The 57671-nt window shown below is 66.1% G+C and carries 49 protein-coding genes (1 of these 49 running past the window's edge); 25 read left to right on the top strand and 24 right to left on the bottom strand.

Annotated elements, in window-relative coordinates:
* Both bchC and OKW87_RS01955 read right to left on the bottom strand, forming a co-directional pair.
* Window positions 1–500, bottom strand: the 5' portion of a protein-coding gene (gene bchC, locus OKW87_RS01960) for a chlorophyll synthesis pathway protein BchC (protein ID WP_265541875.1). It extends 427 nt beyond the left edge of the window; only the first 500 of its 927 coding nucleotides appear in the window; the start codon lies at window positions 498–500; its stop codon lies off the left edge, out of view.
* Between the two features lie 97 nt (window positions 501–597).
* On the bottom strand, window positions 598–1722 hold the full coding sequence (locus OKW87_RS01955; RefSeq protein ID WP_265541873.1) for a methyltransferase: 1125 nt from the start codon (window positions 1720–1722) through the stop codon (window positions 598–600).
* A 50-nt stretch (window positions 1723–1772) separates the two neighbouring features.
* Here OKW87_RS01955 and crtD point away from each other — a divergent pair, with 50 nt between their 5' ends.
* Together crtD and OKW87_RS01945 are read left to right on the top strand one after the other, a co-directional pair.
* Entirely contained in the window at window positions 1773–3338 is a 1566-nt protein-coding gene (gene crtD, locus OKW87_RS01950) for a 1-hydroxycarotenoid 3,4-desaturase CrtD (RefSeq protein ID WP_265541872.1), read from the top strand.
* Window positions 3239–4171 carry a hydratase gene (locus tag OKW87_RS01945; RefSeq protein WP_322740322.1) on the top strand — a complete coding sequence of 311 codons (933 nt, stop codon included), beginning with the start codon at window positions 3239–3241 and terminating at the stop codon, window positions 4169–4171. The genes crtD and OKW87_RS01945 overlap by 100 nt, the downstream gene beginning before the upstream one ends.
* Before the next feature lie 4 nt (window positions 4172–4175).
* On the opposite strand, the gene OKW87_RS01940 is transcribed toward OKW87_RS01945, so the two are convergent.
* The 4 genes from OKW87_RS01940 to OKW87_RS01925 are packed head-to-tail and all read right to left on the bottom strand — an operon-like array spanning window position 4176 to window position 7913.
* Window positions 4176–4307 carry a hypothetical protein gene (locus tag OKW87_RS01940; protein WP_265541871.1) on the bottom strand — a complete coding sequence of 44 codons (132 nt, stop codon included), beginning with the start codon at window positions 4305–4307 and terminating at the stop codon, window positions 4176–4178.
* Window positions 4307–5182 carry an alpha/beta fold hydrolase BchO gene (gene bchO / locus OKW87_RS01935; protein WP_265541869.1) on the bottom strand — a complete coding sequence of 292 codons (876 nt, stop codon included), beginning with the start codon at window positions 5180–5182 and terminating at the stop codon, window positions 4307–4309. Before bchO ends, OKW87_RS01940 begins: the two co-directional genes overlap by 1 nt.
* Window positions 5179–6951 (bottom strand): magnesium chelatase subunit D, encoded by a 1773-nt coding sequence (locus OKW87_RS01930; RefSeq protein WP_265541867.1) that lies wholly within the window; start codon window positions 6949–6951, stop codon window positions 5179–5181. Before OKW87_RS01930 ends, bchO begins: the two co-directional genes overlap by 4 nt.
* The gene (locus OKW87_RS01925; RefSeq protein ID WP_265543947.1) at window positions 6948–7913 is read right to left on the bottom strand and encodes an ATP-binding protein; all 966 of its coding nucleotides are present in this window, start codon (window positions 7911–7913) and stop codon (window positions 6948–6950) included. The genes OKW87_RS01930 and OKW87_RS01925 overlap by 4 nt, the downstream gene beginning before the upstream one ends.
* Before the next feature lie 49 nt (window positions 7914–7962).
* Between OKW87_RS01925 and OKW87_RS01920 the strand changes: the two genes are divergently transcribed.
* The 4 genes from OKW87_RS01920 (at window position 7963) to OKW87_RS01905 (ending at window position 11230) form a co-directional block, all read left to right on the top strand.
* Complete coding sequence (locus OKW87_RS01920) at window positions 7963–8433, top strand: TspO/MBR family protein (RefSeq protein ID WP_265541866.1); 471 nt, start codon at window positions 7963–7965, stop codon at window positions 8431–8433.
* Window positions 8434–8521: 88 nt separating this feature from the next.
* The gene (locus OKW87_RS01915) at window positions 8522–9313 is read left to right on the top strand and encodes a DUF2189 domain-containing protein (protein ID WP_265541864.1); all 792 of its coding nucleotides are present in this window, start codon (window positions 8522–8524) and stop codon (window positions 9311–9313) included.
* Window positions 9313–10293, top strand: coding sequence for a 4-hydroxy-3-methylbut-2-enyl diphosphate reductase (gene ispH / locus OKW87_RS01910; RefSeq protein ID WP_265541862.1), 981 nt, complete (start codon window positions 9313–9315; stop codon window positions 10291–10293). Before OKW87_RS01915 ends, ispH begins: the two co-directional genes overlap by 1 nt.
* Window positions 10294–10492: 199 nt before the next feature.
* Complete coding sequence (locus OKW87_RS01905) at window positions 10493–11230, top strand: DoxX family membrane protein (RefSeq protein ID WP_265541861.1); 738 nt, start codon at window positions 10493–10495, stop codon at window positions 11228–11230.
* A gap of 14 nt (window positions 11231–11244) precedes the next feature.
* Here the strand turns inward: OKW87_RS01905 and OKW87_RS01900 are convergent, their stop codons facing one another.
* Window positions 11245–12003 carry a Crp/Fnr family transcriptional regulator gene (locus OKW87_RS01900; RefSeq protein WP_265541860.1) on the bottom strand — a complete coding sequence of 253 codons (759 nt, stop codon included), beginning with the start codon at window positions 12001–12003 and terminating at the stop codon, window positions 11245–11247.
* Between the two features lie 229 nt (window positions 12004–12232).
* Between OKW87_RS01900 and OKW87_RS01895 the strand changes: the two genes are divergently transcribed.
* The gene (locus OKW87_RS01895; protein WP_265541858.1) at window positions 12233–12469 is read left to right on the top strand and encodes a DUF6894 family protein; all 237 of its coding nucleotides are present in this window, start codon (window positions 12233–12235) and stop codon (window positions 12467–12469) included.
* A gap of 13 nt (window positions 12470–12482) precedes the next feature.
* On the opposite strand, the gene OKW87_RS01890 is transcribed toward OKW87_RS01895, so the two are convergent.
* The 4 genes from OKW87_RS01890 to OKW87_RS01875 all read right to left on the bottom strand — a co-directional run bounded on the left by OKW87_RS01890 (window position 12483) and on the right by OKW87_RS01875 (window position 21010).
* On the bottom strand, window positions 12483–15554 hold the full coding sequence (locus OKW87_RS01890; protein ID WP_265543945.1) for a discoidin domain-containing protein: 3072 nt from the start codon (window positions 15552–15554) through the stop codon (window positions 12483–12485).
* Window positions 15554–16984, bottom strand: coding sequence for a glucoamylase family protein (locus tag OKW87_RS01885; protein ID WP_265541856.1), 1431 nt, complete (start codon window positions 16982–16984; stop codon window positions 15554–15556). Before OKW87_RS01885 ends, OKW87_RS01890 begins: the two co-directional genes overlap by 1 nt.
* A gap of 65 nt (window positions 16985–17049) precedes the next feature.
* On the bottom strand, window positions 17050–20001 hold the full coding sequence (locus tag OKW87_RS01880; protein ID WP_265541854.1) for a TonB-dependent receptor: 2952 nt from the start codon (window positions 19999–20001) through the stop codon (window positions 17050–17052).
* Window positions 20002–20026: 25 nt separating this feature from the next.
* Entirely contained in the window at window positions 20027–21010 is a 984-nt protein-coding gene (locus OKW87_RS01875) for a LacI family DNA-binding transcriptional regulator (protein ID WP_265541853.1), read from the bottom strand.
* A gap of 167 nt (window positions 21011–21177) precedes the next feature.
* On the opposite strand from OKW87_RS01875, the gene OKW87_RS01870 reads away from it, so the two are divergent.
* A complete protein-coding gene (locus OKW87_RS01870; protein ID WP_265543943.1) occupies window positions 21178–23463 on the top strand; it encodes a glycoside hydrolase family 3 N-terminal domain-containing protein in 2286 nt (761 codons plus the stop codon).
* 3 nt (window positions 23464–23466) lie between these two features.
* Here OKW87_RS01870 and OKW87_RS01865 read toward each other — a convergent pair whose 3' ends face one another.
* The 3 genes from OKW87_RS01865 to phhA are packed head-to-tail and all read right to left on the bottom strand — an operon-like array spanning window position 23467 to window position 26941.
* Window positions 23467–24810: an MFS transporter gene (locus OKW87_RS01865; protein ID WP_265541852.1), complete on the bottom strand. Its 1344-nt coding sequence runs from the start codon at window positions 24808–24810 to the stop codon at window positions 23467–23469.
* Window positions 24811–24869: 59 nt separating this feature from the next.
* Window positions 24870–26039, bottom strand: coding sequence for an amino acid aminotransferase (locus OKW87_RS01860; protein ID WP_265541850.1), 1170 nt, complete (start codon window positions 26037–26039; stop codon window positions 24870–24872).
* Window positions 26040–26068: 29 nt separating this feature from the next.
* The gene (gene phhA / locus OKW87_RS01855; protein ID WP_265541849.1) at window positions 26069–26941 is read right to left on the bottom strand and encodes a phenylalanine 4-monooxygenase; all 873 of its coding nucleotides are present in this window, start codon (window positions 26939–26941) and stop codon (window positions 26069–26071) included.
* A gap of 94 nt (window positions 26942–27035) precedes the next feature.
* Between phhA and OKW87_RS01850 the strand changes: the two genes are divergently transcribed.
* From OKW87_RS01850 to OKW87_RS01835, 4 genes are all read left to right on the top strand, one after another.
* The gene (locus tag OKW87_RS01850) at window positions 27036–27506 is read left to right on the top strand and encodes an Lrp/AsnC family transcriptional regulator (RefSeq protein WP_265541847.1); all 471 of its coding nucleotides are present in this window, start codon (window positions 27036–27038) and stop codon (window positions 27504–27506) included.
* 520 nt (window positions 27507–28026) lie between these two features.
* Window positions 28027–31137 carry a TonB-dependent receptor domain-containing protein gene (locus tag OKW87_RS01845; RefSeq protein ID WP_265541845.1) on the top strand — a complete coding sequence of 1037 codons (3111 nt, stop codon included), beginning with the start codon at window positions 28027–28029 and terminating at the stop codon, window positions 31135–31137.
* A gap of 55 nt (window positions 31138–31192) precedes the next feature.
* The gene (locus OKW87_RS01840) at window positions 31193–33997 is read left to right on the top strand and encodes a M14 family zinc carboxypeptidase (protein ID WP_265541843.1); all 2805 of its coding nucleotides are present in this window, start codon (window positions 31193–31195) and stop codon (window positions 33995–33997) included.
* Window positions 33998–34112: 115 nt separating this feature from the next.
* Window positions 34113–35915, top strand: coding sequence for a M14 family metallopeptidase (locus OKW87_RS01835; protein WP_265541841.1), 1803 nt, complete (start codon window positions 34113–34115; stop codon window positions 35913–35915).
* A gap of 19 nt (window positions 35916–35934) precedes the next feature.
* Here the strand turns inward: OKW87_RS01835 and OKW87_RS01830 are convergent, their stop codons facing one another.
* Window positions 35935–37233 (bottom strand): SLC13 family permease, encoded by a 1299-nt coding sequence (locus OKW87_RS01830; RefSeq protein WP_265541839.1) that lies wholly within the window; start codon window positions 37231–37233, stop codon window positions 35935–35937.
* 96 nt (window positions 37234–37329) lie between these two features.
* Between OKW87_RS01830 and OKW87_RS01825 the strand changes: the two genes are divergently transcribed.
* Window positions 37330–38199, top strand: a complete 870-nt coding sequence (locus tag OKW87_RS01825) for a hypothetical protein (protein WP_265541836.1) — start codon at window positions 37330–37332, stop codon at window positions 38197–38199.
* Window positions 38200–38221: 22 nt separating this feature from the next.
* Here the strand turns inward: OKW87_RS01825 and OKW87_RS01820 are convergent, their stop codons facing one another.
* Entirely contained in the window at window positions 38222–38509 is a 288-nt protein-coding gene (locus OKW87_RS01820; RefSeq protein WP_265541834.1) for a hypothetical protein, read from the bottom strand.
* A gap of 170 nt (window positions 38510–38679) precedes the next feature.
* Between OKW87_RS01820 and OKW87_RS01815 the strand changes: the two genes are divergently transcribed.
* Window positions 38680–39744, top strand: a complete 1065-nt coding sequence (locus tag OKW87_RS01815; protein WP_265541832.1) for an AI-2E family transporter — start codon at window positions 38680–38682, stop codon at window positions 39742–39744.
* A gap of 70 nt (window positions 39745–39814) precedes the next feature.
* On the opposite strand, the gene OKW87_RS01810 is transcribed toward OKW87_RS01815, so the two are convergent.
* Window positions 39815–40057, bottom strand: coding sequence for a hypothetical protein (locus tag OKW87_RS01810; protein ID WP_265541830.1), 243 nt, complete (start codon window positions 40055–40057; stop codon window positions 39815–39817).
* A gap of 98 nt (window positions 40058–40155) precedes the next feature.
* Entirely contained in the window at window positions 40156–40869 is a 714-nt protein-coding gene (locus OKW87_RS01805; protein WP_265541828.1) for a L,D-transpeptidase family protein, read from the bottom strand.
* 255 nt (window positions 40870–41124) lie between these two features.
* Here OKW87_RS01805 and OKW87_RS01800 point away from each other — a divergent pair, with 255 nt between their 5' ends.
* Window positions 41125–41826, top strand: coding sequence for a murein L,D-transpeptidase catalytic domain family protein (locus OKW87_RS01800; protein WP_265541826.1), 702 nt, complete (start codon window positions 41125–41127; stop codon window positions 41824–41826).
* Window positions 41827–41881: 55 nt separating this feature from the next.
* Window positions 41882–43927, top strand: a complete 2046-nt coding sequence (locus OKW87_RS01795) for an NAD(+) synthase (protein WP_265541823.1) — start codon at window positions 41882–41884, stop codon at window positions 43925–43927.
* Here the strand turns inward: OKW87_RS01795 and OKW87_RS01790 are convergent.
* The 5 genes from OKW87_RS01790 to OKW87_RS01770 form a co-directional block, all read right to left on the bottom strand.
* Window positions 43924–44946 carry an oxidoreductase gene (locus OKW87_RS01790; RefSeq protein ID WP_265541822.1) on the bottom strand — a complete coding sequence of 341 codons (1023 nt, stop codon included), beginning with the start codon at window positions 44944–44946 and terminating at the stop codon, window positions 43924–43926. The genes OKW87_RS01795 and OKW87_RS01790 overlap by 4 nt on opposite strands.
* 58 nt (window positions 44947–45004) lie before the next feature.
* A complete protein-coding gene (locus tag OKW87_RS01785) occupies window positions 45005–46357 on the bottom strand; it encodes a Gfo/Idh/MocA family protein (RefSeq protein WP_265541820.1) in 1353 nt (450 codons plus the stop codon).
* A gap of 12 nt (window positions 46358–46369) precedes the next feature.
* Window positions 46370–47527: a Gfo/Idh/MocA family protein gene (locus OKW87_RS01780; RefSeq protein WP_265541819.1), complete on the bottom strand. Its 1158-nt coding sequence runs from the start codon at window positions 47525–47527 to the stop codon at window positions 46370–46372.
* 11 nt (window positions 47528–47538) lie between these two features.
* Window positions 47539–47976 (bottom strand): cupin domain-containing protein, encoded by a 438-nt coding sequence (locus OKW87_RS01775; protein WP_265541818.1) that lies wholly within the window; start codon window positions 47974–47976, stop codon window positions 47539–47541.
* Window positions 47977–48088: 112 nt separating this feature from the next.
* On the bottom strand, window positions 48089–48805 hold the full coding sequence (locus OKW87_RS01770; RefSeq protein ID WP_265541816.1) for a GDSL-type esterase/lipase family protein: 717 nt from the start codon (window positions 48803–48805) through the stop codon (window positions 48089–48091).
* Between the two features lie 288 nt (window positions 48806–49093).
* Between OKW87_RS01770 and OKW87_RS01765 the strand changes: the two genes are divergently transcribed.
* The 6 genes from OKW87_RS01765 (at window position 49094) to OKW87_RS01740 (ending at window position 53243) form a co-directional block, all read left to right on the top strand.
* Window positions 49094–50572: a L,D-transpeptidase family protein gene (locus OKW87_RS01765; protein WP_265541814.1), complete on the top strand. Its 1479-nt coding sequence runs from the start codon at window positions 49094–49096 to the stop codon at window positions 50570–50572.
* Window positions 50573–50585: 13 nt separating this feature from the next.
* Window positions 50586–50912, top strand: a complete 327-nt coding sequence (locus OKW87_RS01760; RefSeq protein WP_265541812.1) for a hypothetical protein — start codon at window positions 50586–50588, stop codon at window positions 50910–50912.
* Window positions 50913–51091: 179 nt separating this feature from the next.
* Window positions 51092–51484: a 30S ribosomal protein S6 gene (gene rpsF / locus OKW87_RS01755; protein WP_265541810.1), complete on the top strand. Its 393-nt coding sequence runs from the start codon at window positions 51092–51094 to the stop codon at window positions 51482–51484.
* Window positions 51485–51498: 14 nt separating this feature from the next.
* The gene (rpsR, locus tag OKW87_RS01750; RefSeq protein WP_010543816.1) at window positions 51499–51723 is read left to right on the top strand and encodes a 30S ribosomal protein S18; all 225 of its coding nucleotides are present in this window, start codon (window positions 51499–51501) and stop codon (window positions 51721–51723) included.
* Between the two features lie 11 nt (window positions 51724–51734).
* Complete coding sequence (gene rplI / locus OKW87_RS01745; RefSeq protein WP_265541774.1) at window positions 51735–52346, top strand: 50S ribosomal protein L9; 612 nt, start codon at window positions 51735–51737, stop codon at window positions 52344–52346.
* Window positions 52347–52625: 279 nt separating this feature from the next.
* Window positions 52626–53243, top strand: coding sequence for a CAP domain-containing protein (locus OKW87_RS01740; protein ID WP_265541772.1), 618 nt, complete (start codon window positions 52626–52628; stop codon window positions 53241–53243).
* A 6-nt stretch (window positions 53244–53249) separates the two neighbouring features.
* Here OKW87_RS01740 and mutL read toward each other — a convergent pair whose 3' ends face one another.
* On the bottom strand, window positions 53250–55055 hold the full coding sequence (mutL, locus tag OKW87_RS01735) for a DNA mismatch repair endonuclease MutL (protein WP_265541770.1): 1806 nt from the start codon (window positions 55053–55055) through the stop codon (window positions 53250–53252).
* Between the two features lie 149 nt (window positions 55056–55204).
* On the opposite strand from mutL, the gene OKW87_RS01730 reads away from it, so the two are divergent.
* From OKW87_RS01730 to mreD, 3 genes are read left to right on the top strand one after another with little or no spacing between them, the layout of a single operon-like run.
* Entirely contained in the window at window positions 55205–56245 is a 1041-nt protein-coding gene (locus OKW87_RS01730; protein ID WP_265541768.1) for a rod shape-determining protein, read from the top strand.
* A 16-nt stretch (window positions 56246–56261) separates the two neighbouring features.
* Window positions 56262–57161: a rod shape-determining protein MreC gene (gene mreC, locus OKW87_RS01725; protein WP_265541766.1), complete on the top strand. Its 900-nt coding sequence runs from the start codon at window positions 56262–56264 to the stop codon at window positions 57159–57161.
* A complete protein-coding gene (mreD, locus tag OKW87_RS01720; RefSeq protein ID WP_265541764.1) occupies window positions 57158–57670 on the top strand; it encodes a rod shape-determining protein MreD in 513 nt (170 codons plus the stop codon). Before mreC ends, mreD begins: the two co-directional genes overlap by 4 nt.
* The last annotated feature ends 1 nt before the right edge of the window (window position 57671 follow it).

Below are 57671 nucleotides of genomic sequence, written 5' to 3'. Positions count from 1 at the left end.
CCACCGCTGGCCACCGTGATCCGTGCGATCAGCCGCCCGAGAATCCCGTGGCCGATCACCAGATCGGGCACGCCGCCGATCGCGATCGCGTGGTGCGCCGTCGCGGCCAGCGCGAGCAGGATGCCGTCGCGGCCGAGCGATTCGCGGATCGGGATCGCCCGCGCCGCCGGCAGCAAGACTTGGCGCGCAGTGCCGCCGAACAGCCCGCGCGCTTGCGCATAGCAATTCGCACCCGGCACGAAGACCCATTCGCCGATCCGTCCGCGCGCCTCTGCGCCGGCATCGACGATACGCCCGACCGATTCGTAGCCCGGCACCAGCGGATAGCCCATGCCCGGGAAGTTCGGCATACGGCCGGTCCACAGCAATTTCTCGGTACCCGACGAAATCCCGCTCCAGTCGATCTCGACCCGGACGTCGCCGGCAGCCATGGGATTGAGTGCAAGCGGTCGCAGCGCCAACTTTTCCGGCGCTTCCAATATGACCGCTACTGCATCCATCTGGTCACCCCCCGCGGCAACGGTTCTGCATGGAACCTGCTGCTGGGGCGTAACCTGCTCTAGACACATCTGGATGTCAATCAGATTGGACAGTCGCCTAGCGCGTGGCGACGATTGCACTTGTCGTCAGCGGCATCGCAGTCGCGACGGGGCGCGACCGGGAAAAGCCCGCAGCATGCAGCATCGCGCGGATTTCAGCGCTGCTGCGCGCCCTCCCCGATCCCATCGCCAATAGATAGAAGCCGAAATAAGCGTCACCGACGGGTTCCGCACCGGGCGTCCGGGCCATCGGCTCGGCGATAAACAGCGTGCCGCCGACGGGCAGCGCCGCATGGACATTGCGAAGCAGCGCCAGCGCCGGAGCGTCGTCATGATCGTGCAGCACGCGGATCAGCGATATCAGATCGTAGCCCATCGGCAGCGAGTCGTTGAGGAAATCGCCTCCGAACACAGTGGTTCGCGCTGCGAGCCCGGCCGAGTCGAATCGCATCCGCGCCCGTTCGCCGACCGCGGGTAGGTCGAACAGGCCGAGCTCGAGCCCCGGAACGCGCGCCGCCACCGATTCGAGAAAGGCGCCTTCGCCCCCGCCGACGTCGAGCAGCCGGCGGTGGCGATCGAAGCGATAGCAATCGATCGCCTGCGCCGCGATCAGGGGCTGGGAGCGCGCCATCAGGGCCGAGTAAGCGGCCACGGCATTCGCATCCCCGTTTCCCGACGACTCGGCATAATGCCAGTGCCGCGACAACTGACCGCCTCCCCCGCCCCGCCGCAACAACGCCACCGGATCGGAGAGATCGGCGTAGAGCAGGTGATGGTGCGCCACCATTTCGGCGATCCCGCGATTGCCGCGCAGCGCTGCGCCGTCGCTCCCCAAGGCCCAGGCATTGGCGATCGGCTCGACCAGCCCGAGTGCCGCCGCCCCGCGCAACAGGCGTTCGGCCCCGGCGGGCGGCAGGTCGATGCGCGTCGCGATCGTCGCGGTGTCGAGCGGGCCCTCTGCAAGCAAGTCGAGCAGGCCCGTCTGCACGCATGCCGCCAGGATCTGCGAATAGGTGAATCCGGCCACAAGATCGAACAGCCCCCGCGCACGCCGTCGCGCGATCGGACGCGTCAACGGGAAGCGCACCGCGAAGCGCTGAAACCGTTCGGACCCGAAAATGCGGTTGCGCCAGGCGATCCAGCGACCGCGCCAGCCGAAATTTTGTGCGTTGGACGAATGCATGTGTCCAGTTGTGTGGACAGATGATAGCATCGTCAATCGAAAGGGGTGCGATGTCGGACGAACGGATCGTCGTGATCGGAGCGGGGGTCGGCGGGCTGGTAAGCGCCGCTTTGCTCGCCGCGCGTGGCTGCGACGTCACCGTGGTCGAAGCGGCGGCAGGCCCCGGCGGCAAATTGCGTGCGATCACCACCGACGGCGTCGCGATCGACGCCGGGCCCACCGTCTTCACGATGCGCCCCTTGTTCGAGGAAATCTTCGCTGCGTGCGGCACGTCGCTCGACGATCACCTCAGCATGCGCCCCGCCTCGACGCTCGCGCGCCATGCCTGGGGGGAGGCGCGGCTCGACCTGTACGCCGACCCGGCAGCAAGCGAAGCCGCGATCGGCGCGTTTGCCGGCGCCGGCGAAGCACGCGGCTATCGCCGTTTCCGGGCCGAGGCCAAGCGGCTGTTCGACGCGCTCGACCGGCCGTTCCTGCGCGAGACCAAGACCGATCCGATCACCCTGGGCTGGCGGATGGGCGCGCGCGGCCTCCCCGACTACCTCAATCTGCGCGCTTATGTCTCGATGTGGCGCGCGCTGGGCCGATATTTCCGCGATCCGCGGTTGCAGCAATTGTTCGGACGCTACGCCACCTATTGCGGCTCCTCCCCTTTCCAATGCCCCGCGACGCTGATGCTGATCGCGCATGTCGAGGCGAGCGGGGTGTGGCTGGTCGACGGCGGCATGCACCGCTTGGCCCAGGCCCTGGAATCGCTCGGCCGAAACAACGGCGTGCGTTTTCGCTACGACGCGCCGGTGCGCGAAATCCTGGTCGAGCGCGGCCGTGCGGCGGGCGTGATCCTGGGCAGTGGCGAGCGGATCGGCGCCGGATCGGTGGTCTGCAACGCCGATCCCGCCGCAATCGGCGCGGGCCGGTTTGGCGAGGCGGCACGGCGCGCAACATCCGCCCTGCCGTCAAAGCGCCGCTCGCTCAGCGCGATGGTCTGGACCGCACACGCGACCGCGAGCGGCTTCCCGCTCGCGCGACACAATGTCTTCTTCTCGGCCGATTACCCGGCCGAGTTCGCCGCGCTCGCCAGCGGACGGCTGGCGCAAGCGCCCAGCATCTATGTTTGCGCGCAGGACCGCGACGACAGCGCCGCCAGTCCCCAGGGCCGCGAGCGCTTCCAGATCATCGTCAACGCGCCCGCCACCGGCGACGGCACCCCCTTCACACCAGCGGAGATCGAAACATGCAGAGTGCGGATGCTGGACGGCGTTTCGCGGGCGGGGCTTTCGCTCGATCTGGGGGACTCGCCAGAGTCGGGGACGGTGCTGACGACGCCGACCGACTTCGAGCGCCTGTTTCCGTCGACGGGTGGGGCCCTTTATGGACCGGCCTCGCACGGGTGGGCGGCCTCCTTCCGCCGGCAGGGCAGCCGGACGCGGATCCCTGGGATCTACTGCGCGGGCGGGAGCACGCACCCCGGCGCGGGCGTCCCGATGGCGGCGCTTTCCGGCCGATTAGCCGTCGAATGCTTGCTCAGGGACCGCGCTTCGATGTCGCGGTCGCGGCCAATGGCTATGCCTGGTGGTATATCGACGCGACCAGCGCGGACGGCGCCCATGGCCTGACGATCATCGCCTTCATCGGCAGCGTCTTCTCGCCTTATTACAAGCTTTCCGGACGCGGCAATCCCGAGAACCATTGCGCGATCAACGTCTCGCTGAACGGTCCGCGCGGATCCGCCTGGGCGATGACCGAGCGCCCCGCTAGCCGCGTGGATCGCAGCGCCGATCATTTCGCCGTAGGCCCCAGCGGGATGCAGTGGGACGGCGATACGCTGGTGATCGACATCGCCGAGATTTCGGCGCCCCTCCCCTACAAGGTGCGCGGTACGGTCCGCGTCACGCCCGAGATGATCGGCACCACCGCCTTCATGCTCGACCCCGACGGCAGGCATCGCTGGCACCCGGTGGCACCGCGCGCGCATGTCGAAGTGTCAATGACGAGTCCCGGCACGCGCTGGAGCGGGCCGGGCTATTTCGACTCGAACTTCGGCGACGAGCCGCTCGAAGCCGGTTTCGACGACTGGCACTGGTCGCGCGCGCATCTGAAGAACGACGTCGCAGTCCTTTATGAGGGGCGGCGGCGCGACGGCACCCCCTTCGACCTCGCGCTCAAATTCGATCGCCAGGGGCGCTGGCATGATGTTGTCCAGCCCGCCCCCGCCAGGCTCCCGCGCACCGGATGGCTGGTCCAGCGCGCGACTCGAGTCGATTCGGGCCACGCCCCGCGCGTGCTCAAGACCTGGATCGACGCGCCCTTCTACGCGCGCTCAAAACTGGCGACGCGCTTGTTCGGCGAGGATGTCCATGCGGTGCACGAAAGCCTGTCGCTCGGGCGCTTCCGCTCGCCGATCGTCCAGTCGATGCTCCCTTACCGGATGCCGCGCGCCTTTTGGTGAAGGATCAGGGCTCCTCGGGCGGCTTCTTGCCCCGGGCGATCTCGCGATTGATCGAAATGAGCTGCCAGATGCAGAAGAGGATCACCGGCACGCCCGCGATCGCCATGTCGAGCAGGCTGAAATATCGGCTTTCCATCACGGCTCCTCGGCGAACTGGCGGACGATCGCGGCGACCTCGCTTGGTCGCTCCTCATGCGCCAGGTGGCCGAGCCCGTCGAGGGCGACCACTCCGCCGTTGCCGACCATCGGCGCAGCCTTGCGCGCGCTCGACAGCGGGATCGCTGCGTCGGCCGCGCCATGGACGAGCAGCAGCCGGGTCTGCAGGCGCGGCAGGTCGCGCGCGAGCGACCCGAGGTCCCAATCGGCCATCATCGTGATCGCGCCGGCACAATGCCCGGGTGTCGCGAACAGGCGCTGGTAGAAGCCGATTCCGGCAGCATCGATCCGCGAGCCCGTGCTGCGTAGCAGGAATCGCGCGGTCTCGCCCTGGGTCCGCGCCATCCGCGCGAAGAAATGCGGCGCGAATGGATTGACGAACAACAGCCGCGCCAGCGACGGAAACAGCTTCGCGCCAAGCCCCGGAAAGGGCAGGAGCGCCGCGTTCAGGCCAATGATCGCGTCGGACTCGCATACCCCGTCGAGCGCCATCCGAACCGCAATTGCCGCACCCGCCGAATGCCCGACCACAAAGCCCGGGGTCACGTCCAGGGCGCGCATCAGGTCGCCCACCGCGCGCGCCATCGCCGGCATCGACAGGCCCCCGGCCGGACGCCCGCTGGTAAAGCCGTGCCCGGGCAGATCGGGCGCGACGATCGTGAAATGCTCGGCGAGCAACGGCGCCAGAGCGCGCCAGCTATGCGTCGCCGCGCCGGTGCCGTGGAGCAGGAGCAACACCGGCCCCTCCCCCATCACCTGCACATGCCAGCGCACCCGGCCGGTATCGACGAAGCGGCTGGACGCGCGATTGGGCCAGTCGCGACCTTCCACGTCCCAGCGCGGCGCGGCGCTCATCCGCGCTGGACCGCGCTGACCGCCGCATGCATCGCCGCCGCATCGGCGCGCGGGAGCGGCAGGTATCGCGCGCGCATCGCCGCCGCGAGCGCCGCGCCCTCGGGCCGGGGCCGCGCCGAGATGTCGACGAACGCGGCGGCGATCCCCGCCGCGCCGATCGCCCGCGCTGCGGCATCGGCGTCCGCCTCGGCGGTGGCGCGCACGGCACTGCCGTCGGCAGCGATATTGGCGCGACCATCGGTCAGCACCACCACGAACGGCGTCCGACCCCGCGCCCGCGCCGCCTCGGCAAGCTCGCGCGCGGCGTTCAATCCTGCCGCCAGCGGCGTCCCGCCACCCCCCGGCAGCTCGGCAAGCGAGCGCCGCGCGCGGGCCAGCGAGCGTGTCGGCGGCAGCAGCAGCTCGGCCGAAGTCCCGCGAAACGACACCAAGGCAACCTGCGCGCGCTTCACATAGGCTTCGGCCAGCAGCAGTTCGACCGCGCCCTTCGCCTCGGCCAGGCGCGCCAGTGCCGACGATCCCGAGGCATCGACTGCGAAGATCGTCAGCGCCTCGGCGCGCGATTCGAACCGGCGAATCCGCAGATCGTCGCGACGGACCAGGATGCGATCCTCGCGCCCGCGCAGCCGCTGCCAGGGCGCCGCGGCGCGCAACGTATCGATCAGGCTCAACCGCCGCCCCCCGCCGGGCATGCCGGCCCGCGTCCCCATCGGCCGCCCGCGCGCCGGCGACTTGCGCCGTTCGCCCGCACCCTGCGCGCGAGTCGGGGCGGCGCGGCGATTGCCCCCCGCGGCGATCTTCGCGAGCACGTCCTTAGGCAATGCCGCCAGCGCCGCGGCGAGCACGACATCCTCGAGAGGACCGGGCTCGCGCTCCTCCTCGCCCTGGTCGCCCTCAGGAGGTGGCGGTGGCGGCGGCGCTTCGGGCTGCGGCTCTTCGGCTGCCATCGGCATGCGCGTGGCGCGCGGTGCCAGCACGAGGCGCGCGGCGAGCGCGACATCCACATCGGCAATCGCATCGCGCCCGGCCAGCCGAGCCGCAGCGCGCGCCGCCCGCAGCGCGAACAGCGGCGCACGCGCGGAATCGATACCAAGCGCCGCTGCCGTGGCGACGATCGCGGACAAAAGATCCTCCCCGGTACGGGGAGGGGGACCATGCGAAGCATGGTGGAGGGGGAGCACCTCGAGCGATTCGCCTGGGGCGGGCCCCCTCCACCCCCAGCCTTCGGCTGGCGGTCCCCCTCCCCGTTCCGGGGAGGATCGGGTCAGATCCACCCAGAACGCCGCTCGTTCGGCCAATGCCACCGGAGCCCGCTCGTCCGGTTCGATGCCGTCATCCAGCGCCACAACCAGGAACCGCGCCTCGCTTTGCAGCGTAACACCGTCTCGCTCGACCGTGATCGCCCCGCTATCGATCACCCCCGCGATCCGCCCGGCATTGGCATCGGAGACTCGCTCGGCCATCGGCACTATGATGATTCCGCCATCCGCTTCGGCGAGCAGCCCGATCCGCGACACCGGCGTGCCCCTCGCCAAGGTCAGCGTTAAGTCGAGCCCGCCGAGCATTCGTTCATCGTCGATATGCGCCGGGATTCGCCGGACCGGCGCCGCCTCCGGCAGAGCCGCCCGCAATTCGGCAATCACCGTGTCGCGAAGTTCCCCCCCGCCACGCAGGATCATTCCGCCAAGTCCGGGATCGATCCCGCACAGCCGCGCCGCGATCAGCGCATCCGCAAATGCATCGGGCGCATCCTCGCCCGGCGCACTCACGCCGCCAATTCCTCCAGCGCCCGTTCGATCCGCACCGTCGATCCGGTCTCGTCGAGCACATTGCGACGAAGGCGGTGTCGCAGCGCCAGCGGTGCGACACGATGGATGTGCTCGGTGGTGGCGACACCGGCGCCATCGAGCGCCGCCAGCGCCCGCGCCGATCGCATCAGGGTAAGCTCGCCGCGCAGGCCGTCCGCGCCGACCGCCATGCATAGCCGTGACGCGAACCCCAGCACTTGGTCGGGCACCGCGACACCCGCCAAAGCCGCACGGCCTGCAGCAATCCGCTTCAAGGTCTTGCGTTCGGCCCGCCGCCACGTCTCGGCGAAGGTATCGGGCTCGCGCTCGAAGGCGTCGCAGCGCTTCAATATCTCGATCCGCTGCTGAAGATCCTGCGGCGTGCGCACTTCCACGGAAAGCCCGAACCGATCCAGAAGTTGCGGACGCAACTCGCCTTCTTCGGGATTGCCGCTCCCCACCAGCACGAAGCGCGCCGGATGCCGCACGCTCAGCCCCTCGCGCTCGACGACATTCTCGCCCGATGCGGCGACGTCGAGCAGCAGATCGACGATATGATCCTCGAGCAGATTGACTTCGTCGATATACAGGAAGCCGCCATTCGCGCGCGCCAGCAGCCCCGGTTCGAACGCCTTTACCCCCGCGCCCAGTGCACGTTCCAGATCGAGCGCGCCAACCACGCGGTCCTCGGTGGCGCCGAGCGGCAAGTCGACGAACGGCACCGCAACGTTGCCCTTGCGCGGCGAACCGTCCTGATACCCCGCCTGCGCCGCCGGGATCGGCGGCAGCAGGGCAGCAAGGGCGCGAACCGCGGTCGACTTGCCGGTGCCCCGGTCCCCGAACACCATCACCCCACCGATTCGCGCGTCCACCGCAGCGATCAGCAACGCCAATTTCATCTCGTCCTGGCCGACGATCGCGGAAAAGGGGAACGACACGCGCACAGACACGCTGTACCACGCACTGGACACTCTTCAATATGGACATGACGCAATGTGGACCCCGATCCTCGTCGCCGCGGGCGTGGCGATCTTCCTCGGCGCGTTCGGGGGGCTGATGACGCCGATCGGGCCCTGGTACCACAATCTGCGCAAGCCGACGCTGCAGCCCCCCAATTGGCTGTTCGGCCCGGCCTGGACGCTGATCCTCGGCCTCGCCGCATGGTCGGCGGTGACTGCCTGGAACGCGGCCGCCAATGACGCAGAGCGCAGCAGCGTGATCATCCTGTTCGCCACCAACGCCGTCTTCCACGCGCTGTGGAGCCCGCTCTTCTTCCGCATGCGACGGCCCGATTGGGCGCTGATCGAAGTCGTCTTCCTCTGGGCCTCTCTCGTCGCGCTCGTCGTCGGGCTCTGGCCGATCTCGCAATTCGCGAGCCTGCTGATCGTGCCCTACCTCCTGTGGGTCAGCTTCGCCACATGGCTCAACAGCGCCATCGTCCGCCTGAATCGGCCCTTCGCGTGAATCAGGTCAATGTTGACACGAGGAGTGTACGGCACGGTTGACACTATCGAGGACCAGCGCGCACATTATCCAGGATCGGAGATCGCATATGCCGACGATTCTGGACTCTGCAGCCGCCGCTTCCGACGAGATACCCGAAGTCCGGCGGATCGGCACCGGCGACCTGAACTGGGCGCTGCGCGAGGGATGGAAGGATTTCCTCGCAAAACGCGGCGACCTCATCGTGATCGGCCTGGTATATCCGATCATCTGCCTCATCGCGGCGGTGGTGACCCTCAACGATCCGCTGCTGCCGCTGTTCTTTCCGCTCGTCGCCGGATTGTCGATCGCCGGGCCCGCCGCGGCCTCGGGCTTCTACGAGCTGGCGCGGCGCCGCGAGGAAAAGCGCGATTCGAGCTGGTGGCATTTCCTCGACCCGCTCAATGGCCGCAGCCGGGTCCCGCTCGCCATGCTGACCGCCGGGCTGGCGGCCTTGTTCATCGGCTGGCTGGTGGTCGCCTATGCAATCTATGCGGTGACGTTCGGCGCCGAAGCGCCGATGCAAGTCGGTGATCTGCTCGGCCGACTGTTCACGACCCGCGAAGGCTGGGAACTGATCATCCTCGGCAATCTCGCCGGGCTGGCCTTCGCGATCGTCACGCTGGTCTTTGCGTTGGTATCCTTCCCGATGGTCGTCGACAAACCGGTCGATGCAGGGGTGGCAGTGCGCACCTCGCTGGCCGCCGTCCGAAAGAATCCGGCTGTGGTGTTCGGCTGGGGGCTGCGCGTCGCGGCCCTGCTGCTGCTCGGTACGATCCCGTTTGCGGTCGGTCTGGCGGTGGTGCTGCCGTGGCTGGGCTATTCCACCTGGCACCTTTACACGAAGCTCGTCGTCCGCTGATGCTGGGGGCTCGGGGGGGCGATAGCGAACCACGCTTGCACATCGTCCTCGCGAAGCCGCGAGGTTTTTGCGCCGGGGTGGTGCGCGCAATCGACATCGTCGAGCGCGCGCTCGAGCGCGAGCAGGGCCCGGTCTATGTCCGCCACGAAATCGTCCACAATCGCCATGTCGTCGACAAGCTGCGACGCAAGGGCGCGGTGTTCGTCGACGATCTTTCCGAAGTACCCGCCGGCGCCCTGACGATCTTCAGCGCGCACGGCGTCCCCCGCGCGGTGGAGCAGGATGCCGTCCGACGCGGCCTGCCGGTAATCGACGCGACCTGCCCGCTGGTGACCAAGGTCCATATCCAGGGCCGCCGCTACGCCAGATCGGGGCGCACGCTGATCCTGATCGGCCATGCCGGCCATGCCGAAGTCGAAGGCACGATGGGTCAGATCGATGCGCCGATCCACTTGATCTCCACCCCCGCCGCGGTTGCGGCGCTGCCGATCCCCCGCGACGCCCCGATCGCCTATGTCACCCAGACCACGCTCAGCGTCGACGATACCCGCGCGATCATCGATGCGCTGACCGCGCGCTTCAGCGACGTGATAGGCCCCGAGACGTCGGACATCTGCTACGCCACGCAAAACCGCCAGAGCGCGGTGCGCGATCTCGCCCGGATCAGCGACCTGCTGATCGTCGTCGGCGCCGCCAACAGCTCGAACTCGAACCGGCTGCGCGAAATCGGCGCGGAAATGGGCATCCCCAGCCAGCTCGTCGACGATGGCGATGGCGTGGATCCGGACTGGCTTCAGGGCGTCGCGACCGTCGGCATCACCGCCGGCGCGTCCGCCCCGGATGAACTGGTGGACAGCGTGGTCGCGGCCCTGGAACGGCTGCGCCCCCTCGTGGTCTCGCAGCTCGACGGGCTCGACGAGAATATCGAATTCACCCTGCCGAGCGAATTGCGGCACGATCGGCGACGAACCTCCGCCTGAATCGTCGTCGACGGCTCGTCTCACATCAGAGCGCATGGCCGCGCGCAGTGCCGACAATATCAAAAGATCCGCGCAAATCGGGCGGGATCGTGCCGACGGCTATCGATGCGATATCCCGCTTGTTACCCTTCGGGCCTTCTGGGAGACCCCGATGCGCAGCGACCCGACCCCCACAGCCCGAACCCATCCGTGGGGCCCCATGCTCTTCGGCTTGGCGTCCACGGGACTGGGCCTGATCGGCCTGTTGCGCGGCGAGTTCACGATGGTGTGGCATCCGGTGCCGGACGTCGTGCGCAGCCAGGTCTGGCTCGCTTACGCCGGCGCGTCGCTGTTCACCCTCGCCGGCATCGCGCTCCAACGCCGGCAGTCCGTGCCCGCCGCGGCAACGATTCTCTTCGCGCTCTATTTGCTCTTCGCCTTGTCCTGGCTCCGGCGAGTTGCAGCCTTTCCGTCGCTCATCGGCACCTGGCTCGGCTTCTGCGAGCAGCTTGCCCTCGCCCTCGGCGCCGTCGCGGCGATGCTGATCGCGGGCAAGAAAGCGCCAGGGGCGGTCGCGGCCTGCCGCATCGCCTTCGGTCTGTGCGAGCTCGTCTTCGGCCTGGCCCATTTCCTGAGCCTCGCCGAGACGGTCTCGATGACCCCGGCCTGGCTTCCGCCCGGCCCAGGCTTCTGGGCAATGGCCACGGGCGCACTCCATTTCGGTGCGGGCGTGGCCTTGATCGTCGGCTTCAGGGCCGAAGCGGCTGCGCGCCTTCTAGCGGCGATGTTCTTGTCGTTCGGGGCCTTCGTATGGGCGCCCCGGGTCTTCGCCGATCCCTCGGCGGCAATCGGCTGGAGCGGTAGCGCGATCAATCTCGCAATGGCCGGCGCGGTATGGGCGCTCGCCGATCTATTGGCATCGCACCGGCCCGCCCCCGTGCATGCCAGGGCCGGATGAACCACTGCACCGGCTCAAGCGACGGCGAGCAATCGCCCGTTGCGCTCGGGGGCCATGTCGGCCACCAGATAGGCGGAATCGAATTCGCCCACGCGCGCAAGGCCATCCCAGTCGTGGATGTCCACATGCCCCCCGCGGATCGTCATCAGACTCTTCAGCGTCTTGAGCGACCGATTGACATGCACTGGCGTGAGCGCCGCCGCATCGCCGAGCTGTTCCTGGGTCACCGGAAAGGCATATTCGGTCAGCACCTCGCGATCATTGCCGCAACGGATCGCCATCTCGCAAAAGATGTGCGCGAGCCGGGTCCTGGCGTCGCGCCGGCCGACATTCACGATCCACTGCATCAACACGGCGGCGTCGAACATGCAGTCGCGCCAGAATGCTTCGGCGATGGCGGGATAGCGCGCCGCCACCCCACGGATCGCCGCGTGCGGAATGCGCAGGATCGTGGTGTCGCAAAGCGCGCTCAACCCGCCAATGCCAACGGGTCGAACCGCCGAGTGGAGATCGACGATATCACCCGGCAGATGGAAAGCGGTGATTTGCCGCGCGCCGCTCGGACCTTCGCCGAAGCGACCGACGATGCCCGAGGCGATCAGGCTGGCATAGGAAGTCTCTTCGTTGATATAGGCGAAATCATGCTTCCGGGCGACGTGGATCACGTGGGTCGGCAGCGTGAGAATGGCCTGTCGCTCCTCCTCGCTCAGGACCGACCGCGCCGTGAGGCGCTCGGCGAAAAGTTGCAGTTCTGTGGTGTCTGGGCGAGGCATACGAAGCTCCCGATCTGCAAGCGGGAGCTTATTAGCACTCTCAGTCATCGACGCCTGCGGGCGTATGTCAACAATGAAGCTTGTTTAACACAGATCAGTCGAAGCGCCTAATCGCAGGCAATCGCCTTCGTGCGCCCTTGTGTGCCGCCTGCTGATCCGGCGATCATTTCCAGGCAGCTAGTCCGTATCCGACCGCGGAACCGAGCGCCGCCGGCGGCATTTTTGCTGGATGCCCAATTATCGTTTCCACGTCCTGAACGACATCGATGCCCCGGCCGAAGAGAGCGAACAGCACGCAAACCTCGCGGTCGCGCACCTCAAGGCGATCGAATATGCGCGCGACCTCGCCTCGGCCGCGGTGCGGCTGGGCAAGCTGGACCTGAAGCATCGCATCGACATCGAGGACGAGGAAGGCAAGGTCCTGATGTCGGTCACCTTCGGCGACTCGATCGAGGTTTCCCGCTGACGCGTCCGGATCGTCAGCGCAGCCTGACCTCAACGCGCTTCGCACCCGTCGGGATCGTCAGGCCCTTGGCCTCGAAGCGCGCGGGCTTGCCGTCGATCCGCGCCGCGCCCGGGCTGCCCGATAACGGCCAGGGGAGGAGGTAGCCGCCCGCAGGTCGAGCCGAACCGCCCAGCGTCACGAGCAGCCGCGTCGCGTCTGTCCTCATGCCGAAATCCAGCGTGCCGACCGAGGTGCGCAACCCGCGGATCGCAGCGCCCTCCCCCGCCAGCATTTCGGGCGACAATCCGGCGCCGAGCACGATCCTGTCGTCTTTCTCGTAAGCGAACAGATCGAGCGCCGAGCGAATATAGTCCGAGGCCACCCAGGCATGCGGCATATCGCCGATGAAGCGGATCTCGCGCGGATCGCGGCCGACCACTTCGGCCCAGCCGTTCCAGGCCTGTGGCCGTCGATCGCGTAAGAAGAATTCCAGCGCCTCGTTCGCCCGCTTCCGCCAGCCGAGCCGAACGAAGGCCGAGACCGTGCGCAGTTCATAAGGCGTATAATCCGCCCAGGCGATCTTCCCGTCGCGCCGTGCGACGAAGTTAGCCCAATAGCGCTCGAACGTCCGGCGCAATTGCTGCGGATCGAGCCGGTCTGCCTCGCCCGCGGGGTCGAACGCCATCGTGGTGGAGGTGGCGTCGAGATCGCCCAGGCTCGTGGCGCCCGGGATATAGTCGATCTTCCAGTGCACCGCCGCCGCGCGGATCGCCGCGTGCAGATCGGTCTGGAATTCGTCGCGCTGCGCGGCGATCGCCTTGGCCTCGGGCTTGCCGAGGACGGTCGCCGCAAAAGCCGCATCCTTGTAGCCGCGCAGCGCCCAGAAATCGTCCCACAGGCTGTATTGGGGCTTGGCCGAATAGCCCTCATGGCTGATCGACGGCGGCATCAGGCCATAGAGCATGCGTCGCTCGGGAATCTGGTTCGCCGGCGTCCGCTCGGATTGGCGCAGCCCTTCCATATAGCGTTGCGCCGCCAGCAGCTTGGGCCATCCCGCCTCGAGCCGGCTCCTGTCGCCGGTGAAGCGATAGAGCTGGGTCAGCAGGTGGATATATTGGCCATGGCTGTCATTCTCGGGCACCGGATCGGCGCCGCGGAAATCGACGCAGCAGGGCACCTTGCCATTTTCGAACAGATAGTTGGAATACCAGTCGGCATAGTCGATCGCGGGCTGATCGATCCCCAGCCGCAACAGCCCGTCGGAAATCATGGCGCCATCGCGGATCCAGCTGCGATTATAGGAGCGCGTGCCCGGCTTCAGCATCGGCCCGGCGCGGCTCATCAGCATCTGCGCGGTCGCGCTGCGCACCGTATCGCCGATATGGCCAAACGCCGCGGGCAGGCGGATGTCCACCTCCCCCAATCTCGCACGCCAGTAGGAAACGGCCGCACCATGGAGCGCGCTATGGGCACTGCCATCATAGGCGGCTGGTAGCGGCTCGCCTTTGGCGCCGATCAGCAGCGGAAGCGTGAAGCTCTCCCCCGGCTTGAGCACGACGTCATAGCGCAACGCTGCGGACGCCATGCGTTGCGGATCCTCGATCGAGGTAGCGTCCAAAGGAGCCCGATCGATCGCATCGCCCGAGTCGAACGTGCCGAAGGCCGCCCGCCCCGGCGCACGCCCCAGCCGCAGCCGGCGCACCACGTCCGCATCGCCGTCGATCGCGCCGGGCGCGGTTACGGTCACCGCAGTGCCCTGCGTGACGATTCTGCCGATCGGGCTGACCCCGCCCTGCTGGCTCAGAAACTGCGCCGCGGGGTTCACCTGATAGGGGCGCAGCGCCAGCATCAGCGTCAGCCGCCGTTCGGTAGCGCCCTCGTTGGTCAGCCGATACTGCGCTGCCAGCCGCCCGGCCTGCGACACCGGATCCGCGACCAGCGCACTGTCGAGCGTCCAGCCGGGGCCTGCCCATTCGACATGCGGCAAGGGCAGATAGCCATCCTCCAGGCTGTGCCGCGCCGTCACGTCCGCCCAGGAGAAGCGCCTGCCGCCTTCGATCACGAAGGGCTCGATCGAGAAGCCGCCCTTGCCCACCTCGATCGCGCCATCCTCGTTGATCAGCCCGCTATCGAGCGCGCCGTCGGCGCCCGCCAGCGTCCAATAGCTTTGCTCGACGAAGCCGCGCGGATAGGCGCCGCGCGGCGCTGTCTTGGCAGCCGTGAGGGTGAAGGCATTGAGGTTGGCGCCCCATTCCACCGGCTTGAGGGTCACTTCGGCGAGCGACGCGGCGTCCTCGGGCACGATCCGCAGCGCCCGGACCTCGGTAGCGGGCAGCGGCAGCGGATCCTCGCCGCCATTGCCGTTCTGGACCGTCCGCAGCGTGCGCCAGCGCTTCCGATCGTCGCTGCCTTCGATGCGATAGGCACGCGGCGCGGAGCCTTGCGCCCAGTGCAGCACCAGCCCTCCAAGCTCGCGCGGACCGCCGAAGTCGATCACCAGCGGACGGCGGCTGGTCAGCGGAGCGCTGGTGGCGACCGCGCCGTCCATCGCCCGCGAGTCCGAAAGGGCGGGCGCGGCAGGTGCCGGCGGGTTCGCCGGGAGCGGCTCCAGTTCCAGCTCGTCGATCTCGACATGCCCGGCCCCGCCGTCGCGGCCGCGCACCACGACCAGTTCCAGCGACGCGGTTCGGCGCAAGACCTTGTCGGTCTTCGGCCCCCAGGCGAAGCTCAGGTCGCGCCGCCGCACGCGCACCGTCTGCCACGCGGCGCCCGGGCGGAAGTTGACGATCTGATACCACCAGACATTCTCGCCCGAGGCATCGACGAACTTCAACTGCAGATCATTGACCCCGCCGGTCCCCCGAACGCGGAAACGCAGTTCGTAATTCTCTGGAAAGATAACGGGCAAGACTTTGCGTGCGAAGGCATATCCCGACACCCGCCCGAAATCGTAGCTGAGCCGCAGCGCCTTGCCCTGCTGGCCCGGGACCGAGGCGATGCGCGAACTCACCCCGTCGGATGCCTGCGCGCTCCAGCCCTCGATCGTGTCGAACCGCTCGATCGCCTGCGGCGCCGCGGCGGCGGCGAGCAGCAGCGCGCCGAGCATCACGCCAGCCAACCTCCGCCGAACCCTGCGCGCAGCAGCCCGTCACGGATCGGTGCGGACTTGCGCATATACCTCCAGACGAAATCATCCTGATGGTTGGCGATCATCGCCAGGATCGGACCCTGGTCGATTCCCAGATATTCGTCGTCGAACCAGCCGAGTTCGGGATCGACCGCACCCTTCTCGACTGGAAGCCCCGCCCCCGCCAGCGTCGGATTGAAGCTGTCGAGAAAGCCGTATTTCCCATAGAGCTTGCGTCCATAGCGCGCATGCATCGCCGTGGCGCAGGGCAATACGATCTCGGGCGCGAAGGCGATCGAGGCGAGCGCCGCGGTCGGCGCCAGCGTGCCGTCGTCGAATTCGTCGGGCAGCCCGAGCGGGCCGCGCGCCGAGTAAGTGCGGAACTGGCGCGGCTGACCGTCGATCCTGTGGGTGCCGCCCAGCGGGCCGTCGCAGGCGGTCAGGCCCCAGATATCGGCCGAATAGCCTTTCCACCCCATCGGGTTGCGGATGGCATAGTCGCGCTGGGCATAAGTCGCGCGGCGGCTATTTTCGAAATAGTCCATGCCCGCATCGCGCATCATGGCGTCGCGGATGCCGCGGAAGTCGATCCAGCTGTGGCTATACTGGTGTCCGAAATGGGGGGCGAACGCCAGGTGGCGGCTGCCGCCCTCCCCGCGCCAGCTGTTCGGATAGGTCGCGGTCCAGGCGGTCCATGCCTCGGGCCCGAGTCGCCGCGCCGGATCGGGCGCGCCGAGCCCGAGCAGATAGACCAGCATCGCCTCGTTATAGCCCTTCCAGTCGGACGGGATGAACCCGCTCTCGGGATGCCAGCCCATGCAGACAAAAGGCGCGCGCGCCTGCATCCAGCGCCAGTCGACTCGCGCATGGATCTTGCCGGCCAGGTCGCGGATCTCGCGCTCTGCGGGCGACGCGCCGGTGAAGTAGCTCGCGGCGAACAGGATGCCACCGAGCAACAGGCTGGTGTCCACCGACGACAGCTCGGTCCGCCCGAAGCGGTGCCCGGTCTCCATGTCGAGGAAATGGTAGAAGAAGCCCTTATGCCCGCTGACGCCGGTGGCGGCGGGTCCCTGCGGCGCGTTCCAGAAGAATCGCAGCGTCGTCAGCGTCCGCTCGAGCGCCTGCTCGCGGCTCACCCAGCCACGCTCGACGCCGATCGGATAGGCGGTCAGCGCGAAGCCGACCGCGGCGATGCTGGCGAAGGGGCGACTCGGCCAGCGATCGGGCACTAGGCCGTTGCGGGGGTTGGTGGTGTCCCAGAAGAATCGGAAGGTTCGTTCGGCCGTCTCGTCGATCAGCGTGCTCTGCGACGACGCGGTGCGGACACCGGTCGCGGGCGTACAGGCGCCGGCCGCGCCCCCCGCCACCAGGATGGAGCTGCGGGCGAGTAGCGAACGGCGGGTAATCAAGTTCAATCTCCAAAAAGGGGGCGGGGCCGACAAAGGGGAAGCGGCCCCGCCCAGGGAGGGTTCGATTAGAAGCGGTATCCGAGTCGGAACTGGATGCGCCGCGGGAGCGTGAGAAGGTTCCGGCCGATCACCTCGGAGTCGAGCGTATCGGTAACGCCGCCTGTCTCCGGATTGATCGCGTTGTTGAAGAAATCGTCGAAGCCTTCGAAATTCTTGTTGTTGAAGGCGTTGAGAAGATCGACCGCGACCTGGACGCGATCGCCGCCGAACACTTCGAAATTCTTCGCCAGCGTGACGTTGACTTCGCAGAAGGCAAGCAGCCCCTCGATGCAATTCTTGGGAGTGTATCGCGCCGAGAAGTCGTTGAAGCCCGAGGTCGCGCCGTTGGTCCCGTCGGTGACGCGGAATGCCTGGCCGCTGCCCAGCGTCGTCAGCGTCGAGAATTGGAAGCCGAGCGGCAAGTCGACTATGCCCGAGACGACGACGCGATGCCGTTCGTCGCCATTGCGCGGACGCCAGCCATAATCGTCCGGAGTCACCGCATCGAGGCTGAACAGATCGCCGCCATTCTGCTCGCCCTTCGAGAGGGTGTAGGCGATGTTCAGTCCCCACCCCGAGCTTTCGGTATAATTCTTGTCGAGCGTGACGAACAGCGCCTTGTAGCGCGTGTCGAGCCCGTCGAAGCCGATCAGCGCGTTGGCATAGCCCAGCGGCACCAGCGTCGCGGTATTGCAGCACCCGCCCAGACCATTGTTGTTCCGCGTCGCGAACAGGTTGGTATAGCCGTTGCGGCCGCGCTGATAGGAGCCCGTCACCGAGGCCTGGAAGACCCCGAAGGTCTGGCGGACGCCCAGGCTGACCTGGTCGTTGACCGGCGGCCTGGCGTCGTTCTTCACCGCGAACAGTTCCGGCAGGCCCGCGCTCTGCGAACTTGCGCGGAGCGCCAGCAGGCCGTCGCGCGTCAGATAGGCATTGTTCCACGCGATCGTCGGCAGGCCGTCGCGGGGCGCGCCATTTGCTGAGAAGCGGAATACGCCCACCGGATTGATCGCTCGCGAGAGCTCGTCGACCGTATTGCTGAAATTGTTGCGGTCGTAATAGCGGCCGAACCCGCCGAATATCACCGTCGAACGATTGCCGCTCAGATCCCAGGAAAAGCCGACCCGCAGGGCGATCGCCCCGGTGAAAGGCTTGCGGTTGCTGCCGTCGGAAATGTAGTTTTCGGGGTTGAAATAGCTGGTGGTCGGCAACGACCGCAGCGCCGCAGCCGCGGCGACCGGCGTGCGATATTCGTTGTTGAAACCGTTGGTCTCATAATCCCAGCGCACGCCCAGGTTGAGTTGCAGCCGCGGCGTGATGTCCCAATCGTCCTGCGCATAGAGGCCGATCTGCGTGTTGGACGCCTGGATCAGCCCGCTGCCGAGGCCCAGCCGCGCCTCCGCCGGGAAGGCGAAGTTGAGGTTGTTCTGCGGCTCGCGGCGATAGGTGAAGCGCGGCTGGATATAGGATTGGTTGTCGAACTCGATATCGGTGATCTCGACCCGCGCGCCCACCTTGAAGGCATGGCCGTCGAGCCCGGTGTAGGTGAAGTCGTTGCGCAGCGTGTGGCCCTTCTGACGCTCGCTCCGAGTCGAATCCTTGCCGCCGAAGATGATCACCGAATCATAATCATAGGTCGGCAGATCCGGGTTCAGCGATACCGGGTTGAACAGATAGTCCAGATAGCTGGCGTTGAATTCATTGGTAAAATTATCGCCGCTATAGGTCCATTTGAAGAGATAGGTGTCGACCCGGTTGATCTTGTTTTCGGCATTCTCATAGGAAGTATTGCCGCCGAAGTTCTGGATGTCGGTCTCCTCGCGCCGGCTGAACGAGAGATCGAAGATCTGCCGGTCGTCGGGGGTGAGGGTCAGCTTCCCGAAGTAGAAGTCGCCGCGGAACGGGCTGACGAACGCGCCCTCGAAATCGGCCAGGCGGCGACCCGAAAATCGCTCGAACTCGGTAACTGCCTCCGCGGAGCCGGTGCTGTCGACGTTGAAGGCGCGGTTCTGATCATTGCCTTCATAGGCGGCGAAGAAGAACAGGCGATCCTTGACGATCGGGCCACCCAGCGAGATGCCATATTGCTTGCGTTCGAATGCCGGCTCTGGCCGGTTCTCGCGCTTGTCGAAATAGCCCTTCTGGCTCAGTTTCTTGTCGGTATATTGGCCGAATATCTCGCCGTGAAATTCGTTGGTGCCCGATTTGGTGATCGCGGTGATGATCGCCGAGCCGGCCTGTTCATACTCGGCCTTGTAATTCTGGGTGAGGACGCGGAATTCCTGCACCGCGAGCTGACCGAAGGGATTGCCGCGGCTGTTCTGCTGGCCGGCGACGCCGCCCTCGCGCAGCTTGTTTTTCAGGCTCACGCCGTCGATGAACACATTGACCTGGCTCGCGGTCGCGGCGCCCGACTGGATGCCCCTGTTACTCTCGCTGTCATTGTAGCGCACGCCCGGCGCGAGCGCTGCGAACGACAGGAAGTTGCGATCGGTCTGCGGCAGCGTGCGGAGTTGCTCCTGGCTCACGTTGGTCGCGACTTCGCTGGTCCGCGTCTCGCGCAATCGCGATCCGGTGACGACGATGTCGGGTCCGCCCGCGGTGCCGCCGGCGACGACCGTCGCCTCGCCGCCGATCGACAGATCGAGCGATGCCGATTGCGCAACCCCGATCTGAATCGTCTGGCTGTCAGACACGGCGTCGAGCGTTGCGGTCACTTCATATTCGCCCGCGCGCAGGCCCGCCAACGTGTAGCTGCCGTCCGCCTGGGTGGTAGCCCGGCTGGTCTGGTTGGTGGCGGTGCTTCGCGCCGTGATCGCAGCGCCCGCCGCCGGGGTACCGTCGCCATTGGTCACCTGGCCACGAAGTTGCGACGTCGTCACCTGCGCCGCGACCGGCGCGGGCAACAGGACTGCGCCCGCGCTCAGCATCGTCGCTGCGGCGAGATAGGCGCGGAATGCCTTCCCCTTGCTGTTCATTTTCCCTGTTCCTTCTTTTTTGGTATCAAGCGGTGGTGGTGCGGACCACGATTTCGGGCGCATGTAGTTCGGTGGCCGGGGGGCCACTTCGACCGCCGAGCCGATCGGTCAGCCGAGTGACGGCTAGTGCGCCGATCTCTGCGATACGCACGCGCATCGTGGTTAGTTGCAGATAGTGGGCGACGGGGATGTCATCGAAGCCCGCCACGGCGATCTGGCCGGGCACCGAAATGCCCGCCTCGCGCAGCGCCATCAGGCAGCCGATCGCCATCATGTCGTTGGCGGCGAAGATCGCGTCGACCCGCTTTCCGCCCGCGATCAGCGCTCGCGCCGCCGCAGCGCCCGCTTCCTCGGTAAAGTCGCCGGGCAGCACCAGCGGATTGTCGATGCCGCCATGCCGTCGCATCGAGAGTCGGAATCCGGCCAGTCGCTCCTCGGCGTCCAGATTGCCCGCCGGGCCGGCCACATGCGCGATCGAGCGCCGCCCGCTGGCCAGCAAGTGCCGCACCATCGTGTCCGCACCGCCGACATTGTCCACCAGCAGCGTCGCGGTACCGCGATCGGCCCTGCAATTGACCAGCACGGCGGGGACGTTTTGCGGCATGTTGCGCATCAAGGCGGTCACATCCAGATGCGGCGCCATCATCACCAGCCCGTCGACCCGGCCGCGCATCGCGCGCAGCGCATGCACCGCGTCGTCCAGATCGGCATGCATGTTGGAGAGCAGAAGGTGAAAGCCGCGCGTGCTGGCTTCCTTGTCCATGCCGCGCACGATCTCCGAAAAGAATTCGCCGTGCAGATCGGGAAGAACCACGCCGATCGCATGCGCACGCGCCATGCTCAGGCTGCGCGCGCCGGCATGCGGAACATAGCCCAGCTTCTCGGCCGCCGCCTTCACGCGGGCACGCGTATCGGGATGAACGTTGTCGGCGCCGTTGAGCGCGCGCGAAACCGACGCGACGGAAACCTCCGCCTCGCGCGCAACATCTCGAATAGTGGCTTGCGCCATCCCGATCGTCTCCCTGCCCCGCGCATGTTCCTGCGGTTGGGCCAAATCTACTCGCACGCGACGAAACCGGTTGCGTTCCTGTCGGTGCAGCATGCTATGTAACCGGTTACACAAAACGACCCAAGCGAAAAATGCATCTGGGCCGCTGGGTCAGGAGAGGAATGGAAATGGTCGAAGCACGGATTTCGCGACGCGCCGCACTGATGGGCGCAGGCGCGGTCGTCGCCTGGGCTAGCAGCCCGGCGCGCGCGCTGTTCCGATCGATCGAGGATCCGGCCACCCCCGCATTCATCGATGGCCTCATCGCCCGGATGACCCCGCAGGAAAAGGCCGGCCAGCTGACTCTCAACGCCGCCGCCTGGGCCGGATCGGCTGCCACGAACCTCAATCCACCCACCGCCGGTGCCAGTTTCGAAGAGCAGTTGCAGCAGGTTCGCGATGGCCAGCTCACCGGCGTGTTCAACGGCAATGGCGCCGAAATGTCGCGCCGGATGCAGACCGTCGCGATGCAGGAATCGCGGCTCAAGGTCCCGCTGATCTTCGCCGCGGACATCATCCACGGTCACCGCACCGTCTTCCCGGTGCCGCTGGGCGAAGCCGCGAGCTGGGACCCCGATCTCGCCGAGCGCACCGCGCACATCGCCGCGGTGGAAGCCGCCGCCGCCGGGATCGACTGGACCTTCGCGCCGATGGTCGACGTTGCCCGCGACGCCCGCTGGGGTCGCGGCGTCGAGGGCGCCGGCGAGGATGTCTATCTCGGCAACCTCTTCGCCGCCGCCCGCGTGCGCGGTTTCCAGGGCAAGCGCCTGACCGATCGCGACTCGGTGCTCGCCTGCGCCAAGCATTTCGCGGCCTATGGCGCGGCCGAAGCAGGGCTCGATTACAATACGGTCGACGTTTCCGAACGCACCTTGCGCGAAGTCTACTTCCCGCCCTTCCAGGCCGCGTTCGATGCGGGTGCGCTGTCGGCGATGGCCTCGTTCAACGAATTGTCGGGCATCCCCGCGACCGGCAACAAATGGCTGCTCGACGAAGTCCTTCATGGCGAGTGGAATTATGGCGGGCTGGTCGTCTCCGATTATACCGGCGACGAGGAGATGATCGCGCACGGCTTCGCCAGGGACGCGCGCGACGCCGCGCGCATCGCCTTCCTCGCCGGGGTCGATATGTGCATGCAGAGCGGCTTCTACATGAAGCATCTGCCTGATCTCGTGCAGGCCGGCGACGTGCCGATGGCGCGGCTCGACCAGGCGGTGCGCCGCGTGCTCGCGGTAAAAGCCAAGCTCGGCCTGTTCGACGATCCTTTCCGCCGCATCGAACCGCGGCGCGAGAAAGCGGTCGTCCTCTCCAAGCCCCACCGCGCGCTCGCCCGCGAGGCCGCGCGCCGCTCGGTCGTGCTCCTGAAGAATGACGGCGATCTGCTGCCGCTGCGGAAGAATCAGAAGATCGCACTGATCGGCCCCTTCGCGGCAGGCCAGCACGATCTGGTCGGCCCCTGGTGCGTCTATGGCGACGACAAGCAGGCAGTCGATCTCGCCACCGGCATGCGCGCCGCGGCTGCTAACCCCGCCTTGATCACCGTGGCCGAGGGCTCCGAAGTCGAAGCGCCGCTCGCCGGCGGCATCGAGGCTGCAGTCGCCGCCGCGCGCGCCGCCGATGTCGTCATCCTCGCAATCGGCGAGGGTACGCGCATGTCGGGCGAGGCACAGTCGGTCACCGAGATCGTCGTCCCCGCCCCCCAGATGGCGCTCGCGGAGGCGATCGCCGCCACGGGCAAGCCGATCGTCGTGCTGCTCAAGAACGGCCGCGCGCTCGCGCTCGAAGGCGCCGTGGCGAATGCGCCGGCGATCCTGGTCAGCTGGTTCCTCGGCACCGAGACCGGCCCTGCCCTCGCCGACATCCTTTACGGCGCCTATGCGCCCTCGGGCCGTCTGCCGGTCAGCTTCCCGCGCGCGGCGGGCCAGGTCCCCTATCATTACAGCCACAAGCCGACCGGCCGGCCCAATCCCGATGGCCCGCTGCAGGAATATAAGACGCACTATCGCGGCGTGCCCAATTCGGCGCTCTATCCGTTCGGGCACGGCCTAACCTACGGCCGGATCGACTATGCCGACCTGCGATTGGATCCGACGCTCGCTTGGGACGGCACGCTCAAGGTCCGCGCCGTCGTCCGCAACAGCGGCAGTCGCGCCGCCGAGGAAGTCGTCCAGCTCTACATCCGCGATCGCACCGCCAGCATCACCCGCCCGGTCCGCGAGCTAAAAGGCTTCCGCAAGATCGCGCTCAAGCCCGGCGAATCGCAGCAGGTGGAGTTCACCCTGCGCCGCTCGGACCTGATGTTCGTGGGGACCGACAATCGCTGGACGGTCGAGCCCGGCCTGTTCGATCTGTGGATCGCCCCCTCCGCCGAGGCCCCGGGGCTTTCGGGCCGCTTCGAGCTGGCGAAAGCCTGAGCCTCACCCCCTCCGCTCCAGCTCCGCCACCAGTTCGGCATGGGCGCGGCGGCGGAGGGGGTTCGCGGCCATCAGCGCGATCGACAGCCCGACGCAGGCCAGCGGCACCAGCCCGATCGCGAGCCGCAGCCCCTCCAGCGTCTCGGCCGACTGCGCGATCGTCGCGCGATAGCCGATCATGTCCAGCGTGAGCCCGAACAGTCCCGTCGCCAGCCCGATCGCGCTTCGCTGCACCAGCGTCGCCAGCCCGAACACCGCGCCCTCCAGCCGCGTCCCGGTCTCGCGCTCGCCCCACTCGACCGTGTTCGGCAACATCGCCCAGAAGGCGATGTGCAGCCCGATCAGCAGCAGCTGGATCGCGACCAGGAACAGCCGCATCATGCCGGTGTCGCGCACCGCCACTGCCGCGAACAGTCCGAGCAGCAGCGCCGCCGGCAGCGTCGCCGCGAACCAGGTCGCGCGGGCGCCGGCGCGCCGGCAGACGATCGTCCAGAAGGGCACGGCGATCGCGCCGACCACGCCCATGGCGGCGAGGGCAAGCTGCCCCGCCGCCTCGTCCCCAAGCTCGTATTTGTAATAATAGAGCACCGATTTCGACAGGAAGATCGACGCGATCGTGACGGCCGCCATCGCCGCGTTGAGCGTCACGAAGGCGCGGTTCGCCGCGAGGTTCGCGAGGGCCGTTCGCAGCGAGATGCGCGCCTCGACCATCGGCGCAGTCCGCTCGGGCACCCACCAGCCCACCGCCAGCAAAATCGCCGCCCCCACTACGCTGAACGCCGCCGCGCTGGTGAAATAGCTATTGCCCAGCGCCTCCCCCCCGCTCAGCCACCGCCCCAGCGGCACCGTCCCCAGGCTGACGATCACCATCGCCCCCGTCCCGAACAACATCCGCAATCCCGCCACCAACGCCCGATCGCCGCTATCGGCGCTGATCCGCGCGGTCATGGCCAGATAGGGGATGTTCACCGCCGCATACGCGGTGCGGAACAGCAGGTGCGTCGCCAGCACCGTCGCCGCAGCCCAGCCCCCGCTCCCCATCGGCGGCAGATAGGCCAGCATGAAGGAGAGCCCCAGCGGCACCGCGCCCAGCGTCAGATAGCGCCGATAGCCCTGCGCGCGATGCCGATCCGCCCACATCCCGACGGCCAGGCTGACCAGCCCGTCCCACACCAAGGCGATCATATAGGTGGTCGCCGCCCATCCCACCGACAGCCGCAGCACTTCGGTATAGTAAAAGAGCAGGAACAGCGTGGCGCTCTGCCAGTAGAGATTGAACGCGAAATCGCCGAAGGCGAACAGCCCTAGCCGCAAGCGATCGCTCTTCGGGATTCGGTGCGAAGTCACGGAGGTGCACTCGGCACCATCGCCGCCGCATGCAAGCCCGATCTGCCGTTGCCGACTAGCTAGTCGAAAAAGGGTAGGAGCGCCGTGGCGATGCGGGGGATCGTCGCCTCCTGAAGCCCGGCCACATTGATCCGGCCCGAACCCGCCATGTAGATCCCGTGATCCTCGCGCACCTGGACCACCTGCTCGGGGCTGAGGGGCAGAATTGCGAACATGCCGCGCTGGCGGCCGATCGGCGCGAGTCGCGGGTGCATCACGGCGAAGGCGGTGCGCAATCCGTTGAGCCGGCCGCGCATCGCGTCGAGCTCCTGGTGCCAGTCGGCAATAAGCAGTTCCGATTCGAGGATCAGGCGGACCAGCGCCGCGCCATGATCGGGCGGCATCGACCACAAGCTGCGGGCGAGCGTAAGCACATTATCGGTGATCGGGCCGATCGCGGCGGACGAACCCGCCTGCACCCAGAGCGCGCCGACTCGATCGCGATACAGGCCGAAATTCTTGTCGCAGCTATACGCGATCAGTGCCTCGGGCACGGCCTGCAGCACGATCCTGAGCCCTGCCGCATCGGCCTCCAGCCCGTCGCCCAGGCCCTGATAAGCAAGGTCGATGAACGGCACCACGCCGCGCGTCGCCATCCATATCGCCAGCTCGGCCCATTGCTCGATAGTGAAGCCCGCGCCGGTCGGGTTGTGGCAGCAGGCATGGAGCAGCAGCACGTCTCCCGGCACAGCGCGCTCGATCCCCGCCATCATGCCTGCAAAATCGAGTTCGCGGGTCGCCTCGTCGAACAGGCGATGCGCTTCCACCTCGAGGCCCGCCCTGCCGAAGATCGGCGCGTGGATCGGCCAGCTCGGCGTTCCGATCCAGACGCGCGCGTCCGGTCGCGCCCGCGCGATCAGCTCCGCGCCCAGCCGCAGCGCGCCAGTCCCGCTGGGAGTTTGCACCCCGGTCAGCCGGTCACCATGGCGATAGCCCGCCCCGAACAGGATCGGAGCCAAGAGCTCGACGAAGCGCATGTCGCCTTCGGGGCCTAGATAGGATTTGCTGTCCTGTTCAGCGAGCAGCTGCGCCTCGGCCGCCTTCACAGAAGCCAACACCGGCGTGTCCCCCGCTGCATCGCGGTAGACGCCGACGCCCAGGTCGATCTTGTCCGGCCGCGGATCGCGGCGGTGCATGTCGATCAACACCAACAGGGGATCCGCCGGCAGCGGCCCGAGATTCGCGAACATCCCAGGCGCAGATTGCTGGACAACCTCAATCACGCAGTCAGCTCCGCGTCACGGCTACGCGCATATTGCTGAGTGCCGTGGGTATAGACATTGTCAGAGCGCAGGATAGTCTCGATCTCGATATCCGCGGCTCCCTCCAGCTCGGCATAAAGCGGGCCGAAGTCGGTCTCGATCGTCTCGCGCAGCAGGTCCTCGAAACTGTCGATCACGAAGTAGTTCTGCTGATAGTCGTCGATGCGATATTTGGTCTGCATCACGCGCTTCAGGTCGAATGCAATGCGATTGGGCGATGCATCGTCGAGCGCGAACAGCGACTCGCCGTAGGAGGAGACGATCCCCGCACCGTAGATGCGCATCCCCTCACGCGATCGGATCAGCCCGAACTCGACCGTGTACCAATAAAGCCGCGACAATTTGTCGATCGCCCCGGCCCCGGCAGCCCGCTGCCCGCCTTTGCCATAGGCCTCCATATAATCGGCGAACACCGGGTTCGACAGCAGCGGCACATGCCCGAACACGTCGTGGAAGATATCCGGCTCCTGCAAATAATCGAGCTGCTCAGGCGTTCGGATGAAACGCCCCGCGACGAAGCGGCGGTTGGCCAAATGCTCGAAGAACACTTCGTCCGGAACGAGCCCCGGAACCGCCACCACGCTCCATCCGGTCAGATCGGTCAGCCGCCGGTTCAGTTCATCGAAATCGGGGATGCCCGGCTTCGACATGCGCAGCACATCGAGCCCGGCGAGGAACTCGGGCGCGACCCGGCCCGGGAGCATTTTCGATTGTCGCTCGAACAGGCGATCCCAGGTCGCATGCTCGACATCGGTGTAACGCGACCACGATTGCGGAACGGTCCAATCATCCGCCGTCCCTTCAGGGCGTTGATATTCTTCTTGTGCCATGGATATAAATTTACATGATTCACCTGCGCTTGCCTTTCAATCTTCCGCTGCTTAGGCTGTTTTCTGAAACAATCGTTCGCAATAGGCGCAAAATATGAAGCCAAGTGCCGGACTGGACGCGCTCGAGCGTCGAATCGTGACGCTACTGCAGGAAGACGCTTCGATCAGCCATGCTGAGCTGGCCGAACGGGTCGGATCCTCCTCAGCGTCCTGCTGGCGCCGAATTCGTACGCTGGAGGAATCGGGCGTCCTCTCCTCCACCGTACGACTGGTCAACGCAGAGCGAGTCGGCAGGGGCGTCAACGTGATCTGCAACGTCCGAGTCCGCAGCCATGCGCGCGAAGTGCGCGGCGCATTCGAGGATTTCATTCGCTCGCGCCCCGAGGTGATGGAATGCTATTCTATGTCGGGCGAATGGGATTATCTGCTGCGTATCGTAGCGGCCGATGTCGCCGATTATGAGAATTTTCTGATGCGCACTTTGCTCGATCACCCGTCCGTGGGGGGCGCGGCTTCGCATTTCGCGCTGTCGACGACCAAATATACCACCGCCGTCCCCGTCTGACCGGCGGAACCGGGCTGCGCCCGCGGGGCCTTGGGCAAGATCGCGCCCCAGTTGCGGCCAAGCAACATCGCCTCTGCGACTATGCGCCGCCGGCGCCCGAAGCTTGCGAATTACATCGCCACTTCGGGATTCGAATCCCAATCATCTCGGCAAAAAGAGCGCTTGGGCGATCTCATCACGCTTCGGCCTAATCGCGACACAGTTTTGCAAAAAAACTGTAGCAGGGCGCAAAAATGATATGAAATTTCTCCAAATCGTGGGCTACCATGCAGAAACGAACCAGGTGACGCGGAGCTACGACATAAAAGGTCGTTGCCGGTCATAGGCGCCGCATGCCTGGTTCCAAGGGCGCGCCGAGCCTCGACGGCGCACTCAGCAATCTGGCCGGCGCGTGGGCGCTAGGCGAGGTCGCATTTCTAGGGGCGTTGGGGGTGCCGGTTAGGGCTGGTTCGAACGATTCCGACTGCCTGTCCGATCGCCATCAGGCGACGGCCCGGTGCGGAATGCAAAAGGGGTTGCAATGAAACAGCGTATCATCTCGGGCGGGTCGATCATTGCCATTGCGATCGCCGCAATTTCGATACCGCAAACAGCCTTTGCCCAGGCAGCCGACCCCACACCGGGGACGCCGCTGCCGAGCGCAGTTACCGACCAAGGTGCGCCGCCGATAAGTGAGGCGCAGGACCAAGACGAGGCGCCCGATATCGTCGTCGTCGGCTCGCAGATTCGCGGCGCCAGCACCGGCGCGCTTCCCGTCTCGGTTGTTACCTCCGACGACATCGTCGCCACCGGCGCAGTATCCGCCAACGACCTATTCCGCACCATTCCCCAAGCGGGCGCAGTGAGCTTCACCGGCCTTCCCTCCGGCGCCGGCCAGAATGCGGCGCGCGGCGACGTCTCCACGGTCAGCCTGCGCGGCCTCGGCCTCGGCACCACGCTTGTGCTCCTCAACGGTCGCCGCGTCGTGCAGCACCCCACCACGGTGAACGTAGATGGCGCTCCGCAGATTTCCTACAACGTCAACACGATCCCGATCGCCGGCCTGGAACGTGTCGAAATCCTGCGCGACGGCGCCGCCGCGCTTTACGGCTCGGATGCCATCGCCGGCGTCGTCAACACGGTGCTGTCCGAAGACTTGAAGGGCGGCGCGATCGACTTGCAACATGGCTTCGCCGAAGGCACTCAACTCAAGGAAACGACGCTCAATGCCAGCTACGGCTCCGATTTCGCCGGAGGCCGCGGCCACTTCTCGGTCCTGGCGAGCGTCTATGCGCGCGAGGCCGAGCTCTATACCGACGTCGACTATCTGGCCTCGCAGGACGTCCGCCCGCTGATCGGCGATCCCGCCTTTTCCAGCCTGACCAATTTCGATGGCCGCCAGCAGGCCTCGCCCTGGGCGCAGTTCCTGATCCCTAGTTCGGCGCGGTTCAGCGGAGCAGTACGCCAGAACGCCACTGCGCTGACGAGCACAGGCGGCGTCTTCAGTTTCGTGCCCTGCTCGAACGGAGCCAACCTGCCCGCCACCTCGTACGCGGGCGTGTGCTTCCGCAACGGCGCGAATACCGGCAACGTTGATCGCAACACCCGTTCGGATATCCCCCGCGCTTTTCCGCAGACGACTGCGGTTCCGCGGGCGCGCCGCGCCAATATCTTCCTTTTTGGCCAATATGAGCTGTCCGACGATGTCGAACTATTCAGCGAAGCCAGCTATTATTACGCCAAGACCCGTCAACTCGATCAGAATGCCCAGATCGTCTCGGCATTCCCGATCACGGTCGCGGCCAATGCCTATTGGAACCCGTTCGGCCCGGTCGGCTCGCCCAATCGCCTGCCCGGCCTGAACATTCCCGCCGCGGGCCTGCCGGTGACGATCACCGCGTATGCGCCGTTCGAGACCGGCCCGCGCGAAGTCGAAGTTCGCAACGATCAGTTCCGCCTGCTCGCCGGACTGCGCGGCGAACTCGGGAACTGGGACTGGCAGACCGCAGCCCTCTATTCCGAAGCGCGCGTCCGCGATGTCAGCGATGCCGTCAGCAACACGCTGTTCCAGGCGGCGGTCAATCGTACGACCGCCGATGCTTACAACCCCTTCAGCGGCGGCAATCCCCTTGACCCATCGGGTGCCGATACCACGCTCAGTTCAGCGGACGACTTCCTGATCAAGGGGACGCGCACTAATAAGACCTCACTCGGGCTGATGGATTTCAAGGTTTCCAATGGCAAGCTGCTGCCGCTTTGGGCCGGCGACGTTGGCATCGCGTTCGGCATTGAGGTTCGCCGCGAGACCTATTCCGACGATCGCGACGAGCATCAGGACGGCACGATCACCTTCCGCGATACGGTGAACGGCAACGCCTACAATACCGATTTCGCGATGAGCAGCCCTCGCCCGGACGTGTCGGGACGCCGCACCGTCTTCTCGGCGTATGGCGAGCTGGCCATTCCGCTGGTCAATGAGGAGATGAACATCCCCCTGATCCGAAAGGTCGATGTTCAGCTTGCGGGCCGATACGAGCGATATAGCGATGTCGGCAGCGTGGCGAAGCCGAAGGTCGCCGTGGCTTGGGACCTGTTCGACGGCTTGCGCCTGCGCGGCTCGGCTTCCGGCGGCTTCCGTGCGCCAACACTCGAAGCGCTGAACATCCCGCCATCGGGACTTACCAGCAACGGCAATTTCGACTTTGTCCGCTGCGAGGCAGATCTGCGCGCGCGTCGCATCAGCACTTGGTCGGCCTGCACCCAGCAGTTCACCGTGTCGTCGACCACCTCCGGCAACCGCGCGCTACGCCCCGAAACGTCGCAATCCTACTCGGTCGGCGTAGTATTCGAGCCAAAGTTCATTCCCGCATCCTGGGGACGCTTCACCTTCACAGCAGATCGCTTCTGGATCAATCTCGACAACGTCGTCAGCTCGCTCAATGTGGCCACGCTGCTCCAACTCGATTACCTCGCGCGAGTGACCGGCGGCTCATCGGACTCGATCGTGCGCGCGCCGGTCACCGCCGACGATGTCGCCCTGTTCGCGGGCACCGGGATCGCCCCGGTGGGCGTGATCCAGTTCGCTAACACGCAATATCAAAACCTGCAGCCGTTGAAGATCGAAGGCATGGACTTCAGCCTCAGCTATGCTTCGCCGCTCACCAGCATCGGTCGCTTCAACATCAACCTAAACGTCAGTGAGATGATTAAGTACCAGCAGGATCCGCTGATACCGCAGCAGACCCTCCTGGATGCGCAGGCGGCCGGCACGATCAGCAACGGTTTCGTCGCGGCGACCGGCACTGGCAACCTCGTGGGGTTGGGCACGCGCCCCAAATGGCGCGGAACCGCGACGGTCAACTGGTCGCTCGACAATTGGCAGGTCGGCGCCTTCGTTCAGTACACCGATCCGGTGAAGGTCACCGCGATCCTCGACGCCAACCGCAACATGTTCACCGTCAACGATCAGACGACCACCAATCTCTACGCATCCTACACGTTCGACGGCGGGACGCTGGATGGCACCAAGCTGACCGTGGGCGCGCGCAACGTCTTCAACCAGGACCCGCCGATCGCCAACGGCGGCTATCTGGGCGGGCTGTACCAATCCTTCGCCCGCTATTGGTACGCGAGCGTCGGCTACAAATTCTGACCCCTCTGCGCCGGCGGCATCGTCCGCTTTTCTAATCTCTCTTCGAGGATCTCCTATGAAACGCAGTATCTCGATCTTGCTGACCGCCAGCAGCCTGGCGATGGCGACCCAGGCCGCGGCGCAGACGATGGATCCCGACTTCGCCAAATCGGTGAAGGAGTGGACGACCCGCCCGGAATTCATGAGCCCGCTCGTCGATCACCTGCCGCTTTCGGAGACCATCCCGTCGCCGAAGAAGGCGCTCGGCGACCATATCGGCGTGCCGAACAAGCTGCACAGCCAAGAACAAATCGTCGCATACTTCCGCCAGTTGGCCGCCGCCGCGCCGGATCGCGTTAAGATTCTCGATCTCGGCAAGACAAATGAGGGCCGCGACAATATCGTCGTGATGCTTTCAAGCGCGCCAAACATGGCCAAGCTCGACACCTACAAGGCGAACATCGCCAGGCTCGCCGACCCGCGCAAGCTCAGCGCCACCGAGGCGACGCAGCTGATCTCTCAGACCAAGCCGATCTACCACATTACCGCCGGCCTCCACAGCGCCGAGACTGGGCCGCCCGAAATGACGATGGAGCTGGCCTATCGCCTGCTCACCGAGGATTCGGAGCTCATCCGCAAGATCCGCGACAATCTGATCGTCGCGATCAGCCCCGTGCTCGAAGGTGATGGGCGCTCACGCTATGTCGACTGGTATCATCAGAGCTTGATCGACGAGACAAATGATCTCGATAAGCCCGGCGGCCCGCCTTACTGGGGAAAATATATCTATCACGACAATAATCGTGACATGAACTATTCGGACCCGAGCGCCCGCCAGCTGCTCAAATATTATCTCGAATGGCATCCCCCGATTATGCACGAGCTGCACGAATCGGTGCCGTTCCTCTACACCTATAGCGGCCAGTCGCCCCAGAACCCGGACCTCGATCCAATCCTCTATGGCGAGCTGCCCTTCTACTCGAACTTCGAGATGTCGCAGCTGACCAAATATGGCATGCCGGGCGTGTGGACCCACGGCTTCGTCGATGCCTGGTCGCCGGGCTATGTCGGCTTCATGTCGTCCAACCATAACGGCATGCTCCGCATGTACGAAACCTATGGCAATGGCGGCGCCACCACGATGCTGCGCCATGTCGACAACGGCGCCGATCAATCGGGCGTGCGCGGCGGCAATCAGCTCAAGCGCGACTGGTTCCGCCCCTCCCCGCCCTACCGCAACGTCATGTGGTCGATGCGCAACAACACCAATTACATGCAGACCGGCGTGCTTTCGGCGCTCCAGCTCGCCTCGAACTTTCCCGAAGTCATCCTAGAGAATTTCTACAAGAAGAGCGCGAACGGGGTCTATGCCGGCACCGCCAAGGCGCCCTACGCCTATGTCATCCCCGCCGGACAGGCCGATCAGACACGCGTCAAGTTCGTCGTCGATCAGTTGATGATGCAGGGGATCGAAATCGGCAAGGCGACCGGTCCGCTGAAGTTCAAGGAAGGCGAATATCCCGCCGGATCGCTGATCGTGAAGCTCGACCAGCCTTATGGCCGCCTGGCCAAGACCCTGCTCAAGATCCAGGACAATTATCCCAACGAGAATCTGACGACCTACGACGATGCGGCCTGGACGATGGGGCTGATGACCGGGACCAAGATCGTCGAGATCGACGACAAGTCGGCGCTCGGCGTGGCCACCACGCCGGTCACCAGCTTCGATCCGGTCGGCAGCGTCGCATCGGCGGGACCCGGCGGCTTCGTCGTGCTCGATACCGGCTCGGTCAATCTGGCGGTGCTGCGCTATCGGCTGAAGGACGTATCGATCCGCGTCGCCGAAAAGCCCTTCAAGATCGGCCGGACCGCGGTTCCAGCGGGCTCGTACATCGTGCCCGCAAGCGCCGCCTCCGCGCTGCGCCCCGCCGTGCAGGAGCTCGGCCTCACCGCCATCGCCGCGCCGACCAATGTCGACGTGTCGACGCACGAAATTCCAGTGCCCCGCACCGCGGTGTTCAGCACCTGGGGCGGGACGGAGAAGGTCGGCTGGGTCCGCTATGCCTTCGATCAGTATGAAACGCCCTATGACCTGATCTACAAGGAGCAGGTCCGTGGCGGCAATCTGCGCGCCAAATATGACGTCATCGTCCTGCCGCACCAGGCGCGCTCGACCAACGACATCGTCTTCGACATCCCGGTGAAGGGAAAGCCCCTCCCCTACAAGCCGTCGGAACAGTTCAAGACGCTCGGCACCTATGGCCAGTCCGATGATATCCGTGGCGGAATGGGCCTTGAAGGGCTCGCTGAGCTGCGCAAGTTCGTCGAACAGGGTGGTACGCTGATCACCACCGGTAACGCCAGCGCGGTGCCGGCGTCGTTCGGGCTTGTGAATGACATCACCGTCGGCACGCCGGGCGGCAATTTCTACGCTCCCGGCCCGATCGTGAAGGCAAAGGTGCTCCAGCCGCTCAGCCCGATCTTCTATGGCTATACCGAGGAGACGATGCCGGTGCGCTGGGCGACCAACGCGCTGTTCGGCGTGCGTCCGGCCAACCGCCAGCAGGTGCTGATGGAATTCCCGGGCGGCAAGGCCTCGGTCGTCAGCGGCTTCATGCGCGGTGCCGAAGAGGTCCGCAACCGCCCCGCGATCATCAACGTCCCCACCGGTCAGGGCCGCGTGCTGATGTTCGCCACCAGCCCGATCTGGCGCTGGCAGACGCTGGGCGAGTATCGGATGCTCTACAATGCGATGCTGAACTGGAAGGCGCTGGGCGGCGTCACCGGCATGTCGCCCAAGCGTCCCGATCCCGGCCTGCCGCTCGATGCCACCCCCGAGCAGGATGACGGTTCGAAGCCGACGAACGGCGACGGATCCTAAGAATACCCCCCGGGAGCCGGTGTCGGGAAGACGCGCTTCGTGTGCGGCCTTCCCGGCACTGCTCCGGCGGCCTTCAGAACCGGCGCACCGCGCCACCAGACATTGGAGAAACAGGATGGCGTCTTCGTTGATCGGCGTGGCACGGCTGCCGCTCGCCACGGCTCTGCTCTGGGGCGCGACTACCTTGCCCGCATCCGCCCAGTCGGTCGACCGCAAGGCCTGCCCCGCCTGGTCGCCATCGATGACCTTCGACTGCTATCATGATTATGCCGAGCAGACGAAAATGCTGCAGGACATGGCTGCAGCATATCCCGGACTGACGGTGCTGGAATCAGCCGGGAAAAGCTACCAGAAGCGCGACATCTGGGTACTCAAGATCACCGACAAATCGACCGGCGCGCCCGAGGACAAGCCCGGCATCTGGGTCGAAGGCGGCGTCGATTCAGACGAAGTTACGTCGGTCGAGGCAACGCTCGCCACCGCGCACAAGCTGCTCACCGCGAAAGACCCGGAGACGCTGGAGTTGCTTCGCACCCGCACCTTCTACATCGTCCCCAACGTGATCCCCGATACCGGCGAACTCTGGCATCACAGCGCGCTGCGCCCCGACGATTCGACCCAGCGCCCGTTCGACGAGGATGGCGACGGGCTGAAGGACGAGGATGCGCCGGAGGATCTGAACGGCGACGGCCAGATCACCCAGATGCGCTGGATCGACGCGACCGGGCCGATGGCGCTCGACGAACGCGACCCGCGCCTGCTGCGCCCGCGCAAGGCCGGCGACAAGGGTCCCTTCTATCGCACCGCCTTCGAAGGCGTCGATAATGACAAGGACGGCAAATATAACGAGGATTGGCTGGGCGGCATCGATCCCAACCGCAACTATCCCTTCTTCTGGAACGCCAAGGAGCAGAAGGGGGCGGGCTATTTCGCGGGCTCGGAATCCGAAATCCACGCATTGCTCAACTATAATGTCGAGCATCCCAACATCGGCACCGCGGTGCATTTCCACACCTCGGGCGGCGTGATCCTATATCCGTTCGGCGTGCCCGAAGTGCAAATGCCGGCCAGCGACATGTCGCTCTACAAGGATCTCGCGCGCCAGGGGCTCGAGGTCACCGGCTATAATCTGGGCACCACCGTGATCGATTGGCGCTGGCCGAACGGCACCGACGATCGCAAGCCCGATCAGGTCTGGCGCAACGCGAAGGGCAAGATCCAGGTCGGCACGCCACGCACCGACGTCAGCATGCCCAGCTACATTCCCGGCAGCTATCCCGCTTATGGCGGCTCGATGGACACCACGTATCCGATGTTCGGCATCCTCGCTTATGCGGTCGAACTCTATGAGATGGCGCCCGATCTCAACGACGACGGCCAGGTCAACGATGTCGATCGTCTGCTGCAGAACGATCGCAAGCTCGGCGGCGCCGCTTTCGCTCGCTGGTCGAAATATCAGCATCCGACGCTCGGCGAGGTCGAGATCGGCGGCTGGACCAAGACGGGCTGGAACAACCCACTTCCCCCCGCGCTCGCGGCCGAGACCAAGAAGGGCGTGGACTTCGCTTATGTCCTCGCCAAATCGACGCCTTTGCTGTCGGTGGGCGAGGTGAAGGTAACGCCGTTCGACGGCGTCTACCGCGTCTCCGCCAAAGTCGCGAACCTCGGCCAGCAACCGACCGAACTCGCGATCCGCAAGGGGCAGAAAGGCGAACTTCCGGTCACCGCCTGGATCGAATTGCCGCAGGGCGCGACGCTGGTCACCAGCAAAGGCCGCCAGCCGCTAGGCCCGCTCGACGGCCATGCCGAGAAGTCGATCGAATGGGTGGTCAAGGCGCCCGCAGGGGCCGAGATCGTCGTCGGCGCACAGCATCCGCGCGCCGGCAAGACGCGCAAGGCAGTGAGGCTAGAGCCGTGATGCGCGCGCGTCAGCCTGGTCAGAAAGGGAAGAAATAGGGGATCGCGATGACCCCCGCGGCCCAGGTCAGCAGGTTCAGCGGCACGCCGACCCGCACGAAATCCATGTAGCGATATTTGCCGAGCTGGAAGACGAGAACGTTGGTCTGATAGCCGAAGGGGGTGGCGAAGGCCGCGCTGGCGGCCATCATCACCGCGACTAGGAACGGTCGCGGCTCGACCCCCAAGCTCTCCGCCAGCGCCACCGCCACCGGCGTGATCAGCACCGCCACTGCGGCGTTCGACAGGAATTCGGTGGCGAACAGCGTCACGCCGTAGAGCACCGCGAGCGCGACCCAGGGTCCGAACGGCCGGATGAAGTCGATCAGCAATTCGGTCCCTGACGCGGCCAGCCCGGTCACCTCGATCGAGAGTCCGACGACGACCATCCCGGCAATCAGCAGCAGCACTTCGGGCCGGAGGCCCGCATAGGCCTCCTCGGGGCTGATCACTCGCAAGAGTATCAGGGTGACGGCGCCGGCGAAGGCGGCGGCGGCGATCGGGACGAAGCCGATCGCAGCGCCGAAAATAACCGCCGCGAACACCGCCATAGCGATCGTCGCCCGCTTGGCGTCGAATGGCCGATCGACCGCAAACAGCTCAGCATCGCCCATCGTACCATCGCCGGTCTGCTCGTGCGGCTCGTGGACGGGTGCGCTGCTGCCATCGCTATTGGACAGCTGCCGCCCGCCGACGAAGAACAGATACAGGCCTCCGACCGCAGCGATCACGAGCCCGACCGACGTGATCTCGAAGATTCCGAAGACCGGCTGCCCTGCATTGCGTGCCATGTCGTTGACCAGCAGGTTGGTCGAGGTGCCGATCAGCGTGCAGCCGCCCCCCATGATCGTAATGTAACTGAGTGGGATCAGGAAGCGCTTGGGCGAGAGTCCGATCGAAGTCGCGACATCCTTCACCACCGGCGCGGCGAGCACGACGATCGGGGTATTGTTGAGAAAGGCGGAGGCAGCGCCGCATGCCACCAGCATCATCCAGATACCAAGCGCGCCGAGGCGGGCACAAAGCTTCGTCGCCTCGCGGATCAGCAGTCCCAGCAACCCGGAAAGCTCGATCGCATAGGCAATCACGAACAGGCAGGCCAGCGCGATGATCGCCGGGCTGGCGAATGCGCCCTGCACCTCGACCGGCCGGATCACCCCGAGCAGGAGCAAGGCCGCCGCCGCCGACAGCGCCGCCACGTCGGAACGTAGCTTGCCGTGAATCAAGACCGCCACCACGGCCACCAGCACGACCAGCGCAGCGATCTGATTGAACTCCATTCGACCTGCAGACCCTCGCCCGGCGCTTTCGTCAAGTATCAAGCGGCGCCCTCTCCCATTTTCAGCGGGACCTGCTAACCTCTTCTAATGATTTCGTTGGAGCCGAATCCGTCGCAGTTTCGCCTGGCCCGCAGGCTGGTCGCCCCCTCCTTCCTCGCGCTTGTCCTGGCAGGGTGCGGCGAGCAGCCGCCCGAGCCTAAGGCCAATGTCCAGACCGAAGCGCCGCCGCCCCCGCCGCGCAAGCTTCCCGCTCCAGATCCTGTGCTTTCGCGCGGCGATCTGGTCGGAGCGGCCAGCCGTGCGGCCTCGGCTTATGCGGGCGGCGAGACGAGCGAGGGGACCGATCCGCTGGTGGGGCGCACCTTCTCGATCAAGATCGCATTCGGCTGTTCCGGCCCGGCCCCGGCCCCTGCTGTCTCCCCTGATGCACCGGCGGTCGGGGGCGCGTCGGGGCTCGCAGGCTGGTCCTGGGGTCGCGACAACAAGTCGATCGAGTTGCGGATGACCCCTGGCGACTGGGCGGGCTCCGCGCTGATCGCGGGCAGCGGCGACGCCCCCGATTGGGAGGCGGTCGAAGGATTCTGGATGCCGCGCCCCTGGCTCGCGTCCGATGGTTGCCCGAATGTGCGCGGCGATCCGCTGCAGACTGCCAACACCGCCGCCGCCCCGCAGACCCTGGGTCTAGCCGCGATCTTCGAAGCGGGAAGTTCGCGCATCGGCCGGCGCAACGGCCGAGCCTATACCTTCACGATCCGGCCCGAGGACGATGCGCCGCTGGCGCCCCCCGCCGACGGGTATCGCTTGATTTTGGAAGGGCGCATTGCCTCCTACCCCGACGGTCGCGCGATCCGCTGCCGCGCGGCAGGTCCGGACCAGCGCCCGGTCTGCGTGGTGGCGACCAAGCTCGATCGCGTCGCGTTCGAGGGTGCCGAGGGCAAGACGCTCAGCGAGTGGCGCCCGGGCTGAGGCCCGACGCGCTACTGCTGCTTCAGCGCACCGCCGGCGCTTCGTTCGCTACCACGGCGTCACGCCGTTCCTCGGTCATCGTCGCGGCGACGTTGCGGTCGGCCGCCTCGATCGCGTCGGCCCGCTGCTCGCCGGTCTCGCGAACCTGCTCGGCACGCTCGATCAGCGCCTCGGCCTGGTTCTCCATCGCATCCGCGCGGTTGTCGGCGGCATCCTCGACCCGATCGGCGAGATTCTCCGACGGGCTCTGGTTGCAGCCGGCGAGCGCCAGGCTGCCGAGTGCGGCAGCGATGATGAACATGGTTTTCATGGATACTTCTCCCGTTGAGGCCAGACAGCGCTTTTCGATCGGCTGCGATCGATATCGGATATTTCCCTGCGTCGATAGGTTTGAGCCCCCATCGGCGCGATGCTCGCGGTTCGCGGCGTCACGATCTACAAAGCAATAACATGCGCGTTCCTGCGCACTTCGGGGGAAACATGACCGACTCGACCAACGACGAAGCCTCCAAGCCGGCGCTGGGAATGGCGCGAATCGCGACGGCCACCGTTACCGTGATTGCGATCATCGGGGTCGCGTGGTTGTTCCTCGAACTCACGCGCTTCCTCATGCTCGTCTTCGCCGCTCTGGTGCTCGCAGTGGTCTTCGACGCAATGGCACGCGGCGTCTCCAAGGCCACCCGCATGCCCCGCGGGCCAGCGCTCGCATTGTCGATCGTCGCGTTGCTCGCGCTCTTCATCGGCGCGTTCGCTTTGTTCGGCGCGCAGATGGCGCGCGAGTTCGACACGATCGTCGAGAGCATCCCGCCCGCGCTCGCGCAGGTCGATGCTTTGCTGCAGAGCGTCGGTGTGGGCCAGAGCGCCCGCGAATTGTTCAATCAGGGCAGCAGCGATGTCTCGAAACTGATGTCGCAGGCGGGCGGCTATGTTCTCGCCGCGAGCAGCGGGGTGGCCGATTTCGTGCTGGTGCTGGTGGGGGCGATCTTCATCGCCAGCGATCCGGGCGCCTATCGCCGCGGCTTGATCCACCTGATGCCGAAGCGCGCCGAAGAAACCGCGGACAAGTCGCTCGAAGATATGGGTCGCGGGCTACAGGGCTGGATGGTCGGCCAGGCCGCCTCCTCGGCGCTCGTGGCTATCCTCACCTGGGCCGGGCTGGCCTTGCTGGGCGTTCCCGCCGCCGGCGGTCTCGGCCTGATTGCCGGCCTGCTCGACGTGATCCCGATGATCGGGCCGATCATCGCCGCGGTGCCCGCCGTCCTGCTTGCCTTCACCGTCTCGCCCGCCGTCGCGCTTTGGACGGTGGGCCTGTTCCTGCTGATCCAGCAGCTTCAGGGCAATTTCCTCCAGCCGATGATCCAGAAACAGGCGGTCGACGTGCCACCGGCGGTGTTGCTGTTCGCCGTGGTCGCGGCCGGCACGATCTTCGGCTTCCTCGGCGTCCTGCTCGCCGCACCGCTGACCGTGGTGGTCTATGTGCTCGTCCAGCGTGTCTATGTGCGCACCCTGCTCGGCAAGGATGTCGAGGTAGCCGGCAAGGGCTGAGGCCAAGGAAAAACGCTATGTCTCACGCAAGCGAGACATGGCGTTTTGCCGGTCCGATCGGAGAACGGTCTTACTGGCCGTCGCGCCGGTTGCCGCGCCAGTAGAGCAAGGCCGCGACGACTGCCGCCGAGCCCACGCCAACCGCTGCGCCGATGCCGATCTCCGTCGACGAAGGCGCCCAGCGCTTCTTCTGCGCCGCGATCTGCTTCATCGCCGCCACGGTCTCATTGTCCTTGGGCGGCTGATCGTGCGGCGGCTCCTGGATCGGATAAGGCGACTGGTTCTGCGTGGGTACCGGGGGTGATTTGCTCATGATGGTCCTCTTGGAAAAGCTCTCGCACTGAACGAGTCGCCCATGCCGTGGTTGCATCGCACTTCCAAGGCGCCATCGATCGCGCCGTCAGCCGGATGTCAGCGCGACCCTCGCCGCCCGGGCAGCGGCTGGACGATTTCCTCCGCGGGGCCCAGCACCCAGGACGAGGGCCGTGCCCGCAGCAGATCCTCGGGCGGATCGCCGCGCATTGTCAGCACGTCATAGGCGCCCCCGCCCAGGTTGCGGACTTCCGCCATCAACAGGGGGGCCGGCGGCGCAATCGGCCCGAGATCGTCGCTGAACGCGTCCACCACAGACACCGAGCCGCCCATCTCGGTCAGATCGTACAATGTCCGCGCAAATGCCTTCGGGAAGCGGATGCAGCCGTGCGAGGCGGGATACCCGGGCAAATGTCCGGCATGGAGCGCGATCCCGTCCCAGGTGAGCCGCTGCATATAGGGCATCGGCGCATTGCTGTAGAGGTTGGAGCGGTGGAACACCTTCTTCTGCAGGATGGTGAACTCGCCCGTGGGCGTCTCCCGGCCGCGCGATCCGGTGGAAACCGTACTCACCCCCACCAATCTTTCACCGCGGAAGATTCTCGCCAGCTGCGCGCCGAGGCTGATGACGATCGTCACCGCGCCCCCGCTCGTGCTCGCCTCGATCAATTCGGGTTGCTCGAACCAGACGAACTGGCCCGCCTTGAGCGCGATCGGTTCCGTCACAGTCGACGCGATCGTTTGCGCGGCGGCCGGACTTGTGGCGCATAATGCCACCAAGGCGAGCAGCGACCTGCACGTTGGAAACCGCATCTTCGTCAAAAACTCCCCGGGCGGCTCGCCCGCGACACCGTTCGAACCCGTAGCGTAGTTACCCGAAATTAAGGGCTTGGGCGAATCGGATTAGGTTCCCTGCAAAGCCGATCGTTTCGAATTGGAACGGCGATAGATCGGCGAACCGGGCTCGAAGCACGGCGAATCGCGCGGCACGAGGCAGTTGTTAAACCCATATAGAGACGAGGGTCTGGTAGAAGGACTTGGGGCAAACTTGGCGGGTAAAGGCAAAGCGTGACTCAGAACATCGATCCGGCGACGACGCGCCGTGCGCTGATCAAATCGGCATTCGTCATCGCCAGCGGCGCAGCGGTCACTGCCTGCGTTTCGCGGACGACGCATGTCGCATCCGCCCCGCCTTTGGCGGTGCCCAGCGCTGCCCCGATCCCCAGCGCGCCTGCGGTCGCCGCGAAAAAGCTGCCGACCGGCATTCGCCCCGAACTGGTTAAGCGCGCCGTCGCGGCGCTCGATCGCCACTCGATGCGCGTGCCGTCGCATGATCGCATCGCCATCGCCGATTTCGCAGCGCCTTCCTATCGGCCGCGTTTCCACCTGGTGCATCTTGGCTCGGGCACCGTCGAGAGCTTCCTGGTCGCGCATGGAATCGGCTCCGATCCCGAGCATACCGGGCTGCTGCATCGCTTCTCGAACGAAGTGAATTCGGAAGCGACCTGCGAAGGCGCCTTCCTCACCGATGAATATTATGTTGGCAAGCATGGCCATTCGCAGCGTCTGCGCGGGCTCGATCCGACCAACAACAACGCCTATGACCGCGCGATCGTAGTCCACTCATCGTGGTATGCGAACAGCGACATGATCGCCAAGCATGGCAAGCTCGGCCGAAGCCAGGGCTGTTTCGCGGTCGGCGAGCAGGAATTGGCGAAGGTGTTCGAGCGGCTCGGGCCCGGTCGGATGATCTACTCCGCAAAGGTCTGAGCGCTTACCACCCGCAAGATTTGCAGCCCATCGCGCGCGCGACTAGGACGCGCTTATGGCCCAGCATCCCTTTTTCTCGCTCCACCGCCAGGGGATGATCCGTGCGGGCGTCTGCACGCCGCACGTCGTCGTCGGCGATCCCGGCGCAAATGCCCGCTCGACGATCGATCTTGCGAAGCAGGGCCATGCCGAGGGCGCGGACATTCTCGTTTTCCCCGAGCTCAACGTCACGACCTATTCGATCGACGACCTGCACCTCCAGGACGCGATCCTCGACGCGACCGAGGCGGGGATCGCCGCGATCCTCGCGGCCAGCGAGACGCTAAGCCCGGTGCTGCTTGTCGGCGCGGCGCTGCGCCGCAACGGGCGGCTCTACAATTGCGCGGTCGTCATTGCCCGCGGGCGCATCCTCGGCGTCGTGCCCAAGCAGTTCCTGCCCAACTATCGCGAATATTATGAGAAGCGCTGGTTCGCCTCGGGCATGGGCCTGAACGGGCTCAGCATTGATCTCGCCGGCCAAAGCGTGCCCTTCGGCCCCGATTTGATCTTCGCCGCGTCGGATCTCGAGGATTTCGTCTTTCACGTCGAGATTTGCGAGGATTATTGGGCGCCCACCCCGCCCTCCACCGATGGCGCGCTCGCCGGCGCGCTGGTGCTCTGCAACCTTTCGGCATCGAACATCGTCATCGGCAAGGGCCGCGAGCGCGAACTGCTCTGCGCCTCGCAATCCGCCCGCACGCTCTCGGCCTACCTTTATTCGGCGTCCGGCCCGGGCGAGAGTACCACCGATCTCGCCTGGGATGGCGAAGGGCTGATCTACGAATATGGCGAACTGCTCGCCCGCTCGGAACGGTTCGAGCTTACCACCGAAGTGGTGTGCGCCGATATCGACCTCGAACGGCTGCGGCTCGAGCGGATCCGCAACGGGACCTTTAACGACAGCACGCGCTACGCGAACCACCCCGAGACGCGCTTCCGCCGTATCGCCTTCGCGCACCAGCCCGACATGGCCGATCGCGGGCTTATGCGCCCGCTGCGCCGCTTCCCCTTCGTCCCCAACACGCCCGAGAAGCTCGAGGCAGACTGCTACGAGGCGTTCAACATCCAGGTGGAAGGGCTGCGCAAGCGGCTCGAATCGACCGGCGCCAAGCATCTCGTTCTCGGCATTTCCGGCGGGCTCGATTCCACTCACGCGCTGATCGTCGCGTGCAAGGCGATGGACCGGCTCGGCCGCCCGCGCAGTGACATTCTAGGTTTCACGATGCCGGGTTTCGCCACGGGCGAGGAGACGAAGGCGAATGCCTGGGACCTGATGCGCGGTTTGGAGATCAGCGCCGAGGAGATCGATATCCGGCCGAGCGCACGCCAGATGCTCGCCGATCTCGGTCATCCCTTCGCCAAGGGCGAGCCGGTGCACGACGTCACGTTCGAGAACGTCCAGGCCGGCCTGCGCACCGACTATCTCTTCCGCCTCGCCAACCAGCGCCACGGCTTCGTCGTCGGCACCGGCGATCTGTCGGAACTGGCGCTCGGCTGGTGCACCTATGGCGTGGGCGACCAGATGAGCCATTACGGCGTCAATGCGGGCGTTCCCAAGACGCTGATTCAGTATCTTATCCGCTGGACCTTGGATGGCGGCCAGCTCGGCGATGCGGCCGCCGCCGTCGAGAAGATTCTGAACACCGAGATTTCACCCGAACTGGTGCCCCCGGATGCCGAGGGCAATATCCAGAGCACGCAGGACCGGATCGGCCCGTACGAGCTCCACGACTTCTTCCTCCATTACATCGTTCGCCACGGCCTGCGCCCTTCCAAGGTCGCCTTCCTGGCCTGGCATGCCTGGCACGATCGCGAGTCCGGGCTGTGGCCGATCGACTTTCCGGTGGACGGCCGCAACGCATATGACCTGCCGACGATCGCGAAGTGGCTTGAGGAATTCCTGTTCCGCTTCTTCCAAACCAGCCAGTTCAAGCGCTCGGCGATGCCCAATGGACCCAAGGTCTCGGCGGGCGGAGCGCTCAGCCCGCGGGGCGATTGGCGCGCGCCGTCGGACAGCGTGGCGACGGTATGGCTCGAGGAACTGCGCGCGGCCTTGCCCTAAAGCGCGATCCGCCGCCCTTCGTCGGAGCTGCGCCGCGCCAATTCCATCAGCCGGAGGCCCAGGATCGCGTCGCCTGCCGAAACCGGCGGAGCGCCGCCTTCCGTAATCGCTTGCGCCATGCCCGAATAGAAAAGCCGATAGTCGCCGCGCTCGCTCATCACGGTCTCGCGCGTGCCATCGGCCAGCACGAGCGTGCCGTGGTTTGCCGGGTCCTCTACCCCAAACCCCGGATCGTTCGCACTCCCCCCGGCCTTCATCATCGGCTCCTGCGGATCGAGCCCATATTTGACGAAGCCGCCGAGCCGCCCGTGCAGCGCGAAGCGCGGGCGCGGGCTGGCGATCAAGCGGCTGGCGGAAAGGAGCACGCGGCGGACGCCATAGTGCAAGGTCAGCTCGAAATAGTCGTCGGTGCGAGCGCCCGCGCGCTGGACGGCGATATCGGCACTCACCGCCTCGGGCGCGCCGAACAGCACGAGCGCCTGATCGATCAGATGCGGGCCAAGATCGGCGAGCATCCCCGCCCCCACCCCGGGCGTGTCGCGCCAGGCCGTCGTCACTTCGGGCCGATAGCGATCCCAGCGCAGCTCGGCGAGCGTCACCTCGCCGATCCGATCGCTCGCGATCAGCTTGCGCACCGTCAGGAAATCGCCGTCCCAGCGGCGATTGTGAAAGGCGGCCAGGATGAGCCCGCGCGCGTCGGCCAGCGCTGCGAGCGCCTCCCCCTCGGCGACGCTGTTGGTGAAAGGCTTGTCGATCACGACATGCTTGCCTGCCTCCAGCGCCGCCTTCGCCAGCGGGAAGTGACTGTCGTTCGGCGTCGAGATCGCGACCAGGCGGATGTTCGGATCGGCGATCAGCGCGGCAGCGTCGGTCACCTGCGCGGCGGGATAGCGTTCGCGCACCGCATCGGCTCGCGACGTAGCGATGGCGGCAAGCTCGAGCTCGGGCACTGCCTCGATCAGCGGCGCGTGGAACGCCATGCCGCCCAGGCCGTAGCCGATAACGCCGGTGCGGATCATGGCAGGCATTCCCGATGCGAACAGTCGCGAGCCGCTCTAGGCGCGACCCGCGACCGCATCAAATCGCATATTTCGCGCGCTGTGGTCGGCTGAGCATCGCATTCGCCGCGTCGTCGCCGATAAAGCGCTCGGCCTTCGGGTCCCATTTCAGCCGCCGTCCGGTCTTCATCGCGATCCAGTGGACCAGGCAGGTCGAGCAAGCGCGATGCCCCACTTCGGCCGGCGCACTCAGCGGCGCACCGGTCTTGATCGCATCCAGCCAGTTGCGATGCTGCTCGGGCACCTTGAGCAGCTGGACCTCGTTCGGCCCGATCACGCTGGTCAAGATCTTCGGATCGCTCGCGACAAGCGGATCGACCTTGGCGCTGGTCGGATCGGAGGGCGTCACCGAGCCGCTGCGGGTCACGAAGATCCAGCCCTTGTCGCCGATGAATTTGACGCCATTGGGTAGCGCGCCGGACACCTTCATCGTCACGCCATTGGCATAGCGGGCATTCGTCTCGAACGCGCCATGGACGTCCCACAATCCGCTCCTGGGGAATTCGGCGGTGCCCCACACTTCGACCGGGCCGCTATGCTCCATGCCCATGCCCCAATGGGCGGTGTCGATGTGATGCGATCCCCAGCCGGTGATCATGCCGGCGCCGAACTGCTCCATCCGCAGCCAGCCCGGGCGCCCCTCGAACGAATCCTGCGGATGCACCCGCGTCTCGGTATAATAGACTTCGGGGGTGGTGCCGAGCCAGGCGTCGTAGTCGAGATTGCGCGGGATCGGCATCGCCGGCGCCTCGGGGCCCGCGGGATCGCCGGGTAGGCCCACCTCGACATGCTTGAGCGTGCCGATCCGGCCGTTGCGCACCAATTCGCAGGCGCGGTGGAATTGCGGCCAGGGCTCCTGCCCGCGCTGCTGCGATCCGATCTGCAGCACCTGGCCGGTCGCCTTCACGGCATCCGCCAGCGCGCGCCCCTCGGCGATCGTTAGCGCGGCGGGCTTCTGGAGATAGACCGCCTTGCCGGCGCGCACCGCATGCACCGCCTGGGGCGCATGCTGGTGATCGGGCGTGGCGATAATGACTGCGTCGATCTCCTTGTTGGCCAGCAACTCGCGATAGTCGTGATACATGCGCGTGCCCGAATAAGGCTTGCCCGTGCTCGCCGCGTAGCGCGCGTCGACCAGTTCCTTGCCCGCTCCGAGCCGCACCGTATCGACATCGCACACCGCGACGATCTGCGCGTCGGCGTGACGGTGCACTTCCTTCATGTCGTGCCCGCGCGAGATACGCCCGACGCCGATCGCACCCACGACGATCCGGTTCGAGGGCGCATTCTGCCCGAATACGGTGGAAGGCACGATGGTCGGCGCCGCGATGATGGCCCCGCTCTTGATCAGTCCGCGTCTGCTGAGTTGCATCCAGTCTCTCCCTCAGGCCGTGATCGGCCGCGTGGCGTTCTTTTGCGCGGTGAGCACCAGCTCGGCGGCGAGCAGTGCCTGCGCCTGGTCTTGCGCGATCGAACTGCGCTCGACCACGTCGGTCACGAATTGCGGCCCGAACGGCAGGTGTACCTTCGAGCAATCGATGTACCGCACGCCTTTCTTGTCGGTCAGGAACAGGTGATTGCCGCCCGGCCGCCCGGCGACGTCGACATATTTGCGCAGCTCGATCGTGCCCTCGGTCCCCACCAGGAACAGCCGCCCGTCGCCCCAGGTCGGCAGGCCATCGGGGGTGAACCAGTCGACCCGGATATAACCCGTCCCGCCGTTGCCGGTGACGATCATGTCGCCGAAATCCTCGAACTTCGGCTTGTCCGGCCAGTGGAAATTGCCAGTCTGCGCGGCGACGACATGGGCGCTGGTCGATCGCGTGTAGAACAGGAACTGGTCGGCCTGATGGCTGCCGATGTCGGTGAGGATGCCGCCATAGCGCGCCTTGTCCCAGAACCAGTCGGGCCGGCTCGGCGCGCTGGTGCGGTGCGGGGCGAGGTTGACCGTCTGGATCACCTTGCCGATCGCGCCCTGCGCGACGAGCTCGCCGGCATAGACCGCCGAGCGCACTTCGAGCCGTTCGGAATACATCACCGCGAACTTGCGCCCGGTTTCCTTCACCGCGCGCCGCACGTCGGCGAGCTGCGCGAGCGACGTGATCGCCGGCTTGTCGCCCAGATAATCCTTGCCCGCGCGCATCGCCCGGATGCCGAGCGGCGCGCGCAGATCGGGGATCGGCGCGGCGACGATCAGCTGGATCGACTTGTCGTCGAGGATCTCCCCCTCGCTGCGCGCCAGCTTGACGCCATTGCCGTAGCGCCGCTGGAAGGTTTCGATAAGCTTGGGATCGGTGGCGAAGAAAGAAACCGGCGTCCCGCCGCCGCGGATCATCGCGTCGGTCATGCCATAGATGTGCGAATGATCGAGCCCGATGACCCCGAAGCGGATCTTGTGCTTCGCGGTCGGCTCGGGGCCCGCCGGCGCGCTTTCGGCCGACACCGCATTGCCCTGCGTCTGCGATTGGGCGAGCAACTCGACGGGTAATGCGGCGGCAACCCCGGCCACCCCGGCCCCCGTCAGCATCGAGCGACGATCCATATCCCTACTCCTCACTTCGCGGGCGTTGCCGGCGTCTTCCAGTTTATGACGTGATAGGTGGCCGGCGTGTCGCCCACATTGCGCAGCGCATGCGGAGAGTTCGACGCATTGAAGATCACCGATCCCGGCCCCAGCCGCTTCCACACGCCGTCATTATAGACCTCGACGGTGCCGTCGCGGATGATCACCAGCTCCTCGTTGGGATGGGTGTGCGGCGGGTGCGAGCTGAGGCCCGGATTGAGCGTGGTGATGTGCATCTCGAGTTCGTCGAGCGTGGCGGTCGGCTGGCGGACCAGGTCGCGGATTGCGCCGACATCGGTCTTCTTGACCTCCATCCGGCTCCAGTCGAACACTGCCGGGCCCAGCCGGGCCGGCTGGGTCTGCGCCACCGCGGCGGTGCAGAGCATCGCCCCCATCGCCACCGCCAGATCACGGCCAGTGATACCCATTTCCACTCTCCTCATTCAGCGGTCTGCGCCGCAGCGAGGGCCAGTCTAGCTCCTAAGTCGAAGCTGTGAACCCCAATTGTCTGAGAATATTGCCCAGGTCGGCATGATCGGTTCAGATCTTGCGCGTCCGCAGGAGCGGCTCGATCACGGTCGCCATCCGATCATAGCCCTCGCCCGTCGGATGGACCCCGTCGGAGGCCATGCCGGGCTGCATCGCGCCCTTGGCATCGGCGAGGACCGGCCAATAATCGATCCAGGTCGCGCCCGCCTTCGCCGCATAGGGTTTGAGCCAGGCGTTGATGGCGCGGATCGGCTTCACCGTCTCGAGCCCAGGCCGCCAGGGAAACTGGTCCGCAGGCGGAACCGAGGCAATCAGCACCTGGATGCGGTTGGCCTGCGCCAGTTCGGTCATCATCCGGAAATTGTCGAAGGTCTGCGCCAGCGTCATCTTGCCGGTATTGCCGGCGATATCGTTGGTGGCCGCCATGATGTGGAGGTAGCGCGGCTTCAGCGCGATCACGTCGGCCATCATACGCAGCACCATCTGCGGCGTGGTCTGCCCGCTGATCCCGCGACAGACGCGTCCGGCGCGGAAGAAATCGGGACGCTTCTCGCGCCAGCCCTGGGTGATCGAATCGCCCATGAAGACGATGTTGGTCTTGGCCCCCGACGCCAGCAGCGCCCTGTTCTCCTCGGCATAGCGGCCGAGCCAGGGCCAGTCCTCCTTGAGCTGGCGCTGATGCGCTTCCTCCCAGCTTTCGCGGGTCTGCGCCTGCGCCACGATCGGGAGCGCCAGCGCGCCGGCCAGAAATCCGCGACGTACGATCATCATGCTCTCCTGCCGGCGCGTGGACGTTGCTCCCGCGCTTTCCGATAAGCTTAAGCCCCGCCAGAAAATCGGCAAGCTTCACCGCGCGCGACCGTTTACCGAAACGAGCCCGGTTGCGCGCGGACTCACGGCTCGTGTTGCACGGCGTAGCGCGCACCAATTCGGCCCGCGGACAGCTTTCACCCGTCCGCGGGCCATTCCCTGCTCGCACTAGTCTGCCGACTTGGCCTATGAGGAGCCGATTCAGCGCCGCCGGAGCCAATCGGTGCGCGCGCAGGAGTGCCGATTGTGATTTCGCGAGCGACTAAGGGCCGAACCATCGGGTGGAGCACCGCCCTGGCGACGATCGCGGGTGTGCTGAGCGCGCCGGGTCTCGCACAGCAGGCGCCCCCCTCGACGACGCCGCAGGCCGCGCCGATGGTGCAACCGATCCAGTCCGTCGCGCTGCCGGTGTTGAACCCCGCGCAGGCCGCACAGCTTTCGCAGCTGATCGCCGAATCCGGCTTTGCACAGGGACTTCGTCACGGCGCCACCGCCGCGCCGCGTCCGCAGGACAATGACGCGATCGTCCGCGCCGCGCTCGATTATGCGCGGGCGGTGCATTCGGGACGGCTCGACAGCAGCGACTTCCAGGCGGACTGGGGTCTGCGGCCGATGGCCTATGACCCCCTCCCCGCTTTCGCGGACGCGGTGAAGCGCGACCGCGTCGCCGCCTGGATCCGCTCGCTACCGCCGCCTTATTCGGGCTATGATGCCTTGCAAAAAGGCCTGGTCGCCTATCGCGCGATCGAAACCGCGGGCGGCTGGAAAGCGATACCGGCGGGCCCGGACATGGGCGTCGGCGCCAGCGGAGCGCGCGTGCTCGCGCTCCGGCAGAGACTTGCGGTCGAGGATCGCGACGTAGTCGCAACGGGCAGCAAATTCGACGCGGAACTCAAGGAAGCCGTGGTCCGCGCCCAGCGGCGTTATGGCCTCAACCCCACCGGTCTGGTTTCGACCGGAACGCTTGCGGCGCTCAACGTTCCCGCCGCCGATCGCGTCCGCCAGATCATGGCGAACATGGAGCGCTGGCGCTGGCTGCCCGCCGAGCTTCCCGCCAAGCGGATCCAGGTCAATATCGCCGCGGCGGTGCTCACCGTTTTCGAAGGCGATGCGCCGATCGCCTCGATGAAGGCGGTCACCGGCCGTCCAGGGAACGAGACGCCGATGCTCCAGTCGCGGATTCATTCGGTAGTGCTCAATCCGCCGTGGAACGTGCCGACCAGCATCGCCACCAAGGAATTATGGCCGAAGGGCGCCGCCGCCCTCGCACGCCAGGGCTACAAGATCATCGGCACCGGACCCGGTCGCCGCCTCCAGCAGCAGCCCGGCCCCAAGAGCGCGCTCGGCCTCTACAAGTTCGATTTCGACAATCCTTATGCGGTCTATCTGCACGATACGCCGTCGCAATCGACCTTCGCCAGCTTCAGCCGGCTCGCCAGCCATGGCTGCGTGCGGTTTGAGAAACCCGGCCCGCTGGCGCGCCTGCTATTGCGCAACGATCCCGCCTGGCAGCCCGAGCAGATCGACACCGCACTCGCCAAGGGCAAGACGCTGCGCGTCTCGCTCCAGCCGCAGGATCAGGTTCAGGTCTATCTGCTCTATTGGACCGCCTTTGCCAGCGCGAACGGCGAGATGAGCTTCCGCGCCGACCCCTATGGCTGGGACAAGACACTCGCCGCCAAGATCGAAAAGCGCTCGGCTCTCACTGCCGTCGCCGCACGCTGAAGAAGGAACGCACATGAACATCAAGCGCATCTCCCTGCTGACCGTCGCCGCCGCTTCCGCGCTGGCACTTGCAGCCTGCTCGGGATCGAGCGAAGCCGATCAGGAGGATGTCGAGGCCAATGCCGCCAACCTGACTCTCGTCGAGCCGGAGAATGTGGCGAACGTGATGGTCGAGGCACCTGCCGCCACGCGCGTCGACAATAGCGCCAGCACCGAGGTCGCGCCCCCGGTCACCCTCAGCCCCGACGAGCAGACCCAGGTCGACGCGGATGCCACCGGCATGACCGCCCGCGTCTCGCGCGACGAAGGCGGCAACGAGACAGCCCAGCCTGCGCAATAAGCTATCGACCGGGACGGTGGGCGAGTATCGGCTTGCAATTCCGGCCATTCTGACGCAAGGCCCAGCGCTTCGGCGGCGGGAGCTTCTGCTTTCCGCCGCCGTTGCATTCGAAGACGACAGCCGGAGGGGCGTTGCGCATGGTGCGCACGTCAGCGATCGGCCAAGAGAGAGAAGACCACATGGCTCTATACGAGCATGTGTTCCTTGCGCGCCAGGATCTGGCACAGGCGCAAGTGGACGCACTGGCGGAAGCCGCCACCAAGATCATCACCGATAACAAGGGCAAGGTCGTCAAGACCGAGAGCTGGGGTCTCCGCAGCCTCGCCTATCGCATCGCGAAGAACCGCAAGGCGCATTATGTGATGCTCGAAATCGATGCCCCCTCGGGCGTCGTCGCCGAGCTCGAGCGCCAGACGCAGATCAACGAAGACGTCATCCGCTACATGACCGTCAAGGTCGATGGGCTGGAAGAAGGTCCGACCGTGATGATGCGCAAGGGTCAGGACCGCGAGCGCGGCCGCGGCCGTCGTGATCGCGACGATGCCGGCGGCTTCGGCGGCAACGGCGAATAAGGAAGATATAGACCATGGCACGCCCATTTTTCCGCCGTCGCAAGAGCTGCCCCTTCTCCGCGAAGGATGCTCCCCGGATCGACTATAAGGATGTCCGTCTGCTCCAGGGCTTCGTGTCCGAGCGCGGCAAGATCGTCCCCTCGCGCATCACCTCGGTGAGCGCGAAGAAGCAGCGCGAGCTGGCCCAGGCCATCAAGCGCGCCCGCCATCTGGGCCTGCTGCCCTACATCGTTAAGTAAGGAGCAGACGCATGGAAGTCATTCTGCTTGAGCGCGTCGAAAAGCTCGGCGCCATCGGCGACGTGGTCACGGTGAAGGACGGGTTCGCCCGTAACTTCCTGCTGCCCAACAAGAAGGCGCTTCGTTCGAACGCCGCCAACCGCAAGGTCTTCGAAGCGAACCGCGAGCGGATCGTCTCGGAGAACGCCAACCGCCGCGGCGAAGCGGAGCAGGAAGCCAAGACGCTCGAGGGCGTTTCGGTTACCCTGATCCGTCAGGCGTCGAACACCGGCCAGCTCTACGGTTCGGTCGCGGTTCGCGATCTGGTCGATGCGCTGGTGGCCGACGGCCACAAGGTCAACAAGTCGCAGATCGTGCTGAACAAGCCGATCAAGGCGATCGGCGTCTATGACGTCAACGTCGCGCTGCATCCCGAGGTTTCGGTGCCCGTCAAGGTCAATGTGGCTCGCTCGCCCGAAGAGGCCGAGATGCAGTCGCAGGGCGTCGACGTCATGGCGACGATGTTCGAGAAGGACGAGGCCGGCTTCGTCGAGGACTACGATCCCAATGCCGAGCCGGGCGCCACTGCCGAAGCCCGCGACGATGCTGGCGAAGGCACGAGTGCCGAGGGCGACGACGCCTGAAGCTGACGCTTCGACAAAAGCAAAGGGCCGTCCCGGTTTTCCGGGGCGGCCCTTTTGCCATGTGCTCGATTATGCGTTGATCAGGGGCAGGTGATGCAGGCGCCGATCACGGCGGCCAGCGGGATCAGCGCACAGATCACTGGAAAAAGCTTGCTCATCACCGGACCCCGACCTGGAAGTTGACACTCAAGCCCGAAACGGGCCGCGTCCAAGAAGGTTGCACGGATCTGAATCGCTTGTTCGGATTGCGTTCACCTTCCGGGCAGACAAGAAGCCGATATGTTCATCGCTCTCGCCGCGCCGTTGATCGCTCTGGCCTCGCTCCCCCACCCGGCGCTCGAACGCGATATCGTCGCGGAGCTCAACTTCGCGCGCCAGCAGCCGCGCGCCTACGCCGAGCGGCTTCGCGCCTATCGCGGCTATTTTCGTGGCAAGATCGTCCACTATCCCGGCAGGCCCGAGGGGCTGCGTACCCAGGAAGGCACGCGCGCCGTGGACGAAGCGATCGCCTTCCTGGAGAAACAGGTGCCGGTCGGAGCGCTTTCCCCCGCCCCGCTGCTGGCGCGCGCAGCCGACGACCATGTCGTCGAGCAGGGCCCGCGCGGCGCCACCGGCCATATCGCAAGCGACGGATCCAATCCGCGCGACCGAGTCCGGCGACGCGGCGGCGGCATCTATGTGGCGGAGACGATTACCTACGGTCCGCCCAGCGCGGTCGAGGTGGTGCGCCAGCTGATCATCGACGACGGCGTGCCGACGCGCGGGCATCGCCGCACCGTCTATGCCGACGAGATGCGCTTCGTCGGCGTGAAATGCGGACCGCACAAAGTGTATCGCACCATGTGCGTGGCCGAGTTCGCGCGCACAGCGACCGGACATTATAGCCCGGCGCGCTGACCCGGTTTATTTCCGCCCGAACAGTTTCTCGATATCGCCGTGCGCGAGCTTCACCCAAGTCGGGCGGCCATGGTTGCACTGGCCCGAATGCGGGGTGACTTCCATCTCGCGCAGCAGCGCGTTCATCTCCGCGACCGAGAGGATTCGCCCCGCGCGCACCGAGCCGTGGCAGGCCATCGTCGAGGCGACATGATCCAGCCGCTCCTTCAGGCTCAGCGCCTCGTCGAAGCTACCGAGTTCGTCGGCGAGATCGGTGACGAGGCCGTGCACATCCCCCTGTCCCAGCGCCGCCGGCATCGCGCGGACGAGCATCGCCCGCGGTCCGAAACGCTCGAGCTCCAGCCCGAACTGGCCCAGTTCGTCGGCGCGCGCCTCGAGCCGGTCGCAGCCGGGCTCGTCTAGCTCGACGACTTCGGGGAGCAGCAACGCCTGGCTCGGCACGCCGCTCCCCTGCACGCCGCGGCGCATGCGCTCGAGGACGAGCCGTTCGTGTGCGGCGTGCTGGTCGACGAGTACCAGCCCGTCCTCGGCCTCCGCAACGATATAGGTTTTCGCGACTTGGCCGCGGGCGACGCCGAGGGGAAAGTCGGTGCCGGCGGGGACGGCGTGGATGGCCGCTTCGGCGCGCGCCTGTGGAGGCGGGGCGAAGAAGGATGCGCGGCGATCGTGGACGCCCCCTGAATCACGTCCGTCATCCCGGCGGAAGCCGGGATCCAGAGCCAGGGACGCCATCGCTTGTGACTCTGGATCCCGGCCTTCGCCGGGATGACGATCAAGGTCGCTTGTCCACATTCCCAACGCAGCCGCGCTCGGCCGCTGCACCGCGCGATGCCCCGCCTCGTCCAGCGCGCGCCGCAGCCCGCTCACGATCAACCCCCGCGCCAGGGCGGGATCGCGAAAGCGCACCTCGGTCTTTGCCGGATGCACGTTCACATCCACCGCATCGGTCGGCACTTCGAGAAACAGCGCCACCACCGGGTGCCGGTCGCGCGCGAGCATCTCGGCATAAGCGCCGCGCACCGCGCCGACCAAGAGCCTATCCTTCACCGGCCGACCGTTCACGAACAGATATTGGTGATCGGCCACGCCGCGGTTGAAGGTCGGCAGGCTGGCGACGCCGCCAAGGAGCAGTCCCTCGCGCTCGAAGTCGATCGCGACGCTGTTTTCATGCAGCGCACGGTCGGTCAGCGCTGCGACCCGCTCGGGCCGCGTTTCGCCCCCTTGGACCGAGAGCACGCGGCGCCCGTCATGCTCGACCGAGAAGGCGGTGTCGGACCGGGCCATCGCAAGCCGCTTCACCACGTCCAGGCAGGCGGCATATTCGGCGCGTGTCGAGCGGAGGAACTTGCGCCGCGCGGGCACCCGCGCGAACAATTGCTCGACGCGAACCCGCGTGCCCGGCGGCAAGGCTGCGGGCCCGTCCGCCACGCGCTCGCCATTGTCGACGGTCAGCGCCCAGCCTTCCGCGCCCCGCACCCGGCTCTCGATCGTCAGCCGCGCGACGCTTGCGATCGACGGCAACGCTTCGCCGCGAAAACCCAACGTGGTGACTTGCTCGATTGCGTCGTCGGGCAGTTTCGAGGTGGCATGACGCTCCAGCGCGAGCGACATTTCGGGCGGCGCCATCCCGCAGCCATCGTCGATAACTTCGATCAACTCTGCCCCACCTGCGGCGAGTCGAATGGCGATGCGGGTTGCGCCGGCATCGACGGCGTTTTCGACCAGTTCCTTCAGCGCGCTGGAAGGGCGTTCGACCACCTCGCCGGCTGCAATTCGATTGACAAGATGCTCGGGCAGACGACGTATTGACATGGCAGACGCCGTAGCCCAATCGGCGGCATCCCGCGACCCGCATCCGATGGCACCGAGGTGGATTTCTCATCCGTCCCGGAAGGGTCAGGGCAAAAATTTTGTGCGAACAGCCGCGTCTCGGGGCGACGCGCGGCAGGACGGATTAACTGATGGCTTTCTCCCGCTTTTTCAAATTCATGTCGCACGATATGGCGATCGACCTCGGGACGGCCAACACGGTCGTTTATCTGCGTGGGCGGGGAGTAGTCCTCAACGAACCTTCAGTGGTCGCGGTCGAGACGATCAACGGCGTCAAGCGGGTCAAGGCAGTCGGCGACGACGCCAAGCTGATGATGGGCAAGACGCCCGGCACGATCGAGGCGATTCGTCCCTTGCGTGACGGCGTGATCGCGGACATCGATGTCGCCGAGCAGATGATCAAGCACTTCATCCAGAAGGTGCATGGGCAGCGTCGCTTCATGCGCTGGCCCCAGATCGTGATCTGCGTTCCCTCGGGCTCGACCAGCGTCGAGCGGCGCGCGATCCGTGATGCGGCATCGAACGCCGGCGCCAGCCAGGTCTTCCTGATCGAGGAGCCGATGGCCGCCGCGATCGGCGCGGGTATGCCGGTTACCGAGCCGATCGGCTCGATGGTGGTCGACATCGGCGGCGGCACGACCGAAGTCGCGGTGCTCTCGCTGCGCGGGCTCGCTTATTCGACGTCGGTGCGGGTCGGCGGCGACAAGATGGACGAAGCGATCGTTTCCTATGTGCGTCGCAACCATAACCTGCTGATAGGCGAAGCCACGGCTGAGCGGATCAAGCAGGAGGTCGGCGTCGCAAAGCCGCCCGCCGACGGCATCGGCACCACGATCCACATCAAGGGTCGCGATCTCGTCAACGGCGTGCCCAAGGAAATCCAGATCAACCAGGGTCAGATCGCCGAAGCGCTCAGCGAACCCGTCGGGACGATCGTCGAGGGCGTCCGCATCGCGCTGGAGAATACCGCCCCCGAACTGGCGGCAGACATCGTCGATCAGGGCATCGTGCTCACCGGCGGCGGCGCGCTGCTCCAAGGCATCGACGAAGTGCTCCGCGACGAGACGGGCCTGCCCGTCACCGTGGCCGAGGATCCGCTGACCTGCGTCGCGCTCGGCACCGGGCGCGCGCTGGAAGATCCGATCTTCCGTGGTGTGTTGATCCAAGTCTGAAGAAAGGCGGGGGGACATGGCGCCGCCACGAAACCGGCGCCCGGGATTTTCGCGGCGGGCGCAATACGGGCTCTTCATCGGTTATGTCGGCGCGATCGGCGGTGCATTGATCGGTGCGGGCCTTCTGCTGCTGTCTACCTTCAACCCCTCCGCTTTCTCGACCGTTCGCGGCGCCATCTCGGAAATCACTACTCCGATCGCATCGAGCCTTGCATGGGTGCGTCGCAGTGTCTCCGGCGTACCCGAGGGGATCGGCAGCTATTTCGCCGTGCGCGGCGAGAATGCACGGCTCAAGAAGCAGGTCGCCGACGATGCGCGGGTCGTCACCCGCGCCCGAACCCTGGACCAGGAAAATCGCCGCCTGCGTGCCTTGCTGCAGCTTCGCGAGGTCGCGCCGGAACGCGTCGTCATTGCGCGGCTGGTGAACAGCTCATCCTCGAGCACGCGCCGCTATGCGACCCTCAATGCCGGCGCGTGGCAGGGCGTGCAGCGCGGCCAGCCGGTGCGCGAAGCCGCGGGGCTCATCGGCCAGGTGGTGGAGACGAGCCCGAACACCGCGCGCGTGCTGCTGATCGTCGATGCAGAGAGCATCGTTCCCGTCCGCCGCACCAGTGACGGCCTGCCCGCGATCGCCTCTGGCCGTGGTGACGGTCTGATCGACATCCGCTCGGCGAGCGTGGCGGCGCAGGGGTTCAAGCCCGGCGATTCCTTCGTTACCTCTGGCACCGGTGGTATCTTCTCTCCAGACATCCCCGTTGCGCGGGTGGTCCGCACTACCGGCGACGTCGCCATCGCGGTGCCAAGCGCAAACCCCGATGCGCTCGACTTCGCCCTGGTGCAGCGCGCCTTCCTTCCTGATCCGGTCACCGCTCCCAGCCCTTCTCCCGCCCCCGGCGCTCCCGCGGCCGCGCCGTGAGCCCGGCCGAGTTCATCCCTTTCGGCCAGAACGAAAAGCCGCCGCGCGCAGTGTGGCTCGCGCCGCTTTCGGTCGTGATCGGTTCGCTGACGACGCTGGTGCCGGTCATTGCATCGGTCCCCTTCCTGCCGCCCTTCGGCCTGATGATCCTGCTCGGCTGGCGGATGACACGCGGCGATTCGATGCGGGTCTGGGCGCCCGTTCCCCTCGGCCTTTTCGACGATATGGTCAGCGGACAGCCGATTGGCAGTGCGATGCTGCTGTGGAGCCTGTGCATTCTCGCGATCGACATACTCGATACCCGCCTCGTCTGGCGCGATTTCTGGCAGGACTGGCTGATCGCGGCAGGTGCCATCGGCTTCTGCCTGATTGCCGGACGCCTTGTCGCCACCCCCTTCAGTGCACATGTCGATACGGCTTTGCTTCTACAGATATTGATCTCCGCGGCGCTGTTTCCGCTCATCTATCGTTTCTGCGCGTGGCTCGACCGCGACGTGAAGAAGATCTGAG

Source organism: Sphingomonas sp. M1-B02, assembly GCF_026167525.1.
Classification (GTDB): Bacteria; Pseudomonadota; Alphaproteobacteria; order Sphingomonadales; family Sphingomonadaceae; genus Sphingomonas.
The sequence above is the reverse complement of the archived record's forward strand: the minus strand, read 5'-3'. Positions and strand labels throughout refer to the sequence as shown.

Excerpts from the sequence above, each read along its gene's own strand:
- OKW87_RS01955 (WP_265541873.1), bottom strand. The coding sequence starts at position 1,722 with ATGCATTCGTCCAACGCACAAAATTTCGGCTGGCGCGGTCGCTGGATC.
- crtD (WP_265541872.1), top strand. The coding sequence starts at position 1,773 with ATGTCGGACGAACGGATCGTCGTGATCGGAGCGGGGGTCGGCGGGCTG.
- OKW87_RS01945 (WP_322740322.1), top strand. The coding sequence starts at position 3,239 with ATGCTTGCTCAGGGACCGCGCTTCGATGTCGCGGTCGCGGCCAATGGC.
- OKW87_RS01940 (WP_265541871.1), bottom strand. The coding sequence starts at position 4,307 with ATGGAAAGCCGATATTTCAGCCTGCTCGACATGGCGATCGCGGGCGTG.
- bchO (WP_265541869.1), bottom strand. The coding sequence starts at position 5,182 with ATGAGCGCCGCGCCGCGCTGGGACGTGGAAGGTCGCGACTGGCCCAAT.
- OKW87_RS01920 (WP_265541866.1), top strand. The coding sequence starts at position 7,963 with ATGTGGACCCCGATCCTCGTCGCCGCGGGCGTGGCGATCTTCCTCGGC.
- OKW87_RS01915 (WP_265541864.1), top strand. The coding sequence starts at position 8,522 with ATGCCGACGATTCTGGACTCTGCAGCCGCCGCTTCCGACGAGATACCC.
- ispH (WP_265541862.1), top strand. The coding sequence starts at position 9,313 with ATGCTGGGGGCTCGGGGGGGCGATAGCGAACCACGCTTGCACATCGTC.
- OKW87_RS01905 (WP_265541861.1), top strand. The coding sequence starts at position 10,493 with ATGCTCTTCGGCTTGGCGTCCACGGGACTGGGCCTGATCGGCCTGTTG.
- OKW87_RS01900 (WP_265541860.1), bottom strand. The coding sequence starts at position 12,003 with ATGCCTCGCCCAGACACCACAGAACTGCAACTTTTCGCCGAGCGCCTC.
- OKW87_RS01895 (WP_265541858.1), top strand. The coding sequence starts at position 12,233 with ATGCCCAATTATCGTTTCCACGTCCTGAACGACATCGATGCCCCGGCC.
- OKW87_RS01890 (WP_265543945.1), bottom strand. The coding sequence starts at position 15,554 with ATGCTCGGCGCGCTGCTGCTCGCCGCCGCCGCGGCGCCGCAGGCGATC.
- OKW87_RS01880 (WP_265541854.1), bottom strand. The coding sequence starts at position 20,001 with ATGAACAGCAAGGGGAAGGCATTCCGCGCCTATCTCGCCGCAGCGACG.
- OKW87_RS01875 (WP_265541853.1), bottom strand. The coding sequence starts at position 21,010 with ATGGCGCAAGCCACTATTCGAGATGTTGCGCGCGAGGCGGAGGTTTCC.
- OKW87_RS01870 (WP_265543943.1), top strand. The coding sequence starts at position 21,178 with ATGGTCGAAGCACGGATTTCGCGACGCGCCGCACTGATGGGCGCAGGC.
- OKW87_RS01860 (WP_265541850.1), bottom strand. The coding sequence starts at position 26,039 with ATGTTCGCGAATCTCGGGCCGCTGCCGGCGGATCCCCTGTTGGTGTTG.
- phhA (WP_265541849.1), bottom strand. The coding sequence starts at position 26,941 with ATGGCACAAGAAGAATATCAACGCCCTGAAGGGACGGCGGATGATTGG.
- OKW87_RS01850 (WP_265541847.1), top strand. The coding sequence starts at position 27,036 with ATGAAGCCAAGTGCCGGACTGGACGCGCTCGAGCGTCGAATCGTGACG.
- OKW87_RS01845 (WP_265541845.1), top strand. The coding sequence starts at position 28,027 with ATGAAACAGCGTATCATCTCGGGCGGGTCGATCATTGCCATTGCGATC.
- OKW87_RS01840 (WP_265541843.1), top strand. The coding sequence starts at position 31,193 with ATGAAACGCAGTATCTCGATCTTGCTGACCGCCAGCAGCCTGGCGATG.
- OKW87_RS01835 (WP_265541841.1), top strand. The coding sequence starts at position 34,113 with ATGGCGTCTTCGTTGATCGGCGTGGCACGGCTGCCGCTCGCCACGGCT.
- OKW87_RS01830 (WP_265541839.1), bottom strand. The coding sequence starts at position 37,233 with ATGGAGTTCAATCAGATCGCTGCGCTGGTCGTGCTGGTGGCCGTGGTG.
- OKW87_RS01820 (WP_265541834.1), bottom strand. The coding sequence starts at position 38,509 with ATGAAAACCATGTTCATCATCGCTGCCGCACTCGGCAGCCTGGCGCTC.
- OKW87_RS01815 (WP_265541832.1), top strand. The coding sequence starts at position 38,680 with ATGACCGACTCGACCAACGACGAAGCCTCCAAGCCGGCGCTGGGAATG.
- OKW87_RS01810 (WP_265541830.1), bottom strand. The coding sequence starts at position 40,057 with ATGAGCAAATCACCCCCGGTACCCACGCAGAACCAGTCGCCTTATCCG.
- OKW87_RS01805 (WP_265541828.1), bottom strand. The coding sequence starts at position 40,869 with ATGCGGTTTCCAACGTGCAGGTCGCTGCTCGCCTTGGTGGCATTATGC.
- OKW87_RS01795 (WP_265541823.1), top strand. The coding sequence starts at position 41,882 with ATGGCCCAGCATCCCTTTTTCTCGCTCCACCGCCAGGGGATGATCCGT.
- OKW87_RS01790 (WP_265541822.1), bottom strand. The coding sequence starts at position 44,946 with ATGATCCGCACCGGCGTTATCGGCTACGGCCTGGGCGGCATGGCGTTC.
- OKW87_RS01785 (WP_265541820.1), bottom strand. The coding sequence starts at position 46,357 with ATGCAACTCAGCAGACGCGGACTGATCAAGAGCGGGGCCATCATCGCG.
- OKW87_RS01780 (WP_265541819.1), bottom strand. The coding sequence starts at position 47,527 with ATGGATCGTCGCTCGATGCTGACGGGGGCCGGGGTGGCCGGGGTTGCC.
- OKW87_RS01775 (WP_265541818.1), bottom strand. The coding sequence starts at position 47,976 with ATGGGTATCACTGGCCGTGATCTGGCGGTGGCGATGGGGGCGATGCTC.
- OKW87_RS01770 (WP_265541816.1), bottom strand. The coding sequence starts at position 48,805 with ATGATCGTACGTCGCGGATTTCTGGCCGGCGCGCTGGCGCTCCCGATC.
- OKW87_RS01760 (WP_265541812.1), top strand. The coding sequence starts at position 50,586 with ATGAACATCAAGCGCATCTCCCTGCTGACCGTCGCCGCCGCTTCCGCG.
- rpsF (WP_265541810.1), top strand. The coding sequence starts at position 51,092 with ATGGCTCTATACGAGCATGTGTTCCTTGCGCGCCAGGATCTGGCACAG.
- rpsR (WP_010543816.1), top strand. The coding sequence starts at position 51,499 with ATGGCACGCCCATTTTTCCGCCGTCGCAAGAGCTGCCCCTTCTCCGCG.
- rplI (WP_265541774.1), top strand. The coding sequence starts at position 51,735 with ATGGAAGTCATTCTGCTTGAGCGCGTCGAAAAGCTCGGCGCCATCGGC.
- OKW87_RS01740 (WP_265541772.1), top strand. The coding sequence starts at position 52,626 with ATGTTCATCGCTCTCGCCGCGCCGTTGATCGCTCTGGCCTCGCTCCCC.
- mutL (WP_265541770.1), bottom strand. The coding sequence starts at position 55,055 with ATGTCAATACGTCGTCTGCCCGAGCATCTTGTCAATCGAATTGCAGCC.
- OKW87_RS01730 (WP_265541768.1), top strand. The coding sequence starts at position 55,205 with ATGGCTTTCTCCCGCTTTTTCAAATTCATGTCGCACGATATGGCGATC.
- mreC (WP_265541766.1), top strand. The coding sequence starts at position 56,262 with ATGGCGCCGCCACGAAACCGGCGCCCGGGATTTTCGCGGCGGGCGCAA.